Genomic DNA, 54636 nt, shown 5'->3' with positions numbered 1-54636 from the left:
TTCTTTTAATTATTCCATATATTAGAAATATTTTCCATAGAAATATTACTCAAAAATTAATGCAATTTTGTACTAGTAACTTCAATATCACCATTAATACAGCGATAATCTCTTGGATGTTGAAGTAAAGAAGATTTAATTTCAATGGTATAAATGCCACTTGTTTCCAAATATTCTCTTGTCTCAACAGTAATTGTTCCAGAGTCTCCCGCAATACTAATCACATCATTGTTTATCCTATCAATTGCTGACTGCAATATATTGGTGGTAATATCATTGCGATAAATAATTCCATCAAATGGTGCATGCTTATTAAAATTATCTCTTCTCATCTTGTCATATGCCAAAAATCTGGAAGTACTATTATCCCTTAGAATATTTTCTATTACTATTTCCGCCCTTTTTCCCTGAATTGTATTTTCCCTTATTTCTTGAATTGGACGATCGTGTTGCCATGTATTATGCGTATGAGTTACGATTTGTTCTATCTCAGCCTGATCTAGTTCAGATACAGCTGGAATAGGACATATTATAAAATCGCTAAATCTTTTTATTTCCATATGTCCTCCCTATTGTTTCTTAACTTTCTTGCAATAATACCTCATATCGCAGTTGAGACATGACTTCTTGTTCTTTGCCTCTGTAGAAAATTCATGGTTTTGAATCTTAGCTACAACCTTATCAAATTCAGAAATCGTCTTATCAATTGAGTACTGAGATTTCTCAAATGTAACAGTAGGATTTGCCCCTTCCTCACCAGTGTAATAAAGATGCATCCTACTCACATTCTTTCCTGTTTTTTCCTCTACAAGATGTGCATATACTTCCAATTGACGCTTATAGCGTTCAAAATCCTCTGACCGTTCAGTTAAGTCTGGTCTTTTCTCCGACTTAAAGTCAACAATTTCCACTGTATTTCCATCTCCACGAATCAAATCAACGGTACCCTTAAGTATGTATTCTGGCTTTACAAGGCTCACATCAACTTCTGCATCTTGGATATGACTCCAAAGAGATTCTCCTGTCACTGCTCCATCTCCTGTCAAGCCTGTACCATTAGACATCCGTTCTACATATGCAATCACCTGTCTATAAGCAGCATCAACCTGCTTGACACCCAAATAAGAATGTTCACTCTTAGATAAAGTCAAATAATTTGTATCGAGCCATGCACGCACATTGTCCGGCGTAATAGTACTCTCTTCGTGACGCATTGCTGCTCGATGTACATCCTCTATTGTTTCATGAACCAGAGTTCCAAACAAAGTAGCACCTACTCTAATTTGTGTAAAACCCAACTCTTTGAAAAATTTATACTGTAGTGAACAATTCTCATATAATTCGATATGAGATGTAAATGAAAACGACTTCTTAATATTTACAGGCTTAACCATTTCCAATTCCATTTCTGATAAATCTACATCATTATATGATGGTAATGTGCTATAACAAGATTCAAAATACTTACTTGGAGTTCTTCCGATGCCATTCTTTTCATAGCAAGAAAGAACTAGTAAGTTTTGAGCTCTAGAGAACGCAGTATAATACAATCTCCAAAAGTCAAAGAATTTAATATCTTCTTTCGCTTCAAAAGCAGGTCTGTGAAAATATTTCTTTTCTATCTCTTCAATAACTCCATCTGATTGTGTTCTCGGAACAGCAGACAATGAATCAACCATAACAACCGGAAATTCCATTCCTTTAGATTGGTGAATTGTCATAAAAGAGACACATCCACTTGGTGCATACTCAGAATCATCCTCGTATTCCGTGATTCCACCTTCAAATAAAAAGCGCATATACATATTAAAGAAGATTTCCGGAGCACTTATTATATTTTTCTCCGAAAATACTTCTATTCTGTGCAAATATTCGTATTTGCCCAAAACAGCTGAAAGAATAGATATATTTCTTGCGGCTCTCTCATCTGTAACACCACTGCCAATATCAATTCCAACATATCCCCTAAAAGGTTCAAATTCCAGCAATTGATAGATAATACCAGTAAATGCATAATCTGTATTACTTTTCAATTGACTATGATTACGCAATATATTTTCATACCATTTTTTCAGATCTTTATGTGCCTTAATAAGTTTCTGCGCTGCTTCGACACATTCCTCACGATAGTACCTATAAAGAACTGGATAAGAATATGTAAAACTTTCTGTTTTAAGTCTTAAGAAATAATTAGGGAAACACATTATCAAACATCCCAATATTTCTTTAACTTCAGGCCTAGTAAAAAACATCTCTGATCTCGGCGAATATACAGGTATATTCATAGCTTCCAAATACTGAATAAGATTAATTACCTTGTCATTCTTAACCGATTTGCACAGAAAAGCCACCTGATTGTAATCTTTTATTACACCTTGATGCTTCAACGATATAACAAAGTCGTATACACTATCATACCAATCCTCTACACCGTTCTTTCCAGAACATTTTACTACTCTTGTATCTGAAGAATAGTCTTTCTTGCCAGGCACAATCTTCTTGGGAAATCTAAAATTTTTCCACACAAACTTTTCATCAGTAGATGTCATCCAATCATTATAAAAATCTATAATTTCTTTTTCTGATCGATAATTAATGGTCAAATCAACTCGCTTACACTTCCCATCAATAAAATGATCCGGGAATTCAAGAATGTTTCTTATGGTCGCTCCACGGAATCGGTATAACCCTTGATCATCATCTCCAACAACACATATATTCTCTGACTCTCCTGCAATAAGGAAAACGATTAATTCCTGAATATAATTTGTGTCTTGGTATTCATCAACCATTACATATTTAATTTTTTCTCTTATTTCTGCCAAAATCCCCGGATGGTTAAGCATAAGAGAATATGCTTCTGTTTGAATAGATGAAAAATCAATCAAGTTTTCTTCTTCAGTTATCTTCTGATATAATGCCAAAACATTAGCCATACCAACAGTTGCTGGATTAGAATCTCTCAACATTCCATTAACATCCACCAACTCTTCTAATAGATTACTTACATATTTTGCAATTTCTCCAGCTTGCTTCCATGTTCCAATTTTTTTTGTAAATATATCCTCATAGTGAGGTAATGCCCTAAAATCGTTTATATGTTGAAAAACCATGTACTTCTGATCAAACTGATCCAGCATTCGATAATTTTTCTTAACTCTCGTGTATTCCAAATGCTCCTTTATTACTCGAAGGCATATAGAATGAAATGTTCCTACATACATCTCATTAAGGTTCACTTGAACCCCCATCTTATACAATTCATTAGTGATACGAGTAATAAGCTCCTTTGCAGCCTTTTCTGTAAAAGTAGCAACCATTATTTCTTCAGGTTGTATTCCTCTTTCAGTTATTAGATAGACTATACGCTTAACAAGAGTAAATGTTTTTCCGGTTCCTGGGCCAGCTATTATTAGCAATGGGCCTTCTGTTGTCTGAATAGCTTCTTTCTGTTGATCATTTGCGTTTCCAAAATCAAAAGCCATTAGTCCACCTCCTCAAGTATTGTCTATTAGAATTGTCATTCTATTTCAGCTTAATTATTGTCCATCTTCGATTAATTCATCCGGGACATCAATCATCTCCATAATATCCGACACATCGCATTCTAGTCCCGTGCATATCTTTTGCAGGACTCCCGTCGTCAGGTTTTCATTTTTTCCAAGCTTTGCAATTGAAGCTGAACTAATTTTGCACATATCCTTCAAGTCCGTGCGCTTAAGTCCGCGATCAATTAACAATTTCCAAAGTTTGTTATAACTGATTACCTTCGCCATATAAGTTCTCCTCTTAGTTCTTCAACAACTATTAATTTTTTACGCTTTTAAGGAACCCATAGGTGCCTTCTCTTTCGTCTGTTGTATATTCAATTAAATTAACAGATGAGTAATCTACTCCTTCCGGAATTTCATTTTCTGCAATAATCACCTGATTGTTTCCGTAATGATTTACAATATATTTGAACAGGGATTCCCGCATTCCAGGTGTGGCTTTTTCTTTCTCTGTAATTTTGTGTTTTTTCTCCTTTAAGGACAGTATTGGTGAATCTAAAATCAAAAGATGTGGTGCATAAATTGCGTTTTCTTCCAAATACTTCATAAGGTTAAATAACATAATTGTATTCAGATAGGCTCTATATCCCTTTCCTTGATCCTTCTTAAATTTTCCACCAACTACCACATCTAATGTATCTATATTCAATCTGGATTCCGGTGAATTTGGATATCCACACTCTTTTATCATTGAATTTAGGTTATCACTCAAAACCTTCCAGGTATCTTTATCGATAAGTTCTCTTCCTTTAAACTTTGCACTTTCACCATCTTCTTCATTTTCTTTTTCAAATACATCTGTATTAAGCTCTGTTGCCATAGCATCAATTGCATATATCTCTTGCTTAGCTCTTAAAATTTCTTTATAAGCTTCAACAGACTGCCTGAGTTCTGCAGCCCTTGGTTTTAATTCTCCATTAATCGAATTTGTAATTTCAGCAATCTGATCATCTATCTCTTGCAATTTTCTTTCGTACTTATCAATGCCTTCGCAAACATCTGATTCAGCAGAAATCAAATCACTGATCTGTAGCTGAATCCTTTGAATCTCTATTGTTGCAGACTCTATGTATGATTCATGCGCTACAGTTCCTTTTTCTATTTCATGATTACAAAATGGACACGCAACTGCCTCATCAATAGTATCTTCTTTTCTTTCTCCATCGCATATAAATTGTAGGCGCAATATGTCCGCTTCATATTGAGATTTTAATACACGATACCTATCTTTAAGGAACAATGCTTCCTCAATTTTCGTACTAATTTCGTATCTCTCTCTCACTAATTCTCTATTTTCTGATGAAGCTGTTCCTATTTCATTTTCTATCTCTTCAATCGCTGAAAGTAACTCTTCTATTCTTCCTTCTGCATCAGTTTCCCCAACTGCTTCCCTAGCCTCGAGCTCCGCTTTTCTTTGAGATAATTCTTCAATTTTCTGATTCAAATAGGCAATAACTCCTGTACGCTCAGTGATTCTCCGCTCACGTTCTTCCTTAGTTTCTTCCGGCATCAAATGCATAGAATCATCACCGGTCAACAAGAAATTCAATGCACACAGGTATGCATTAATCTTGCTGTAGCTTGGTGAATCTAGAACAGTTCTTTTTCCAAAAATATGTTCTTCATCTATAAAAAAGAAATGTATCAAAGTACGTATTCCTAAGCTTTGAGAATCAAATCCTTCTGTTGAAATAATCTTGTGATGTTCATTAATTCCCATCAATTTCAATAAAAGATCACTGTACTCATTTTTACTAATGCTATATGGCCCGCTCTCTACATTTGGATAATTACTGATCACTTCTACGGAGTTTTCACCCACTTCACCGTTTTTTCCATCGATAATCTTTCTGGTCATAGATATTGCATATCCATCATCCGACTCCATTGTCATCGTAACCGTATCATACCCAGTCGATGACTTAGTGAAAGGTGGGTCTCCGGCAAACATAAAATTTATGCAATTGATTATATATGATTTACCTGCATTTGAAGGTCCGTAAATAATATTCACTCCATCATTGAATGACACTTCAGAAAATAAAACCTTTTCTCCAGTAACGGATATTTGCTTTATAAAAAATCTGCTCATCAGCCAATCTCCTTTCACAGTGATGTCGACAACTTATTTATCTGACTTATAATTTGCCTTTCAGATTTATTCCCAATCATCGCAATTGTTTTGCTTGCATATTCTTTATATTTCATTGCAAACTCGCTATCCAACATAGCACAATACTCTTCTCCCTCAGATGAAATCACGTACGACATTCCCTTACTTGTTTCGACTGGTTGCACTAATCCTTTTAATACTAACTGCCGTAGACTCTCCTTCACCAAATCTCTTCGACCGGTAAACTCACTGAATTTGAATGGATTGCTTCCATTCAACTCTTCATTTGTAATACCAAAGGTTTTTCCGTACTGTGTCATAAAATCAACTGCATATAACATATCCAATGTTTGAGGCATCTCGTATAAATTCAAAAGAAGAAGCATTCTTAGCGAGTTTTCAAACACAGTATTAAATAGCCTGTTCATCATCGTCTCGTACCCATCCGTCCAATTTCCCTTCTTTAACAAGGAAATGGCACACACCTTTCTTCTGTGGATTTCCTACCCAATCAGTATCTCTGCTTAACCAACACTTATCAACTCTCGTAGCAGATGCCTGCGACATCACTTTGCGCAATCGTGCATATCCACTTTTGTATTCTTCTTCCCAAACTTCCTTTACACCTTCATAAGTCTCATTCTTCAATACATCGAACTGACTTTCATCACTGTATATGTCGCGCGTTCCTCGTCTTACAGCTTCTGCCGCAAAATAGTAACCTCGTTGATCTGAAAAATGCTGTTGATGCTTTGGAAACCCTGCAATCATAGACTCATCAAAGTCAGGAATACCCTCTGCCTGACCATATACGGCCATCAGAGCATCTGCATATTTCCGTTCTTCCTCTATTACTTCTGGTGGAGTAGGTATCTCTCTTAGTGGATGTCTTTTATAATCTTCAATTTCTTGTGTTGTTTTTATTCTTATCTCTTTCAAAACATTATCTCTTGTCAATGAATACAGATAAGTAAACCCCAAGAACGCTGCAACTTTATTCCTAGAGGCATTCTTTAATAATTCTTCCTTTTTCGCTTCCGATATCGACGAATCCCCCTCGATTATCTTCTTAAGATTAGAAATCAAATCATCTATACAGTCACTATGTAATCTCTTTACCACATTTTTCTCGAAATATTGTTCAATGTTGGACCGCACTTTATCCTTATTTGCATTAGTTCGTATAACTTTTAGCGCATTCCCGCCTTTTTGACGATTCACAATCTTACTAGCCGCAGATTTTTCGGTCGTGATAGTGCCATTTTCTTTGTTTACCAACTCCATAGGTTCAGAAACAGCATCATATAGTAGATTAATCAAATCTGGATCTGCGATTTCTTCTGCCCATGCATTTTTCAGTTCTTTTAAATAGGTTGCAAAAACCAATTCTGCCAATGCTTTCACCTCCCAAAATTGCAACTCATCCTCAACTTTCAACCAACTCGTCCCAAACGATTTTTCCCTTATTTTTTTCTACAATAAAAGTGTTCCAAATGAGAAAAGAAGAGAATTTCACCATGATATTTCATTATATCACACATTAGGAGAAAAATCGATATTTTCTTTACGTACGTGAACATTTTCTTTTCTCTGTAAGAACATCACAAAACAACTGCTTGGCCAGCATCTTCTTAGGTTGTGGCGTGATGAACCCAATTAACCGCATCAGGGGCTAAGAAGCCTGATTGCTTATTTTACGGAACGGAGACGTACCATGAATAAGACAATCGATGCTTATCTAAATTTCATATCGAAGCCTTCGTTCCGCATTCAGCGGACACTGGAGGCCGCACGATATGGAAATCAATGTAAATGTACAGACAAATACTGAAAATCATCAGTCAATCAACGACAAACACAACTACGACAACCGTTGCAGTTACAACAATCTCCCGCTTAATCCGGGAGAATGCCTCGTACCAATCCGTGTGGACTGGGAAATGGTGAAACATTTCAATATGTGTCAGGACAACCTTGAGACCTGGCGTATCGGACCTAACAAGGTTCTGGTAGCATTTGCTCCTGTAAAAATTGAGGACAAGCCTGCTGCCCTTAAACAGTTCAATGCCGATGTCAGAGAACACTTTGCATCCTTTAAGACAGATGATGTTCTCTCCCTTGACCAGTTTATGGATGAAGCTGCATCAGAAGATAGCAAAGGCTTTGAACCTGCCTCTCCGGAGAATCTGGAAGAGACGGTTATGCTCCGTATGATTATTCAAGATCTCTTAAAAAAGATTCACGAAATCAATCCTAAGTATGGTCGTATTCTCGACCTTATCTGCGAGGATTACACCAAAGGACAGATTCTTGATGAATTAGGTCTTGGTAAATCCCAGGGATATGCTGACATCAAAGCAGCCCAGGCTCTTGCAAAGAAACTTTATTTCGGTGAATAAGCTTCTTGCTTAACCTGAAAACAGCGGTATCCTCACTTCGAAGATACCGCTGCCTTTTATGTTATACGCATTTTCTTACATTCAACTGATAATCATCGTGTCTCACAATACTCTTAATCGCCTGTCTCAGACTCCTGGCGTGTCCGTGCTGATGATATCCATCCTTAAAACGATGCTTATGGAATATGATCAAAGCTTCCTCTGTAGGATATCCGGCACAATGCAGGTACCAGTAATGCCCGGTATTCCTGCTCTGTATCGTCACATCCTGGCTATCAGCAATTATGATATTGAAGTAATCTCCATCAATCTTATCAAGGCTCTTCTGTTCAAACATTCGCAGCCTCCTTACTGAACCAGGCCTCCAATGCCTGTTCCACTATTGCATCCACCTGGTTCGGGTCCATTCCCTCAAAATATTTCTCCACAATTCTGCCTGGAATCTTGTAGCATTTCTTTTTGATGGTTTCTGTACTTAAATATCTTTTTACCATTGCCTCTGTCAGAGCACCAGAATGACTTCTAAGCTTCATAAGCATCTCTATGGTGATTTTAGTTTTCTTCTCCTTCATAATCTCATATACCATCGTCTGCTCATTCTCCGGAAGGAAAGCCAGCTGTAATGCCACCTTCGTATAGAGGGCACCTCTATCCACCATATCCTTGAAGGGTTTAATCAGGTCATTCAGCTTAAGTAATCTCCCCACAGAGCTACCGGACAATTCATATTCTTTGCCAATGGCATCCCGGGTAGTCAACTTCTGGTCACAGTGACCAGAAGTTACATCTGAGGACTTGCCCTCTAACCTTGCAATCTCATTCAAGATATCATTTCTCTTTCCCTGACAGGAGCCCTTTTCATACCTTGCCTTCAGCACCGCTGCCTTCTCCGATATTGCCAAATCCGAAAATGACCTTTGCATCAGATTCGTTTCAATCACATAAACATAAGCCTCTTCCTCAGATAATCCAGTCTTTACTATCGCTGGTATTTCTTTAATTCCTGCCAACTTAGCTGCATTCCAACGGTTATGCCCGGAAAGCATTTCATAACCGGTATCAAGCTTCTGTACAATAACCGGATTGAGCACTCCGTGCTCCTTCACACTTGCAATCATATCTTCTAAGCGTTCTCCCTCATACAGATGAAATGGATGGTCATGGAACGGCTGTATACTCTTCACCGGTACCATCTGGACACCTCTTGGCATTGTTACTTCTTCCATATCTCCCATCAGCAAATCTACTGCATCACCAAATACTTTTCTCTTTGAATTAGTCTTCATACGCAATTATCTCCTTTGCAAATTTTCTATATGCGATTCCTGCAGATGCCTTTTTGCTATACTGAGCAATCGACATATTGTAGTAAATACTCTCTCCCACCTTGACCGTTGCCGGTATCCTTGTATCAAATACTTTGATTTTCCCCTGGAAGCTTCCGGTCACTTCTTCTGTCAGAACTTTACAAAGAGTGGTTCTGCTCTCACACATGGTTAAGAGAATGCCTGCGATCTCCAACTTCGGATTGATTCGCTTCTTAATCTTTCCTACAATTCTTAGAAAATCCTGCAATCCCATCATCGCCAGAAGCTGAGGATTTACCGTAATAATCACCTCATCTGCCGCAGCCAATGCATTGATGGTAAGCATTCCCAAGGACGGGCAGGTATCAATCAGTATGTAATCATATCTGCTCTTCAATGGTTCCAGAACCTCTGCCAGCATCCTCTCCGCACCCATTTCTGTTCTAAGCTTTGCATCCACCACAGACAGATAAATAGATGATGGAAGATAATCCACGCCGTCTCTACTCTGAATATAATCTTCAAAGCTCTCTGTCACCTCTTCTTCCATCTGAGCCATCATCAGATGACCAATCGTATATTCCAGTGCTCCAGTATCTTCTACTCCGTAGCAGGTAGTCAGATTTGCTTGACTATCAAAGTCTACCGTCAATACCTTCTTTCCCAACTCCTTCAAAGAATAGGCCAGGTTAAGTGTGGTCGTGGTCTTACCCACGCCACCTTTTTGTGAACCGATGACAATAATCTTTCCCATAATCACTGCACCTCTCTTCCGTTATATTCTGTATTTCTCTCAGCCACAAACTGCGCATGGAGCTGTTCCTTCTCCGCCTGAAAACGCTTCTGAAGCTTCTTCATTCCCTTCTCCATGAATTCTGCTTCTGCCTTTGCCATTGCAGCCTTTTCTGCATCCGGAGTAATAATCAACTTCCCATCCTCACAGCTGACAGTGATGTAGTCACCAATCTCAAATCCCATTTTCTTGAGCCATTGACCTTTGAGAATGATGGTAGGTGTTGCCTTGTAGTTATATCCGCTCTGTTCGTGAACCTTCATGCTTCTAATCTTCTGATTTTTCATAAGCTTGTCTCCTTTTTCAATCAAATGTCATTTTTTGAAAATCTTACATAGTCTTATGTATCAATCTGTGCTATACTTTTCACAGGCAAATCTGCCAATACACATACTGGAGGCTGTCATGAGTGAAGAGAAAAATGGTTCCTATAAGGGCTTAACCGAAGCTCGCAGAAGAGCGAACAAAAAATATAATGACCGTTTCGTTGAAATTAAGGTTCGTGTCACCCCAGAGAAGCGTGCCATCATTAAGGACCACGCAGAAAAGATGGGTGAAAGTGCCACAGCCTTTATCAATAGAGCAATCGATGAAGCCATGAAACGCGATCAGGAATCTAATCCCGAAACGTAAAAAATCCGGTGACGTATGGATACATTTCCACACATCACCGGATGATTTTTCCTCTCAAAAATTATCTCCGTTGTGTAATTTTCTATATGAATATATTTGCAACAAGGCTCCCCATCTGCATGTTTTTTCATTAATTTTTACACATTTCAAATGGTCTAAACCTGGTCTAAAACAGAACTGTGAAGCTTCCCTTTCCCCGATAAATCAAGACTTTTTAGAGAGTTGCCAGTGTACTGCCGTGGCAGACGAATAATACTTTTATCATAAACGAAAATCCTCCTAAAATGCCGTGTTCTGCCCCAATTTGCCGCAGTTTGCCGATTATAATTTTTGCTCTGAGATTATTAAATTTTTCACAGAATAAGCAAAATGCGGCAAATCAGAGCAAGCCCGGGACATGAAACGTAGTAAAATCGTAGTAAGAATTTTTTTGGGGGTACTACTGCGATTATTCTACCATAAACCGCAGGATTTTGGGAGTAGGGAAATAGAAAGAATGAAGGCAGCGTCCCAAAACGCTACCCCTGTGAATTCAACAAAACTGGAATTTATAAAGTTCTATCTTGCAGATATCTTTTGGTATATGAACAAACCGCAAAACATTTTCCGCATAAATCTGTTTCAATGCCTGTACTTTTTGACATTATCTCTACTTGTTTTTTGTAACACTTTTCTATATCCACAATTCTTTCTCTTGGCATACCAACCGTCCATAAACTGTTCTTTAATGCCTGTGCTGGACAATTTTTTACACATTGGCTACACATTCCACAATAGGATTGATTGACCGGCTCATCACATTTCAAAGGTGCATTGGTCAGCAAAGAAGAAATACGTATGGCAGAACCATATTGAGAAGTTACCAATAAACAATTTTTCCCAATCCAGCCAAGTCCGCTCCTTGTTGCTACCGTTTTATGGGGGAGTTTAGAGCGTTTATTTTGATTTACTTCCACGCGCCCTGTGGTCTGTGCATAAGCTTCAAATCCTCTTTTTTTCAAAAAGTCTTCTCCTGCCATAACGATTTCATTTAATTTCTTGTTTAAAGAATAATATAAATCATAATATTCTTTCGTTGGAGCTTCCTGTAAATCAATGATGATGTCTTTAGGTAGTGCAACAGCGATAGAAATTCCTGTTTTAAAATTACAATTTTCAACCTCACTCATATCCCCAATTCCAATCAAATCAGCACCGCAATAGTACAATAATTTTTTGATTTCGTCTGTCAACTCCATAAAATCACACCTCACAGTCGAGTAGACTTACAACTCACAATGTAAGCCCCTCACAGATCCGTACGTGCAGATTTCCCGCATACGGCTCCTCATAATAACATTCGCAGTTTCAAAATAAGCTGACGTATATATTCGGTGTTACCAGTGGATAGTATTTCAGCATTTCAATAAATCCTTCGCGCGTGTAACTGACACCATAGTATCTATAATGCCCTGCAAGTTTCAGATTGAGCATCCCCATTAGTTTCCGCAGTTTCTGGTCACGATTCGCATACAGCCAGACTTTCATATCCTTTATTTTCTCCATGTTTCTCTTTTGAACGCGCCAGATAAGCTCCACTTTCTAACATTCTGCTTTTACTTTCTTCCAGTTCCAGTCCAAACTTTTCCATCCGGTCCTTTTTAAGCTGATAGTATCTCTCCGCGTCCCATTTGTACTGGAATTCCGCAATGAAATCATCCGCATACACAATCAGAAAGTTCTCACCCTTGCTTCCTTTTGCTATGATTAACTTATACCACAGTGTCAGTACATTGTGCATGTAAATATTTGTCAGAAACTCCCCTTTATCCATTACCCCGGCTTTCAGATATTTCTTCACAAGCCATAGTATGTTTGAGTCTTTAATATACAGATTCAGAAATCTTATTATCCATTCTTCTTCATATGGTCAAAGAACCCTTTTATATCCGCATCAACTACATAACAGATTTTCGTGTGGTTTAGCCTATAGTACAGCTCTTTGACCGCTCCGTGGCATCCCCGATACCCAATGGTATTAGTTTTCCATTGCTTTTCGGAATATACACCCGAAGCGACGGCTGTGGTTTATATGACTTACTTTTCAGCCTGTCAACCAAACTTTCAATGTTTTGTTCCAGATTTCTTCCGTATTCTTTCTTTGTAATCTCGTCAATTCCACCAGCTTTATTTCCGTCCAGTTCCTTATGGCACTGTATCAATAATTCCCTGTTGATTAGATGATACAAAGATATGAATTCCAGTCTCGGCTCATGAGCCGACTTGTCTGCTATTCTCTCTAATTTCGTTTTCATCAATATCTCCGTCCCTGAGTACGGTTGATGTGTCCTCAGAAAGACCGTTATTATGCAGCTCCTTTCCTCCATCGTCATTACCCGATATCTACGGTACTATGGAGTTATCCGATTGCCTGCCATTCATTTGGAATTCTCCATTTCATATCTGTTTACCATACTTAGACTTCAAGAAATGACAGGCTCTCCCCAATTTACTTCATAAGGGCAAAAATAAGGGAAGGAAAATCTGATAACAAGCTATAACAGCGAGTGGCAATCTGGAAACTGTAACATATGTGCGAATATATTATACTGGAGGATTTCAGAATGGACAAGTACATTTATCACGAAAACAACGATCTTTGGTATGAGTTGCAGGGCGATTATTATATCCCCTGTTTGAAATTACCCGCCGAAAAAGAAGAACGGCATATCGGCGTATGGGGGCAGCGGCAGGCAATGTTGAAGAACAGGCACAGGAACTGTTTGACCGCCTGATGAAGCAACGGGCGGATCGTGAGGGCATTACTGAAAAGTTGAAAGCCGAAAGACCTATGTTATGGGTCGGCAGGATGAACGCTCTGCTCGCCTACCGCAACAAGCTGATTGCACAAGGCAGATACACGGATGCGGTTGACGAGGTTATGATAAAACTACGAAAACAAGTATACGGCGGCAAGGAGAATGATTCTTCTTGCCGCCATAGTTATTTAAATACAATTATTTTTCCTGCCTTATGTTTTCCCATTCGCTTCTAATAATACCGTAATCGGATATATCGAGAAATTCTCCGGTCGAGGTTTTGAAGTATTCACGCTTTGTTCCTTCAAATGTAAGACCGCATTTTTGGGCAACTCTACCCGAAGCAGGATTTTTAACAGCGTGAGATATTCCAACACGGTTTACACCAATTTCGGCAAAGAGATAGTCAATGACTGCTTTTGCAGCTTCAGGCATAAAGCCTTTATTCCAATAAGCGTAACCCATACAGTAGCCAAGATCCGCATATTCGCACTTTTCACTCAATCGAACAACGCTGATATTGCCGATCGGTGTCCCTTCGTATTCCATAACCCAATTATATGTGTTCGGTTTCTCGTATGCGGCACACCAAAGTTCCAAGAGTTGTTTTGTTGCTTCAGGTGACTCGTGAGGACACCAAGTTAGGTAGCGTGTAACTCTTTCATCGTTTGCCCAATTCTCAAACATTGCTTGAGCATCGTCAACAGTAAATCTTCGTAGTATAAGTCTTTCAGTATGTATAGTTTGTGTTCCTTTATGCGTAATCATTTGTTAATCCTCCAATCTATATTCCATTCTGCGGATACGGTCGGTCATTCCGCAGTTCTCATAAAATGCAATCGCATCCTTGTTAAATCCCCATACGCCAAGTTCAATCATTTTGCATTTCTTCTCTTGAGCCTTTTCTTTACAACACTCAAACAGCTTTCTTCCAATTCCGTTTCTTTGATGGGATTTTAAGACACAAATATCATCAATGTAGAAACAGTCAAAGTCGATGTATGTAGAGTGGTTTCTGTAAGAAACAATCCAAGCAAAAGCGTATCCTATAACCTCGCCATTATCAGTTTCGGCAATGTAGATAGTGTGTTTCGGATCATTTAACCTTTCTGCAAATGCTTCCTTTGTAAAGTAGCGAGCTTCGGTTTTGAATAAGTCAGGTCTGCCTTTATGGTGTAAGTCTGCAATCTCTTTCTGAAGTGGGCGGATACGCTCACAATCGTCAATGACTGCGGTTCGTATATTTATGTTCATTTTTCTTATTCCTTTCTAAATATATCAAGTGTGTGATGAGAGTAACCGACCATATCTTGTCTTTCGCAAATGGCAAGATGATATTTTAGATACAGTTCGTACATTCGATCATCCATTTGGTCTACGTTTTCTCTCATACGATTTGTGTAGCCGTCAGTAGCAATGAAATGAAGTTGAGTAACATTGAACTCTGAACGGAGCTTATCAATATCTTCCTTTCGATGTAGCTCGAATATGTCCCACGGATTTGAAAAGGTGTCGAATGTTTCTGTGTTGAGCATACATTTTTCGATGATGTTATAGATCTAAAATCAGACAAATCCATAGCATTACCTTGCGTGATTGTTACGGGTTCGCCTACGATCGTGTTTTGCTTGAAGATTTCTATATTATGCTCAACTAATTCGACTGCATCCACTCGATGGCCTTTTTGTGCCAAAGCGTGGCTATATCGACCTGTTGCTGCACCAATCTCCAAGACTCGCATATTTGGCTTGAGATACTTTTCAATATATTTCATAGTAGTGATATACTCTACCATTCCGTGTTTTGAGATAAGACGACCTTCTTCATCGTATCTCTCATAATAATTTGTTAAATAGTCTTTCGTTTCCATATCGAAACTCCTATAAAAAAGTATAAAAAAACAGTGCAAGCTAAAATTCACTCATAGCTTGCACTGCGTTTAGCTTAATCAGATTAGAAATACACTCTAATTACTTGAATAAGGGTATAGCAATGTAAGCCCGTTGTTCTGCCAATAATAAGCAGGGACTGCGGACTGCATAACGAATACATTATTAAAACGGTCGATACAATTCAACATTGCCTTACCTCCTAAATAATTTCAAATATTATACTCCTTTTGATTTCAGTTGTCAAGGAGTTTGAGAGAAAATGTTCCAATTCCAACCATTCCAACGTAACTATTCAGCCTAACGGCTGAGCGGTTCTAAAAAAGACATTGGAAAAAACGGGTCAATAAATGGCCCGTTGACCAGCAAATATACTGTAGATACTTCCAAATACCTGCATTTGTTTTTTCTTACAGGTTTCTATGATACTCATGATATCACAGTACAGTTTGCTGCCGCTTTCCTTTCTGAAACCACCGGACATCTTCTGGTGTGACTTACACTTTCGGAGATCCCGTTCCGAATCATTATTATGGAATTTTACATCCGCATTACGCAGGAACAGAAGGTGGTTATTCTCATATTTTGTTAGTCGGTTGAGCAGGGTCAACTCCTCAGATGACGCATATTTATTCTGCGTTTTCCGATTCTGCTCATATCCTTTAGTCAACAGCTCCTCAAATTGTTTTATGATTCGGTCAGATTCCTCCTCCGTGAAGAAGCTTTTCTGTCGTATCAGTTCTTTGCGGCGGGTATTGGCATCTGACAACAGACGAATCATCTCTGTGCTCCATGAATTTCCGGTCTCTTCTGAGTTTTTCCTCCGGTACCGCAGCAAATAAATGTTGCATTCTGCGTGTTTGCGGCCGAAATGATACATCGCGGTCTCGTGGAAATCCAAACAAACTCAGCGTACACAACGTCATGGCGAAATCTTCTATCGTGGTACCGGCAGCCTGTTCTTCCTTGGAACTCGCCTTTTCCTCGCCGCCGCTCACGGCTGCCAGAATCACAGGCACCGGGATAGGTTTCACTTGTTCGACCATTCAAATCCCTCCTTCATCAGATATTCGCGCAATTCTTTCAGTGTGATAAGCCGCCGCTTCGATACGGTCTGATGGACGATGTTCAGCTTCTCGCTGATCTCACGGTCCGTCATACCCAGGAAGTAGGACAGCAGGATCACATCCCGCTTGCCCTCCGGCAACTGTGCCAGAGCGTCAACCAGAAGATCGCCGGTCACAACAACCGGGAGGCCCAACACTCCAAAGACATGCTCGTCCATGAAATGCTTGTCCCAAAGCTGCAGGCATCCTCCGCAGACAGATTCAAACTTTGCTATTGAAAGAGAACAGGGATGCATCCACACCATTTTCTTTAGCCAGAACCTTCCGAATTTCATCGAAAAATCCCAGGAAAGTGACGGGAGCGGAACGCCCGGTTGCTGTGACCGGAGATTGATCGACCAACACCACCTGGTCTGCATATTGACGGGCAAAGACATCCCGGATCAAGGTACTCTTTCCAGACCCGGCAACGCCCGTTACAACGGTAAGTACATGAAGCGGAATATCCACTGAAATATGATCCAGGTTATGCAGACAGGCATCACGGATAGGAAAAAACTCTTTTGGTTTCCATGGGTTCGGTTTGATGGGCATCCGCCGTCTTTTCCAGCCAGAGGTCCCACATCAATGACTTCATCTGCAATGGAAATAATGGCATCGTAAGCAAGGTAGCCCTTGAGTATTTCTTCATAGCCGTCCTTGATAGAACAGATTCCTGGTGTTTTCAGCCAGCAGAAATTGCATCCAACACAGGGGCGGATGTCCATCTCGTAAACGTGGATAACCTTGCAGTCTGGAACGGTCATGCACAGCTCCTGAATTGCCTCCAGTGCTGCAGGATCATCCTTGGAAAGAGTGTTGACAATCAACAATCGCATTACAAAACCTTCCTTTCCTCAGACCGTTCATAAATCGCTTGAAGTGCATCTTCTGTCACAAATCCTTTTGCCGCTCCGCTGACACGGATTTTGGCGGAAGCGAATAGCTGCGCACGGGTTAGAGCATCCAGGGGAGAAAAGCCCTGGATATAATAATGGAGGAACGCGCTGAACAGAGCGTCTCCCGCTCCCACCGTATTTACCACTTCACCGACACATACAGCGGCCTGCTCATGGATTTGGCGGTCTGAACTTTGGTATATAGCCGCGCCTTTGTTCCCACGGCCCAGAATAATGATCTTACTGCCATAGGTCTGGACCAATTCTAGCAGGAAGCCACGGTAGTCTGCCCCGATACCCTCATCACTCAAGAACAGAATGTCCGCATATTCCATGAATTCCCGGTTATAAGAATCATGAAGATCGGATAGAACATGGACATCGGTGGCAATGGGCTTGCCTGCTGCTTTTGCCAGATGCAGAAGTTCCCTGTTGAAATTGGTGTTGCAGGCAGCAACCAGATCCACATGGTCCAGCAGGTTTTTCTCAAAGCTGTAGGAAGCCTCCTGAATATCCTTGAGATCGCAGTAGACTTGACGTTTTCCTTCTGCATCATATAAAACAACCGAGTTTGGCGTCTGCCGCAGCTGTGGCCTGATATAGCTCGTATCAATTCCGTACACCATGAGATCTTCTTTTATGTAAGCTGCCGGAAAATCATTTCCTGTCATAGACAGCAGCGTGACATGATCGCCCAATGTATTCAAGGCTATAGCAATATTGTAGGCTACGCCGGAAGCGGCGGTATTTACCCCAAAGAAAGGATAACCAATGGGGTAATAGCGGATCGGAAACTGGCGCACCTGCACCGTGGTTTCCGTATTTACAAGGCCAGAGATCAAAATATGCTTCATTGCATTTCACAGTCTCCTTTCTGCCTGCAAAGGTAACGTAGTAGCTCCTTACCGCCATGCCTGTCAGTTTGTTCATGTAAGTATGCAAGGACGCAAACTGTCAGAATTTGACTGCCGCAGCGAGATATGCCGAAAGCCGAAGCAGCAAAACCATTGCAACTGCATACCAAATTTCAACCGGAATCCGTATCCACAGAATGGGAGAAAGTGGATAGGTAGGCATCAGACACACTGTTCCGACTATGCGCAGGATGGTAATATAATTGGGTATATTTGTATTTCTTTTTTTCATAGTTATGAGAGACTCATTTCAATGAGCATACCTTTATATAGTTTTATCGGCTTGGGACATTCCATTCTCCAGTTTACGCACCGCTTTTATAGGATAAATAGCCAACGCCATAATACCAAGCAGCAGCCCGGATACCATGATGACCGCGGCAGCGCCTCGTCCGACGCCAATCTGAAACTGATCGCCAATCCTGTCGGCTAAGACACCCACCAGACCATAGGCCACTACATAACCAATCTGCGATAAAAATCCGATGAAGCCCCATGCCCTGCCTTGCAATTCATCCGCAATATTTGTCCTGACAAGGTAATCCAGACAATTATTCGCAAAAGGAAGCATGGCAAAGAATAAAAATCCCGCAGCACAGATCAGGTAGATATTTTCCTTCAGTCCGAATATCATCATTGCAACGCCTGCTGCGGTAAGGGATGCAGATAAGACTTTCACATAGCCTTTTTTAATTCCCCTGGTTCCCAAAAACAAACCGGAAACCAGCATGCCGCTGGCACAGACTGTTTCCCCAATTCCCAATGTGGCACTGTCTGCAAAATCCAGGATCAGCGGCTCCGCCAGAATCTGAAAGGCCCCCATAAAGCAGGTCATAACAGAGGAAAGCAGGATCAAAAGGAAAACCCCTCTTTTTTCCGTAACAGCCTGCCATCCCACTTGCAGGGCGGTCAAAAACGGTTCCTTCTTTTCTGTCGCTTTTGCTGCCAGACCTTTCCGGACCACGCCGGTACAGATCACCGTCAGGAAGAAAGTACCGACATCGACGATCAAAAGCAGCCGGATATTCGATACAGTCAAAAGCACTCCGGCAAGAATAGGGGAAATGAGGTACCTGGCGCTTCCTGCAAGACTGACCATCCCGCTGGATCTGGAATATTCCTCTGCATCCAAAAGGTCTGTCACTGTCGCACGGTAGGAAGGTTCCAACAGAGAAGAAAAGACTGAGCTGATCGTCACGCCGATGCAAATTTCCGTAAAGCTGGCTCCGCCGCTTAACATGCAAAACAAGATAAACAGAATACCAACCGCAGAACAGCCATCCCCAAGCATCATGAGCAGCCTTCTGTCATAGCGATCCGCCAGAACACCTGCCGGAACGCTGAGAAGCAGTGTCGGCAAAAAGGCCAGAAGGGTAACGAGGGCCATGTCCGCTGCACGTCCGGTCTGCTCAAATACATAGACACCCAGACCGAAGCTGGTCAGTCCGCCGCCTATGGCGGAAACCAATTCTCCTGTCCACAGCAGCAGGAACCGTCTAAAATTTCTTTTCTTTTTCATCCAAAACTCCTTATTAGTCCATCTCAAATACCGGCGTCTTCACATCCTCAACTCCGGCTTCGGTACAGTTCCATTAACAGGCCTGCACCTGCGATCACCGCGAGAATACATCCTGCCGCCAACAGCGATGTCAGGTCCGATATGTACCGGCTGAGTTCCATCCGGAATAATACCGTAAACAGTCCCACAACAAATAAAACAGTCCATAGCCCTAATTTTTTGCTCACTTTTCTGTCTCTCCTTACTGCATACATCCTTTTACAAACTTCATCGGCACACCCATGCGCTCCATTACCTGCTTCGGCATCATGCCGCTGGCCCACTGGTGTTCCTTGACCAGGTGGACATAGTGAATATTCAGCCCCTTCAGCTTTTCCGCGAAGGCGTCAAAATCGTCCTCCTCAAAATAAAGTTCGCCGGTTTTGCCATACCATCCCAGCGCATCGGGGGATATTCCGATAAATTCCGCCCAAGTTTCGCAGGTTTGAAGGCATACGCCGCCGGTCAGCGTTACGTTGGCTCCAAAGTCCATGATTTTGCGCAGGCCCAGCACCTCTTTGTAAAAGGCCACGGATTTTTCCATGTCTGTAACGGCCAACAATGGATTTTTGAATTTCATTTTGTGTCCTCCTCTTTACCGCCGTTGACTTGTATTCTCAAATCACCCGAAGTCGTTTCAACGCTGCACGCACAGGTGCCGTCCCCGAAAACAGAATCCTTTCCATCCGTCTTACCGGGCAGCTCTGATGAAAGTTTTCCGCTGACTGTACCAAAGCGGAGGGTCATGCCGGTATCTTTTGGTAAAATGAGCGTGACCGTGCCGGAGCCGGTGGATATATCAATTCTGTCCGGTGCCTCTTCCACAGATAGGAGTAAGGCCCCGCTGGTAGAATCCATATCAACTGTGTCAACCATCTGCGCTGTAACCGACGCTTTGCCCGAAACCGTGTTTACACACAGCTCTCTCAGTGCCCCAAGCACCTCGGCTGTAACGGCTCCAGATGTGGTATCGAAATTCGCACTCTCTGCAATCTTGCAGCCCGTGACTCCCAGATCACCGGACATCGTATTGAGGTTCAGTTCTTCCACCTGAATAGAGTCGACCTCCATCTCGGCGGACACACCGTTGATTTTCAATCCTTTCAGCATCAATTCCTCCGGCAGCAGCACCGTCAGATCTTTTTTCAGACCATTCAAATCCCACTCACCGCTGTCGCAGAACTGAATCCGCAAGGTCGTGCCGTCCAGCCAGTGATGAACGCTGTTGTCATTTGTCAGCGTCCGATTGGCTTCTTCCGAAAACCGGACGATGTCCTCCTTGTGGGCAGCCACATTGACGCTGCCGCTAAGCCATTGAATTTCCACACGCTCCACCGTATCGGTAATACTGGCTCCGCCAGCGACATATTTCTCCACATTGTCGTAATAAAAGGACGACAGACCAGTGGGTAAATGAACCGATATCCGGCATCCGCTGAGAAGCCCGGCGCAGACCGCCAGTATCATCATAATAGAAAATGTCTTTTTCATTTGCTTTTCTCCCTATCAACTGGAAGTTAACGATTCCTGTAAAAATTTACAACTTCCACATTCCCATCCATTACTTTATTCGCTACACTAAAACCACATTTTTCAGTATAAAATTCCATTCCTTCTTTCGTTTTTCCATAGGCAGGACATTCTCCATACCGAACATAATCGTCATAAAAAGAAGAGTTATAAATATCAATCAGCAAATTTGCATCGTCTTTAACTGCTTTTCTATACGATAATTCCATTTCTTCTTATTCTCCAAATCTTGATTCCCCTGGATGCCAACATCCCCATGCTGCTTATGACAGAGGCAGCTCAAGCTTCATCGCTGGACGGCAACGTCTGTATGAGGGCAAAGAAATGTTGAGGCGCACCAGTACGAAAATATTCATACCAAGATTCCAGTGTGTTGGCTTGGAAAACACCCAAATGCTCAATAATCTGTTTCGCCCACAGCAAAGCTCCGGTGGGAGCTGCGGTAATCAGATTGTTGTCCGCAACGGAGGGTTTGTCAACATAGAAACTTTGCCCTTTATAACCGGGAGCAAACATTTCAAGATATCCTGCTCCATTGCTGGTGTGCGGACGCTGATCCAGCAACCCGTGGTTGGCCAGCGCAACGGTAGCCCCGCAGATGGCGCATACCGTGGCTCCCACGGAAAGAAGCTCACCTGCTTTTTCGATGACCGCGCCATGTTTCGGGTCATTCCATGTATTTGCGCCCGGTAACAGCAGCACACTTGTTTCACGCACAGCAATATCATTGATACCGCAATCGGGCACGATGGTCAATCCGCCCATTGTTTTTACTGGCTCTTTTGAGAAGCTGACCGTCTTAACCGATACACAAGGCGCGCCTTTTTTGAAAAAACGCCCGGAATTCAATTCCGCAGTAACATACCCAAGCTCCCAGTCGGCTAAAGTATCAAGAATATAAACATAAATTGTAATCATAATTTCCTCCGTTTCCTTATGGACCTTTCCCGATCCATGTCAATTCATCTGCCAAACAACTTACAGGATCTCTTTCTTTCACAAGGTCTCGGACGTTTTGAGCCGGCATGATGTTTTCTGCATTCGTCACACTTTCCGTGATGTTCACACTTTTTCTTTTTACACGGACAATTCACATTTGTGCTGAGTTTCCTGATGTACATTTCCATCACCCATATATCTCCAAGAATGATGTGATTTTACCGTGCGTGTACGCACCTTCAATCAAGCCAAACTCAGGGTCATAATATTTGTTGTCATACAACAACACCCAATGTGTATATCCTGCATTCGTACGGACTGTCAAAATAGAATTATGGTCGTCCACGTTCTCCACAAGCAGCATATCCTTTGCGCCCTCATAGGGCGGCTCATAGCGGGCATCCGGCATCATACGGACCGCGCTGGGGACCGGCTTTACCAGCAACCGGTCATCGCACAGATAGGCCGCGATCTTTCCGCGGTAATAGATCATGTACTCGCCAAAGGCACAGCGATAAGATATTTCCGTCAAGTCCGAAAGCTGATCCAGAATAAAATGCAGATATTCCTTACTCGTTGCCATATTGTTACCTCTGTGTTTCCTGCCCGCTTTTCCGGAAGCGGACTGTCTGCTGTTTCATGGAGATCCTCTCCACCTGCCAGCCATAGGCCAACAATTCCTTTTTATATTGCAGAAAAGAGTGATCAATGGGCAGGCCACAGATGGTTTCGATTTCTGCAAAACGCAGCAGCAGCGTTTGACCGCTCTGTCCTTGTATGTACGTCCAAAGAGGATTATATTTGCTCATTGTTTTTCCCATCCTTTGAATAAATAGATTCCAAGCACCGCATTAAAACCCGTGACGGAGAACAAACTGAAGCGCTCCAGAAGGCCCAAATATTCTTTCGGCGCTATGTTCACCCCGATTCCCCCCACAAGCATCAGCAGCAGAGCGACAGCCGCATACAAGCCCAGGGAACGGCACGCTCTTTTATGCCAGCCGCCATAAAATATCATCACCAAAGACACAATAGATAACACCACCACTGCCACTGTCACCACAAGGTGCATGATGTTTTGAAAGCCGTTGGGATTCCCAGCATCGGTCAGGGGGAACATACTGTACCCCACCGCCGTGACCCAGTTCATCACAGCAAACAGATAAACACCCGCCCGAAGCATTCTGTTGCAGTATCCCTGGATCGCAATACAACTCACTGTGCAGCAGACAATCCCACAGGGCGCATAGAGTGCGGAGATTTGATTACACAGTGTTCTGGACGGCGAGCTTTCCGCGCTCAAATCGCTGACCGCCTGGGCCATCCAGTCATAGCCCGGATATGCCCTCGGCGCAAAGATCACCGCTGCCGCAAAGGACAACAGGCTGACGATACCCAAAAGGCCCATGTAGTTGGTCAGTGTTTTTTTCATTCCTCTTTCTCCTTCCTCGAAATCAGGGATGCAATAGCCATTCCCCACAGTGCCCCCCCGTTTCTCATCCTTCTGCTTCTCCGCCATGTGGTTTGCTGCCAATACAGCCAATGCCAACCCTACCAACACCAAGGGCAGGGCAGCCAATATGAATTCTTTCATGGCAGGTCCTCCTGCTTAGCTGTCTCCAGCTCCGCACCATAGTGGAACACTAAGGATGCCAAAATCAGCACAATGCCCAGCTCCACGGAAACAGCGTTGCTCCAATCGGGAGCATTTGTCATGCCAAAGCAGCCGTAAATCACAGCGGAAATGATGGCCGCAACCAGAGGCATAACGATGGTTTTGATGCCAAGACTTCTGATTTGATCTGCGCCGTTGTGGGTAAAAGGTGTGCCGTCTGCCTGCTCGGTCTTAAAATAGCGCCAAGCAAACAGGAACAGAAGGCCGTCGGTCAGCGCGAGTACGGCGTCGGACAGCAGCACGCCAATCATTGGAAACAGGCCGGAGGCCTTCGTCAGCCCTATCATCGTTTCCAGATCCGCACCATACACCTTACCGCCGTGATACCAGACGATGGCGCAGAGCAGACCGATCAGTGTGAGGCCGCAGCCAACAAAGGCTAAGATCATCGCGACCTTGGACAGAGTTTTGAACACCTTGAAGGTTTTTTGAATTGTAATCAGATTTTTCATGTTTTTCACTCCTTTTCTTTTGTTCTTGCAATATACAAAACGGTATGTTTTCCTGTCTTGCGAATGCTCTGTATTGCAAAGCCGTGGGCTTCCAACAGGCTGGATAGCTCCCGCTTGCCATAGAAATGATGATCGCCGTCCGGCGAAAAGTTCTCCCATGCTCCGGCAAATCGATCCCAACGACCTGACAGCCTGCCGGGCAGGCAAAACGCGCAAAATCTGCAGCTTCGTCCTTGGAGCCCATTTTCCCGTGAACAAACAGATACGCAGCATCAGACCTTGCGCCAATTATGATCGCTGGGATGTTGGCAATACTTTTCTGTTCTATTTTCATACCAATTCTCCGCCGTTTAGATTGCTGGACTACTTTTCTTCCTTATTGAAAGAAGTCCTTATAGCATTAAACAAGTTGGAAAGGACAACACAAACGAGGGCGGAATAAAGTACCCAATTACTTTTTGCCTCGCCAATTATGGCTACACACAAGAAGATAATCGCTGCGATAGCCAGTCCTGCACTTGCAATGAGAATTAAGGTGTTTATTTTCTTTTTATTCATTGTAATTTTCCTTTCTTTGATTTGAGTCTGTGCAAAATAAGACGCAGCGCCATCTACCCACATTTAGGGGATATTGGCTCTGCGTCTAAGCGTCTGGCTCTTTAGAATTGTATAATCTGCGAATTCTTCTTTGTGTGAAATGACTGCCTGTGCTTCAATGTTGATATGGTCTTTAAATGGTATCAGTCTCACGAAAGATCCTGTCTGCACTGCTCAATTCGCTTGCCGTTATCACCTTGCTCCTTGTCATAGGAAAATTGTGTTAACATATCGCAGGGGAAGTCCCCGCATTGTCCGCAGTGTTCATGTCCCTTGGCTTCACAGCACGACTTTAAGGGGCAATCCTCGCCCCAAAAGGGTTTCTGTATGAATACGCACCCTTTGCAATTCATCGGTTCGCGATATTCGCATTCACTGCACAATATCCCACATCTCGACTCAACCATAATGGTTCCTCCTTATAATAAATTTAGTCTCCAGCCTTCTTATCCGGTCTGTACTTATGGACTAAACCGCAGCGCCTCCACTGCTCTTTCCATCTGCGCTCTCGCCGTTTCAGTCAGTGCGGCACAAAGCTCCTGCAAGGCGGAATAGATGGTGATTTCCCGATCATCCGTCAGAAAATCATCGTTGGGATATTGCCGCAGCAGGACAGCGATGATCTCTGGTGGGAAGCCACGGAGCATCTCCACCAATTCCTTCTGTGTTGGCTCGGAGTCCCGAAGAATTTCCAGCAGATCACCCAAGGAGTGGATGTCTCTCAGGATGATCTCCGCTTTTTTCTCTGCACTTTCGCACCACAAAAGTTCATCCAGAACCTTCGCATAGTCCCTATCGTTCATCCGGTCCCCATAGGATAGAATAATCTGTGGCTTGTCCTCCGGATAGGAAGGGGTGAGGACAATGGCCTCCAAATGCCCCAGTTCCATGGCCTTCTGAATGGATAGAGCCAGTTTGGGCATACTGCTTTTCAGATACTCAGTCAAATCGTGGGGGCAGTTAAGCTCCACGATCACTTGATTTAACGCAGCGGACAGCAGCGTTTTGATTTCCTCCGTGCTCTTTCCGTGGAACAGCGCCTCCAATGCATCCAGGTCACAGGACAAGCCGCGAACCGGATGATTCGTCAGAGCGCAGCCAAGGGCAGCGGACAGCACCGACTCGTAAAGGTTCATGAGGATCTGCTGGTAGTTCTCGTCCAGGCCGCATAGGAGATGGTGGACCTTATTGGCAGAAAAATACAAGAGGAACTGATTTTCATGGGCAATATTGCGCAAATACCGCTCGATAAACTCAATGCCCGCCAGGTCGGCCACACCCGGAAAAGTGGGGTAGTCAGCGGTAATGTGGATTTCATGGGCGGAAAATTCCGGGTTGTATAACTTGAAAAAGCCGCAGATACCATCTACTACCGTAGAGCGATAGAATACATTTCTTGTTTGAAACAGCTTCTTTGTGATTTGCCTGTGAATCAGCCGGGCGGTTTGAACCTTGCGTCTGATCCCCTTCAAGCCGGCATGGAAGAATTGATCCAACGGTTCCTGTTTCAGGGCGTCCACAGCGTCCTCGGGGGATGGATAGGCTTTCAGAGCGATCCCGAATGTGTACAGGATGGAGGACAGCAGTTCCTGCGCCTTTTCTACCCGGATAGAACTGCTTTTTCCGCGGCTCCATTTCTCTATCTGCTTTGCCAGCAGCGCCAGACTTTCCGACTGAATGCGCTCCACATCGCTGTCGGAGAGCAGAGCGCATTGCCGCCCCTGGGTGAGCAGAGATGTAAAATAATTTGTCCCGCTTAACGCGGCTTTGTTTATGATATGGACTCGCTCAAGTTCAGTCATCCGTCGCCTCCAACTTCTCGAAGGGATCAACTCCCCGGCGCTCGTTTATTTTGCGGGCCAATGCGGGCAAGGCGTTCCCCGCAAGCAGTTCCAAAGAGCCGCGGCATTCTCCGTTGAATGCTTTCTTCATGTACGAGATCAGCGTGTCGTCGCTGACCCGGTCCGAGGTTTCATTCTTAAAGCTGTAAAACAGGTCAATCAGCTCATGGAGCGTTTCCTCGTAGTTGCCTTGAGAAATGTAGGGGGAGTCACAGAAGGCCAAAATCAGCTTGTGGGTCACGCCGCCGAATTCAATGCGGCCTGTCTTTTTCAGCGTGTCCTCCCGCGTGTTTGCCAGCGCCATTGCCTGCTGCGCTGTCAAAGCCAGCCCATAGGCTGCCGTTTTTTCATTACAGGCCAAAATCGTATCTGTCTGCTTTCTTTCCGCCAATGCACTATCAAAAAGCGTTAGAGCAAAATCGGGAAGCTTTTTATCTGTCATCATATCCCTCCTTTGGATAAAAACGCAGAGCCATACATCCATATTTCTGGATTACTGGCTCTGCATCTTAGCGTCCGGCTCTGGTAAAAGCGTCATATGAAATTGTTTTAGGTTAATCAATCGTTCCTGCTTACACTTCGGACAGAAAAGCAGGAAGTTTTGAAGTATCGTATCCTCCCGTATCCATACACGGGTTTTGCTATGACAAATCGGGCATAGCAGCCATTTCCCTTGTTTCTCCATTTTATTGCTGCTCCTTTTTCAGTTGTTCCAACCGGCGATTCATCGCTTCGGCGTCCATACATCCCTGCACCCAATCAACCACACAAATCACCCCATATACAATGACAACGGAAGCCGCAACTACAAGTACCTTTTTGTCTTCAAAGTCCCTGGTCATTTCTACACATTCCAAAACGGCCTGTTCATCCTCCGGATGTAAAACTTTTCGAATGGATACACGCAAGATTCTCACCCCTTTCCATTCCTACAAGTATATAATAGTGTGGTTTTCCTGCCGATTCAATCCATGACAGGCAAGATGCGATTTGCGCCGATGAAATGCAAAATTTTTCGGTCATATTGGTTATTGGGTCGGCGATGAAATCAAAGTGACTTGTCTCGGACGGCATCCTTCTGTCGGCTCTTTGGAGATATACTTCATTGCAAGCTCATTGATCTCCTTCAGGAAAGTCCCAAACTCATCATCCGTCAGCATCAAAGTGCAGCTGGTCAGCATAAACATGTCCTTTCTTGGATCTGCATGACCGCTGGCAAAATATTTTGCAAATGCAGTACAGATACTCATCAGCGATACTTGAACGCCCATTCCATCCTCGTCCTCCACAACCAAGGCATTTGGATTGAGCTGATAAACGCTCTCGACGGTTCCTCTGATTCTGTTTTCTTCCGCAACGATAATCACAGAGTTTTCAGCCAGGATTTTTACATGGCGGTATAGGCTTGGTGTTGGAATATCACTAAGCTTGCTTTTGATTTCTTTCACAGTCCCCTTATCATGTACCAGCAAAAACTGGATAATCCTTTGCCGCACAGGGTTCATGATAACTTCTGCCATATTCATTACGGTTTCTGCCCCCTTTTTGATTTCACTTTTTATTATATTATCATTTTTGAGAATGTCAATAGATATTTGTTTAATGTTCAAAAAAGAGTAGCCAAAGTGAAGGTTTTGGTATTACTTAGATACGAAAAAAGAAACGATAGCAAGCACAGCAAGCGAGTACCCACTTGCGGATTTTTCCTATTTTCAGGTCCCTTGCCCGAAAATGTAAAAATGCTTGTTGGGTGGGCAGCGCCCATGCCTGTCCCACCTATGCAAACAGCTCTTCGTCCAAATCAGCATAAACGTGACGATTAGAGAATGTAATCTGCGTTTTCTGTACCTTTTTTTGGTATCTCGAAACTGTGTTAGCATTTTGCCAGCAAACATTTCTTACAGCGGTAATAATGTCTGGTGTTGATTAAAAAAAGAATATCCTGATTAATGAAGTCCATTTGTTTTCTTCTTGGAACTGAAACTATTGATATCTAAGCATGGTTTCCGGTTTCAAAGCACCACTTTGCAATCTTCTCAATTAACGCAGCATCCACCTTGCCATAGGGGATTCGGATAGTTCCCTTATCAGTTTCGTATCCTTGTAATTCGTTAGAAAACTGTACCACCGCAGCAGGCCCCGGATACAATCCGATGTGTTTCTTTGAAGCGGCAAAATGAAGGATATTATGCTTTTTCCAATAAGTCGGCATACTCCAGGAGATACGTTCTTCCGCTTCCGGTAATGCACTGTGAAGAATCTGACGGATATAGCGCAGATCTTCCTGCTTATCCTCATCCTGGCTCAGGATATATTCATCTATCGTCTTTGGTTTTTCACCGCAGAAATGACTCTGCTCTTTTTTCTTAAACTCTCTGCCACATTTGGGGCATTTCCACATAGACATTTTCTCACTGTCTCTTTCCTGAAGAACCACTTCAACAATGTCACCAAAGCTCTTACCAATCTGCTTACGTATCTGTTTTGAAACGCCGATAATGTAACAAGGAGTTCCCATTTTTACCACTTGCCCACGATACGGAATACCATCAAAAGTAGCATTCACCATCAGACGTCCTTTGCCAAAAAGTTCTTTGATATCATAAGGAACTTCTACATAGGCAGCATCCATATTCTCATTTTGAAGAATTATTGCACAAAATTTTAATTCCACGTTATTTCCCCCTCATTAAGTGGATTTCGTCCTCAACTCATCGTCCAATCCTTTATAACCGGTATCCTTCTCCAGCTTGCGCTTAAACTTATCAATATACATCTTCATATCAACCGTCTCCGTATCAAAGTAATCTACACATCCATCGGAGCATGGGCTGTCCGGCATGAATGATCTGTAAATCCGGCACCTTCTAGATTCTCGATCATCTGTGCGGCCTTCCACCAGTCCACTGATAGTGGATCACATTGCCCTCGGTTGCCATCAGGTATCCCTGCTTCTCCCACACATCATACGGCACTGAATTCGCTTTCACCCTCTGCAGAATGGTCTCCTCAGGTACCCCAAAATATGGAACCAAAATGTATTTCTCATCCGTATTCTTCGGCAGAAATATCTTATTCATCTATATCCTTCCCCAAATCTCATACCCCTGCCTCCTGGCAGAGTCATATACCGGCTGTTATCATGCCATACAGCAGATACTGGTTCTCAGCAAACTTTGCAAAGAACGGATCCCATTTTGGCAAATGATTGCTTTTCGATGAATTCAGGGAAGAGTCCATTGGCATCAGGTTCCACAATTCATCATTCATCACAAATGACCATGGAATGAAATGATCCACATCATAACTTTCTTTTTGAATTCGGTCGCCTGTAAATACATCCCGCACCGGTTGCAAATCCAAAATACCTTCCCAAAGCTTCCTTACATTAGAAAGTTTTCGCATCTTCTCATCCAACGGCGCCAGCTTATATACCAGTCCCGGAACCTCTGGATTATTTGTTTGTAACCATTTTATTTTTTCATATTGGATCCATCCAAGTATAGCAACTGTATTATCCTGTATCATCTCTATCCATGACTGATTGAAACAAATCTCCCTTTGCAGCTTACTGCTGCCGCCAAGTGTGTACGGTAACAATACACTGTTTGCATTAATCTTCTCTATGTATGCAACCATTCGCCGGACACTGCCCCAGTCAGGTGTTTCATCGGTCTTACCAAAAAATCCAGCCAATGCTCTATATGGAACCATATTAGTCAGCTGTTCTTTTTCCTTTTTTATCTCTGTATTGTACTTCCGAATCGCATTCTTTATTTCCAGCTTTGACGCATTCGCAGACAACCTGCTTAAATCATGTAATTTGCAAACTGCACGCTCCAGTCCATCCCGGACGGATCCATCACTCATAATTCCGCTAAGATGTACATGAAATTCCACCACTGAATACCACGCATTTGCTATCATTTCATCAATCACCGCATCAAAAGTTGTATCCTTAACGTTTTCTGAAATCAGATTTACGATAGCTTCCAGCCAGTAAAATTTGTAACAATATGATGGATCTTTCATCATCTGGGTAAACCCATGAATATCCAGCGTATTATAATACTTTCCATCAATACTCAGACTATATTCGATTTTCGGAGTATTAAGTTCAGCCATTTTTCTTCTCCCCTGCCTCGACGTACATCACCGGTAATCCAGAATTCTTCCAGCTTTACCCCCTGTACCTCTTCCATAAACTGTTTGAAAGTATCTTCTGTAAAATCTATAAAATACCTTCCATTCCGAATACCTTCAAACTGTCCATATTTAAAAGATGTGTATATGATTCCATCTTTTTTCAACGCATTGCGCATTTTCCTCAACACGTCTTTTAATTCTGTTTTAGATAAATGCAAGATAGAAGAACATGCCCAGATTCCGTCATACACTTCAATTGCATCCAGTTCCTGAAACAGCATTCTTCTTACCTTGATTCCAGTATACTCACTGGCAAGTTCACATAGTTTTTCAGAGCCATCAACTGCATCAACATTAAAGCCACGTTCCATAAAGCATTTCGTATCGCGCCCTGCACCACAACCAAAATCTAATATCTTCCCGCTTGCTGGAAGCTTTTCTAAAAAATGTTCCTGTGTTTCATGGAAATCTACAAATCTTGTGCTATCAAAAAATTCCTCTGCGTGACTTTCATAATAATTCAAGGTAGTATCATGCTCCATCTTCTGATTACATTTTTTATAACTCATCATACTTGGCCGCACTTCCCCTAGCCTTTTCCACCGGATATTTCATTTCATTTTGATCCATCTTCGCATTTACAATCTCATCTGCATCGAGTCCAAGCTTGTCCAGCATGTTTTGACAATAGACAAGCACATCCGCCAGTTCTTCTCTCACATGTGTAATATTGTAATTATCATCGCTCCACTGAAAACATTCCAGCAGTTCACTTGCTTCAATAGAAATTGATTTTGCAAGATTTGCTGGAGAATGGAACTGATCCCAGTCTCTGTCCTCTGTAAATTTTCTGATTCTGTTAATTGTACTCTGATTCATCTTCTCCTCCTGATTTACAGCTCACACACTTTATTTTTCAATCTTTCCTAGAAATAATCTGCCAATGCATGGTCAACGCAGTAAATATAGCAGCCCTTCATTCCTCTTGTCATTAAGGTACGATATGTATTTTTGATAATCTCATCTGCACGCAGTAATGCCTCTTCTGGATTTTCTTTATACAGCTTTTTGATTCCTTTCAATGACTGATCTGTCCTGGCTCTTTTGGTGAAATCTGTCACGATTTTTCCATTTTCATAACGAATATCATCGCCTATAATAACACCCACATAATCAAATTCCAGTCCTTGTGAGGTATGAATACAACCAACTTCATTAATAGAGGTTTCACTTACTGCAAAAGGTTCCCCGCTTCCCAGGTTCCAGCTCATTTCGAAATCACCAATTTTAATGTCATGATAACTTGTATTATTCTGTTCTTTTTTATTCCAGTTCCAACAATATCCGGCCAGCATACGTGCACGGTTCGAAATCCGATTTTTCTCTATCACAATATTTCTGACAGAACCTGGGGTATCACAGATCTGAATATCATAGTCAATCCCATCCAGATCATAATTGGCAGTTTCTCTGATATCCAAAACATCATCCAGCCACGCAAGATATCCATCGGATCCATTGCATCGAAACTGCGACTGCAGTTCCATATGATAGATTTGAGCTCCTTCCCTTTTTGCCCATTTTTCAATTTCTTCCACAGAACCAATATCGTCCATTGTGACACGCTGACTTTCATCGATAAAGAATACACTGCAATAAGCTGCATGTATAATCTCTTTGATCTGATTTTCTCCCAGATTATGGAACATACCAGACTTCTCATTAAGTCTGTGTGCCTTATCTACAAGAAGAGTATGCGCCACATTTTCACCAGTTTCCGTGTACGTTCCTGAGCCTTTGAACATATTGTCTACACTACTTTTCTTTATCTGGCCTTTTAGTTTCCGCAAATACACCTGCCGCGGCGCACTGTTTTTAGAAACATATTGCACCATCTGATCACGCTGCGTAAGTTCTGCCAACAAATTCACGGCAACCACTGTTTTTCCGGTACCCGGTCCGCCAGTACAGATAATGCAGCGTTTTTTATAATCCTGCTGACACATAGTGGAGAGCTTCAATATTTCCTCATAAACAACCTTTTGCTCATCAATCATAATAAATTCCTGATTGCCCTTCAGCATAGACGCAATGGAATTCTGAAGACTTTTGGACGGTCTGATCTTCCCATGTTCAACCATATATAGAATTTCTTTCCGGTCTCCTGTTTTTACCGATTTCTTTATAAAATCCCGAAGTAATATCAATTGACCTTTCGTATATGCAGGTGCTTCTTCCATATAGGTCTGGTACTGTCTGGCATCCAGCGGATCGTCTTCGTGACGAATATAATTGTGCAGACATGCACACGGATGAAGTAATATCTTTTCATCCTGTACGGTGGCATTATAATCTTGAATCAGCCGGGCATAAGACCATGCCTGATAAGATGGATGAACAACTATGCGGAGCGCATTTCCCGTATATGTTTCTACCAGGTTTCCTACCTGCGCATCAATAATCCCATCACTTCCTGGCACTTCCGAAAGTTTCTCCCACTGTTTTAGTTCTACAATCACCATATTAGGGACATGTGCATCATCATATCCGGAAATCATAAAATCTACACGTTTCGCTGTCTGCGGTATATTAAATTCAATAGCGATACCAGCATCTGCAGGAATTGCGCTATCATTTAAAACCTTATACATATAGGTAAGCGAATTTTCCCATGACCGAAATTCGTTCTTCGAAGTATGCCTACCCATTTTATTCAATATGTTTTCTTCAATTTCTATCGCTATAGAATCATTCTCCACACTTTGAAGAAAATCTGTTTTCACCCCATCATACACTATCATAGCTATTTCTGCTCCATCTTTCGTTTTTTTCTAGGGTCACCTGGTTTTTTAGTTTTTTCTGGTATGAGCCACGTTTTACCTTTAAGGACACCACGGGCTGCTACTCTGATAGATGCTTATAAACATAGATTTTATTCCATAAATTTTAATTACCGCTCAATCAAATCTTCCATTGTGCAGCCTAAAACCTTGGCAAGGCTATATATTGTATCTGCACTTGCCTTGTTGATATTTTTGTTTCGCTGCTCATACATCTGAATCGAACGAAGGCTGACGCCGGATCGTTCCGCTAACTCTGCTTGAGTAAAGCTATATGCTGTACGAATGCGCTTTAAATTAGTTTCAGGAAAATACTCCTTTATTTTTGAATCCACAATGTCAACAAACTTTGTTATATCCGCTTCGTGGAGAATGTAGTACATTTTTTGCAAATCCTCAAAAGAGAGAACCTTGAAAATGTCGCTATACTTCCTACCCGAATACCATTGATAATAGGCAACAGTCCACCCAATCCAGTATTCCTTGGAGCGTCCAAAATGATCCTGCGGTTCTATTTGAAGTTCTTGTCCTTTTGTTTCTTCAACGATTTCCCGGACGATTTCGATACCGCTTCTACCTACAAGATAGGCAGGTTCACCGTTTTCCATTCGCTTGCTTACAGAACTTACAATAAACAGTTTCACAAAGTCATTTCCGAGAATACCGCAAGTATTGACTGCGTAATCAAAGGCATCACCCAGTACCGACTGTGCCTTACTCAGATATATTTCTTGGTATGCGTGGGTCATCGTTTTTAATGCCTCCTCTCATAATATCCTGAATATACAGTCCATCATTCTCTTCTTCAAGCATTTCCAGATAAAGCTGATTGGCTTCATCATCTCTGGCTTTGCGAAGAACATAGTATTGGTCTTTCTCGGCAACATCAAAGCCTTCGTATTTCAGTTTGGAAAAGGCAAACTTTGATTTAATAACTATTTGTTCCCCCAGCTTTCCAAGTCGCATAGCACGTGCAAGCTGTTCTACCGAAATACCGTTGTTAAGAAATGACTCTGCGTAATCAAAATAGGAATCGTCCGCACGGTAACCTGTAATCAAGTCAAAGGCATTTACATTGACGCTGAAGTTATCGATCAAATATTGTTTTGCTCGTCTTGCCACAGGAGTTTTTATAGAAAACAGGCGATGTTCCACGTTTTTTTCCGAACCATGGTATATCGTAATCCGTTTATCCATTTTTCCGACCTCTCTTCTCCTTATTGTATCGCCAAAGTGATAGTGGGTCAATAAGTCTCAAGAAGGTTTATATCACGTTCTTCCACAGTGAACGAGCCTGGGATAATCATTCTTCATGTGCATTTTCATAAAACCTTTTTATTTCTTCAGGGAGCCCATCCGGTACGATCTGGGTGAGCCTTTCTTCATTTCCGTCAGCGATTGCCTGATCATAGTACCAGCATTTGAATTTAATCATATCCAGATTCTTCTGAAGAATCCTCATCTCTTCCTCCAGAACAGCACGTCTTCTTTCAAATAATGCCTTACGCTTGGGATAAGTAGAAGGCCCCTCAGTACACCATTTCATGAATTGTTTGATATCTTTTAGTTCCAGACCTGACCTTTTCAGACATTCGATCACGCGAAGTGCTTCGATATCTTTCTCGCCAAATTTGCGGATGCCGGATACCCGCTTTAAATCCGGAAAAAGCCCTTCTTTATCATAATAGCGGAGTGTCGAGATCGGAAGCCCGCACATTTCTGAGATTTCCCCAATCGTATACATGGTCATATTCCCCCTTATAAATAATTGAAAAAGTAAAAACTAACCCTTGACCTAAAGTTAAGTTTAGGTAGTATGCTCTTATCATAACAGATGAAATACTACTATGCAATGATGAATATAAGGAGGTTCTATCATGGAAGAATTAAAACTTACAGAGACATGGGACAAAACTTTTGCCCAAAGTGAAAAGGTGGATCATAAAAAGGTAACGTTTACGAACCGCTATGGTATTACGCTGGCGGCAGATATGTACACACCAAAGAATCAGGCAGGAAGGCTGGCAGCGATTGCAGTATGCGGACCGTTTGGAGCTGTAAAGGAACAGTGCTCCGGACTGTATGCACAGACAATGGCAGAGAGAGGATTTCTGACTATCGCATTTGATCCGTCTTTTACAGGCGAGAGCGGAGGTCAGCCACGGTATATGGCATCTCCGGATATTAATACAGAGGATTTTCAGGCTGCGGTGGATTTCCTGTCGGTACAGGATAACGTGGATCCGGAAAGAATCGGTATCATTGGTATCTGCGGTTGGGGAGGCATAGCATTAAATACTGCAGCTCTGGATACGCGTATCAAAGCAACCGCAGCGTCTACTATGTATGATATGACGCGAGTGAACGCGAACGGATATTTTGATTCCGAGGACAGCGAGGAAGCAAGATACGAGAAGAAAAAAGCGATGAATGAAGCAAGAACAAAAGCCTTTCGGACAGGATCTTATGACATGATTGGCGGATGTCTTCCGCTTCCGGTACCGGAGGATTCTCCGTTTTTTGTAAAAGATTACAGCGAGTATTATAAAGGACGTGCATATCATGAGCGCTCATTAAATTCAAATGATGGATGGACAGCGGTCGGATGCATGTCCTTCATGAATCAACCGATCCTTCAGTACACGAATGAAATCCGCAGTGCCGTACTGTTAATCCATGGAGAGAAAGCACATTCCTGCTATTTCAGTAAGGATGCTTTTGCAGCGATGACGAAGGACAGCACATATGCAGATAATAAAGAACTGATGATCATTCCCGATGCAGTACATACGGACCTGTATGATAATCTGAAAGTGATTCCATTTGATAAGATACAAAGCTTTTTTGAAGAAAATTTGTAACTATTAGGAGCTATGCGAAATTGGCTTCTGCGAATGGGTTAATCAGGAGAAGTCATTACAGAAAGAGGAGGTTCAATAAGATGGAAAAGATTGTACAAACAGCAGGCAGAAATGCACTTGGCGAATTCGCGCCGGAATTCGCACATTATAATGATGATGTTTTATTTGGGGAAAATTGGAATAATCAGGACATTGACCTGAAAACCAGATGTATGCTTACGATAACGGCACTCATGGCACAGGGAATCACAGATTCTTCTATGAAGCACCATTTGGAGAACGCAAAAGCTCACGGTGTGACACAGAAGGAGATTTCAGCATTGATCACTCACGTTGCATTTTATGCAGGATGGCCGAAAGCCTGGGCAGTTTTTAATCTCGCAAAGGAAGTATGGGAAACAAAGGAGACCGTATAATGAGTGATAAAACATATAAGATTATGTGACATTCGTGCCGGCTGCAGAAACACCTGGCACATCCACCATGCAAAGACAGGTGGAGGCCAGGTGCTGATCTGTATCTATGGGGAAATCCGTAACCCTGTTCCCAAAACCAATGATCAGCAAAAGCTCTGCCAGCATCACAATGCAAAACAAAACTATAAAATGCTTCCTTATTTAACGCACTCAAAATAAACCATAGACCCATCCGTATGGAAATCAATCTTTTGATACATCTGTTCCAGCACTGCTTTCAGCTCGCTTTTGGTCTGGAATGGCGGAGTAAACCAACCTTTCTTCGACAGAATGTTTTTCACCAGCCAATCTGTAATAGCAGCCTCACCTCTAATGTAAAAGCAGGCGATAAATCTTCCTCCCGGCTTCAGAACACGCCAGGTTTCCAGGAAAGCCTTTTTCTTATCCGGGAAAGCGTGAAAACCATTCATGCTCAAAACAATATCACAGGATCCATCTTCCAACGGAAGCTGCCCCACATCCCCCTGTATACACGAAACATGTGAACAATCAGCCACGCGGGCTTTTGCCTGCGCGATCATGTCCTCACTATAGTCAAGACATATAATCGTTGCGTTCGATAAACTTCTCCATTTTTCTTTTGTAAAAACCGCAGTTCCCACCGGAACATCTAACAGGACACCGCTAAAGTCATCCGGAATATACGCAAGAACCTTCCTTGCAATTTCATTATCATCTGTTCCGCTCCAAAACAACTTGATATAGAGTCTGCTAAAAAAGCTGCCTTGTGTTAATACATCATCATAGATATCTTTTGAATCGTGATACGCAGTCTGAATTTTATCTGCCATTTTTCATCCTCCACAACTTTCTGCCGCTTGGCATTATCGCAAAAACGGCGGCAATATGTACTCGCATGGCCTTGCTTACCACATTCTGATTATCTTAGACAGTCTACGGTCAATGTCCATGCGTGCAGCCTTACATTCCCTCGGATACTTTCTTCCTGCCCGGAACGCCAGCCGTACAAGCAGGCCGGAGCCGACAGGGATCATGATATGCAGCATAGATTCAGGAAATACAAAGTGTGTACCGTGCTCATAAATCATTGCTTTATACTTGCAGCCATGAGGCATCGACTGCAGCTGTTCTGTGATTCTGCGGATATACTTACAGTTATCCCAGAGTACATCGTCCTCAGCCCCTACAAGTACAAGCTTTCCTTTTATATTCTCAACCTTGATCTTTTGTCAATCTGTCGTCAATAGCATCCCCCAGCATAAGTATCAATGCCTTATCTGTTTTCTTCTTGTTTGCAAAATATGCTCCGTAGAATCCATCCTTTTCCGGCGTAAAATATGTTCTTTTCCTTGCTATCTAAACATTTCCTTCTCATACGTTATCGCTGCCTGCAAATACTTATACACAGAAAATACTCTGACGCGCGTCAGATTTCCGTTTCTATCCCATGCCTCTTTGTGTCACCCGGAATGTTAGTTCATTCTAACCATAATATACAACAATCTCTCCCTTAATTCCAGTTTAAATTGTAAAATCACTGAAAAATGGCGAAAAAAACTCCCATAACTAAAACGCCCTGCCGAAGCAGGGCGTCAGTGGGCTGCATCCTCCAAACACAGCCCGGCTGTCTGATCCTATTATAAATTCGCTTTTATAAAGGCTTCCAATTCCTGTGCAGCCTTCTCTTCATCTGCACCTTCCACCTTTACAACAATTTTGTCGCCGCATTTTACTCCCATTCCCATCAGAGCCATCAATTTGGCTGCGTCTACTTCTTTTTCGCCTTTCTGAATGGTAACTTTACTCTCATACTTTTTTGCTTCTTTTACCAGTGTCCCTGCAGGTCTTGCATGAATTCCTAATTCGTCTGCTATTACATACTCAAATGTCTTCATAGTGTTTTATTCCTTTCTTCCTGCTATAAATTTTCTCCATTGCTTTCAATTACTTCTTTGTACCAGAAAAAAGACTTTTTCTTTCTTCTCTCCAACGAACCTTTACCTGCGTTATCTTTGTCCACATAAATGAATCCGTAGCGCTTTTTCATCTCCCCGGTGGTGAAGGATACACAGTCAATACATCCCCATGGGGTATATCCCATCAATTCCACACCATCCAGCAGGACTGCTTTCTTAAATTCTTCAATATGGGCCTTCAGATATGCAATACGGTAATCATCCTGGATCGTTCCGTCCTCTTCAACCTTATCAATGGCGCCAAAACCGTTTTCCACGATAAATAATGGCTTCTGATATCTTTCATACAGCAGATTCAGTGCATAGCGCAGACCAACCGGATCGATCTGCCAGCCCCAGTCACTCTTTTTTACAAAAGGATTGCTGACACTTCCCGGAAATCCGTCCAGGCCATTTCCCTCTGCTACTGCATTCGCTTTTACAGCGTTTGTCATATAGTAGCTGAAGCCCACAAAGTCCACTGTTCCTTCACGGAGTATTTTTTCGTCTTCTGTTTCCATTTTGATCTGAAAACCTTTTCTTTCCCATTCCCTGAGAATATAAGACGGATATTTTCCCCGTACATGGACATCCCCAAAAAGATATCTGTCATGCATAGCTGATACAGAAAACATCATGTCATCCGGATGACAGGAGTACGGATATAACGGTACGCAGGCGATCATACATCCGATCTGAAAATCCGGATTGATTTCATGTCCTTTTTTCACTGTCAGAGCGCTTGCTACCAGCTCATGATGTACGACCTGATACATACACTCTTCCGGATTCTCTTCGTCTGCAAAGATCACACCAGAACAAGTATATCCAAACAAAGGATATTTATAATTCTTCTGGTTATTGATCTCATTAAAGGTCATCCAATACTTCACTTTATCTTTATACCGCTCCATAACCGTCACGGCATATTTTACAAAGAAATCGATCAGTTTTCTGTTTTTCCAGCCCCCATATTCTTTTACAAGATGGTATGGCATCTCAAAATGGGAAAGTGTCACAACAGGCTGAATCCCATATTTCAAGAGCTCGTCAAACAGGTCATCATAAAACTGAAGTCCGGCTTCATTTGGCTGGTCATCGTCACCGTTTGGGAATATCCTTGTCCATGCAATGGATGTACGAAAGCACTTAAATCCCATCTCTGCAAATAATTTTACATCTTCCTTATAATGGTGATAAAAATCCACTGCTTCGTGATTGGGATAATAATATCCTTCCTGTACCCCGTCTGTGATCCTGCGGTCAACCCCATGCTCGCCTGCTGTCAGAACATCCACAATACTGACACCTTTTCCGTCTTCATTCCAGGCACCTTCTACCTGATGGGCAGCTACTGCTCCGCCCCAAAGGAAATCATCCGGCATTTTATTCATCTGCCAACCTCCTAACGCTTGATATCCATTACTTTTTCCATTACATTTTTTTCTTTTCCGGTTTCGGTCTCCAACTGTCCCTCATCTCCCATGTCTGTGAGAATGAAGATAACTGTGGAATCGTATCCCTTTTCTTCAATGAAGGCTTTGTCAAATGTCACTAACAGGTCGCCCTTTTTCACACAGTCTCCCTGCTGTACTTTTACCTGAAAACCTTCTCCATCTAATTCTACTGTATTGATTCCGATATGGATCAATGCTTCTACGCCATTTGCGGAAAGCCCTACTGCATGTCCTGTAGGAAATACCGCTTCCACGGTTCCATCGAACGGTGCGTATACATTTCCGTCCGAAGGAATGATTCCGACGCCGTCTCCCATCCCCTTGGATGCAAAGACTTCATCCTTAACCTCGGATACCGGAATTACCATTCCTTTTACCGGGCAGGCAATCTCAAAGGTACCTTCTGCCTCAGAAGCTGTGTTTTCTGTTTCTGCCGTAAGTTCCTTAACCGGCTCTTTTGCCTCAGCTTCCGTCTCCTTTGCAGTATCCTCAAATCCTACAATCCATGTCAGGATGATTCCAAGTACAAATGCGATCAGGATGGAAAGAAGGAAACCAAGGAACTGTCCCATGTGACCTGCTTTAAAATATGCCGGGATGGTTGCAACGCCGGGCATGTTATAGCCCCATGATACTGCGTTAAATCCGCCTGCTACTGCACCTGCTACAGCACCTGCAATACATCCGCAGATCATCGGCTTTTTCAGCCTCAAGTTTACACCGTATATAGCAGGCTCTGTGATTCCGAACAGACCTGTAATTGCTGCTGAAAGAGATACTCCCTTCAGGTCTTTATCTTTTGTCTTTAAAAATACGCCTAATGCTGCTCCGGCCTGGGCAAATACTGCGGATGCCTGAAGTCCGGTAAAGGTATCATATCCCAACGCCGCATAGTTTCCCACAGTGACAGGAGTGATCCCCCAATGTACACCGAAGATAACAAGAACCTCCCACAGACCGCCGACGATCATTCCGGCAACGATCGGGCTCAAACCATACAGATAATTATAAGCTCCTCCGATCGCTCCGCCAACCGTATTTCCAATCGGACCGAATGCCAGCAAGGTAAGCGGAACCATAATTGTGATGGTAAACATCGGTGAAAATAAGTTTCTTACCACGATGGGCAAATGCTTGTCAAAAAATTTCTGCACATAAGATGCGATCCAGATTGCAAGGATGATCGGGATAACGGAAGATGTATAGCTCAGAAGCTGTACTCTCATTCCCAGAAAGTATACCGGTTCTCCCGCATTTACCATGTTAATGTAATCCGGGCAGACAAGTGCGCAGGCAATGACAACTGCTGCATATGTATTTACCCCGAATTTTTTTGATGCAGTAATGGAGATCAGAACTGGTAAAAATGTAAATGCTGTCCAGGAAACAAAGTTCAGGATCTGATAAGTTCCTCCCGCTGTGTCAATTGCATTCAGTGCCACAAAAATGCCTAAGATACCCTGTAAAATACCACAGGCTGCCAATGTATACAAAAACGGTGCAAAAATACTGGAAATAATGTCAATGAGCCTGCTGAACAAACCAGCCTTGTTTTCTGATGCTCCCGCCTGGCTCTCATCTACTGTGATCAGCTCCATTACGAAGTCAAACGCATCCTTTACGTGATTTCCGATTACCACCTGATACTGTCCGCCTGCCTGTACGGTTGTGATAACTCCGGGAATCTTTGTAACTTTTCCGGAATCAACAATGGACTCATCCTTTAAAATAAACCTCAATCTTGTTGCACAGTGGGTGACATTTGTAATATTACTGTCCCCACCCAGCTCTTTTACCAGCTCTCTAGCTGTGATTCGATAATCAATAGCCATTTCAGCTACCCCTTTCCGTTTTTTCTGCACCGGTGCTTTGTGATTTTTATTATACCCATTTTTCATAAAATTCCTAGTATTTAGGCGTCTTTAGGAAATTGTGCGGTAAAAAAAAACATGTTTCATCCGCGAAACATGTTGTATCTCAAAGCATATTCAAAAGGCGTAAAAAAGGCGGCTATGCCAGCCGCCTTCCGATCGTTTCCAACAAGTAAAGAACCGGTACCTGTGTTGTGATATTATACTCTTCATGAACCAGGCGCCGGCTGATAAAATAGGACAAATTATAATCCGACATTTTCGCCAGTGTACAGGAGGGCCTGTTTGTGATACTGAAAAGCTTACAGTTATGCTTTTTAAAGCGCTCCGCCATCATCAGCGTCTGCTGCGTTTCCCCGGATTCTGATAAAGCGATCACAACCGTTGATTCCATATCCTCCCTGATCGGATAATATGGATCTTCTATATATTGGCTGTATTTCCCAAGGTTTGAAAAGTATCTCGCGCCGTATTTACCCAAAATTCCGGATGTACCGATGCCAATGAAGATCAATTGTCTTGCAGTCAGAATCGCCTGTGTAACCCCGTTGATCGTTTCTTCGTATTCTGTCGAAGTGACTGCATGAAAAAAGCGCATAATTTCATCAATGCCATTGTCCTTTGCCTGCTCGATCCGCTTTCTGTTCTCTTCCTTTAAGTACATTTTAAACTGCACTTTAAATTCCGAATATCCGTCACACCCTGTTTTTTTGCAGAAACGCACTACTGTTGAGGTAGATACATGGACTGCTTCTGCCAATTCCCGGATGGTCATGTATTTGACCTCTTCTTTGTGTTCCGTCACATACTTATATACCAGCATCTCCAAATCATTGTAGGACTGCAGAATCTCATAATCAAACAACTTATCGCCTCCCTGCTCATATAAAAGCATTGCAAATTCTACTACGATCAGTATAAAGAATGCCGGCCTTATATGTCAATAACAGAAACGCCCAATTGCTGCCAGTTCCTTTTTTTTATACATATTTTACAGATCAGGTCGAAAAGCCTGCGTATTGTGTCATATACAGATCATAATACTTGCCCTTTTGAGCCAGCAGTTCCTCGTGATCTCCCATTTCCACGATCCTTCCCTGGTCCATTACCACGATCACATCGGAGTCACGGATCGTAGAAAGACGATGGGCGATCACAATACTCGTGCGGCCTTGCATAGCTATCTGCATGGCGCTCTGGATAGCCTTTTCCGTCCGGGTGTCCACATTGGAGGTCGCTTCATCCAGGATCAGGATTTTGGGATCCGCTACAAAGGCACGCGCGATCGCCAAAAGCTGCCTCTGCCCCTGGCTGATATTGGCGCCGGATGCTGTCAGCTGCGTATCATAGCCTTTAGGCAGCATCTGCAGCAGTTCCTCGCAGCGGCTCATACGTACCGCTCGTTCAAGCTGCTCCTGCGTGGCTGTCTCATTGGCATACAGCAGGTTGCTGCGGACTGTATTGGAAAACAGCACCGTATCCTGCAAAACAATGGCCACATTTTTCCGCAGGCTCTCCCGGCTGACCTCTGCTATATTTTGATCTCCGATTCTGATCTCTCCGCTGTCTATGTCATAAAACCGCATGAGCAGATTTACAACCGTTGTTTTACCGCTGCCAGTGGAGCCTACCAGCGCCACTTTTTTTCCGGAGGGAACGGTCAGTGTAAAATCACGAATGACGGGATGGCCCGCCACATATGCAAAATTCACATTTCTGAAGGACACCTCCGCTTCCTCGCCCTCTTTCAAAACATTTCCATCCATGGATTCGTCCACTTCATCCAAAACGTTGAAAACCCGTTCCGCTCCGGCAATTGCCGTCTGAAGCTGACCGTAAATCTGCGCAAGCTCATTGATTGGACGGCTGAACTGCTTTGCATAAACAATAAAAGCCGAAATAATACCCACGGAAATCATGCCGCGAATTGCAAAGTATCCTCCGAATGCTGCGATGATGACAAAGCCGATGTTTCCAATACAGTTCATGACCGGTCCCATAACACCGCTGAAAGCATCTGTGCGGATCCCTGCTTTTGTCAGGGAATCGGAAGTCGCACAAAACTCCTTGATCGTTGCCTCCTGATGATTATAAGCCACCACGGTGCGGTAGCCGGAGATCATCTCCTCGACCGTACCGTTCAGCTGTCCCAAAAGCTGCTGCCGCTTCCTGGAAAACTTCCGCACCTTCTTTGACAGGATCTTTGTTGCAAGCAAGGTCAGCAAAACCGTCACACAGCTTAAAAGAGCCAGTTCCCAGCAATAATACAGCATGACCGCAACCGTTCCGACAATGGTCAGCACACCGGAAAACAGGGACGGCAGCGATTGGGAAATGGTAGTGGAAATATTCTCAATATCATTTGTCATACGGCTCATCACATCTCCATGGGAATGGGTGTCCAGATACCGGATCGGCAGATCCACGATCTTTCCGAACAGCTCTTCCCGCATTCTTCTGACAATACGCTGGCTGAGCCGCGCGCTGATCAGTCCCTGCAAAAGCTGGCTTCCGCTGTACAGCATATAGATGACCAGCATCAGGATCAGCGTTCCGGAAATGATTCCTTCTTTTGTCCCGGCAATAATGTCAATCGCCTTACTTTGCAGGCTGGGGGCGTAGACACCGCATACAGTCCCAACCAAGACCACCGCAAGCATGGAAAATACCATGAACTTCTCGTTGGCAAAATAAGTAAGGATCCGTTTCAGCGCAGTCCCCGCATTTTCCGCGTGCTCTGCTTCCACAAAACGGTTAGACCGGCTCATCATCCCCGGAATGTTCCGCTCTTCCAATTTCTTATCAACCATTCTTTTCACCGTCCTCTCCCATCTGGGAATCATAAATATCCCGGTAGGTCCCGCAGCCTTCCATCAGCTCCGCATGGGAACCGCAGGCCGCAATGCAGCCGTTTTCCAGGACAACGATCCGGTCTGCACGGCGGACAGAAGCGATCCGCTGCGCAATGATGAGTTTTGTGCTGGCCGGGTTTGTCTCCTGCAGCGCCGCATACAGATCCGCCTCGGTTTTCAAATCCAGTGCGCTTGTGGAATCATCAAAAATCAGAATCTCCGCATTCTTTACAATGGCTCTGGCAATGGAAATACGCTGCTTCTGCCCGCCGGAAAGGCTCATGCCCCGTTCCGCAACCATTGTATCGTATCCATCGGGCGTGGCCTGGATAAAGCTGTCCGCCTGGGCAATCTGCGCCGCTTTCTCTATCTCTTCCTGTCTCACATCCCCAGAACCCCATGCAATATTCTCTGCAATGGGAATGCTGAACAGCTCGCTTTTCTGCAAGGCAATAGCAATCTTATCCCGCAGGAGCTTCTGGTCATAGTCTTTTACATCCACATCATCCACCAGAACCGTACCCTCTGTCACATCGTAGAACCGTGGGATCAGATTTACCAGGGATGATTTGCCGCACCCGGTTGCTCCCATGATCGCCACGGTCTCTCCCGGTTGGATGGTGAGATTGATATGTTTCAGGATCATCTGTGTGCTGCCGGGATATGCAAAGGACACATCCCGGAATTCAATCTTGCCGTGAAGCTCCGTATTTCCATTAAAGCCGCCGTCCCGGATCTGAGGCTGGCTGTACAGGACCTCTTTCATCCGTTTCCAGGATGCCAGACCGCGGGAAAGATTCTGGAACAGCATGACAAGGCCCAGAATGCCGTTGAGAAGCTGTGTGGTATAAGTAATGGCAGCCATAATATCGCCCGGTGTGGCACTGCCTCCCGCTCCGGCCTCATAAGAGCCGGCAAGCAAGATCACAGCTACCACCAGATACATCAATGCGTTGATGATGGGATTCATAAGCGCGAAAATCGTCAATATCCGGAGCTGTGTTTTGATCAGCGCGTCATTTGCCTTACCGAAGCGGACCTTTTCATAGATTTCCCGAACGCAGGCTTTGATCATACGGATCCCGGATACATCCTCCTGCATGATCACATTGATCCTGTCCAGCTCTGCCTGAAGTTTTCCAAACAGGGGATTTGCTTTATACAGACACAAGGCCATGCAGCCCACGATAAATGGAAAGGCGCACACTACGATCAGACCAAACTGCCGGTTCAGTCGGAACATAAAATACATACTTCCGAACATCAGCATCGAAGTGCGGATCATTCCCCTGACAAACAGAGATATGTAATTCTGCACCTGCGTGATATCATTTGTCACACGGGTGATAAGAGAACCCGTACTGAATTGATCCACCTGTGGAAAGGAAAAGGCCATAATATTTTTGAAGGCGTCTTTTCGTATTTCATTGCCGATATTCTGGCCTGTCATATGAGCGAATACATTGTTCAGGGAACCGCACGTTCCGCCAATGATCACAAGGATGATCATTTTCAGCCCAAGGGACCAGATCAGACTCATATCACCCACACCGCCATTGCTGACGCCCAATACTCCGTCATCCACGATCCGGCTCATAATCTCCGGCTGAAGCAGGTCCATCAAAACCTCGCCTACCATAAATGCCGCTGCAACGACAGCAAAATGAAGATATTTTTTTACATACTTCCACATAATCTCCTGATCCCTGTGTCATTTACGGCAGTGATGCCCATGACCCTTTCTGTCATTTATGAAGGTATGCTTTGCATCCTCTCTCCGGTATTGCTGTTCCCAGGACGCATTGACTTTTTCTAAAAGGCCCAGAAGTGTCTGCTTCTCCTCCTCCGACAGGCAGGCAAACATTTTCTGGTGGCGCTGCTGCCGCTTTTCATATGCGTCGTCGGCTGCGGCTTCTCCTGTCTCGGTCAGACATACCTCCGTTGTCCTGCGGTCTGTCTGGCTTGGAATTCTCCGGATCAGTCCAGCCGCCTCCAACTTGCCCAGCACCTCGCTGGCAGAACCGGGCTGGATCCCCAGGTATTCGGTCAACTCGCGCTGGGTAATATTCCGGTTCTCCTTCAGGATGATCAGTATCCGCTTCTGGCTGCCCTTGCCTTCCGATATATGGTGCATGGTATGACTGATGTCCCAGAAATTGCGGATCAATTTGTCGTTCATATCAAATGCTTCATAGTTCTTTCCCATAATAACGCCCCTTTCGTTTAGGTACCTTGATATTTTACGCCCTTCCTGTGCAATTGTCAAGGTACCTTTAGAAAAAGCCACAAAACCGGCAAGTCAAGAGCACTCGCCGGTTTTGTATTCGCACCATGATCTATTTTTCCTTTGCTGTGGGTCACATGTTTCCCCTTCCGGTTTATGGATGAGGAAAAAAGTCTTTCAGATATGTCTCAACAGAGCGTGTCATTTCCCTGGAAAAATCCGAATTGTATTTTCGCTTACAGAAAGCCTGCATCCATTCCTGGTAAGACTTGTGCCCTGTTTTGGGACCGAACATCATCTCATACTCATCCGGTGACATCCGGCAGTAACTGTTTTCATGTACAATATGATGAAGTCCGGCTCTCTCCGGCTTCGGCCTTTCTGTCTGCTGCCTGGTGGGATATCCAAAGACAAGCATTGCTGCCGGAAAAACGTAGGTTGGCAGCTTCAAAAGCTGGCGGTGAATCTCGCAGTTTTCCATAATATCTCCGATATAGCAGGAACCAATACCAAGGCTCCATGCTGCAGTCACTGCATTCTGGGCAGCGATCACAGCATCCGACACAGCCAGCATAAGGTCCCCTGCCCCCGGAAAACGCGGCGCACAGTCCGCCTCCTTAAACGCTTCATACCATTTGCTGCAGTCCGCGCAAAAAATCAGGACCATTTTTCCTTTCGCAATAAAAGGCTGGTGGTCGCATGTCTCCGCCAGATGGTCTTTTATCTCCTGGTCCGTAATGTCGAGGATTGTATATAGCTGCTGGTTGCCCGCCGTAGGTGCCATCATAGCTGCCTCCAGGATCAGCTTTTTATCCTCTCCGGATATTTCTCTATCTTCAAAGACCCGAACCGATTTTCTTTCATAAAGCTGTTTTATTGTTTCATTCATATGTGTTCCTCCTTTATTGGTCTGTATTCTTTTATTCGAAACCGCCTTTTATCCGCTGTGATCACTCCCTGCCTGCATAATTTGGAGATTTCCGCGGAAAGACCTGTCCTTTCCACTTCCAGATAATCTGCCAGCTCCTGGCGGCTGAAAGGAATTTCGAAACTGCTGCTTTCATTTTTCTTTGCCTGCAGCAGCAGATATGCCATCAGCTTTTCCCTGGTGGAGCGCTTGGAAGTAACCTCGATCTTCTGGTGAAACAAAAGATTTTTTGCCGCCACGATGCGCATCAGATTATAGATCATCTGTCTGTGAAACTCGCAGGAATTGCTGCATGATCGGATGATCCGCTGACAGTCGATCAGCATAATCTCCGTATCCTCCTTGGCGATCACATCTACGGGTATCGCCCTGACATCTGCACATGCAAAGGATTCCCCAAAGATTTCCGATGGCTGGATATCTGCCACAATGCTCCTGTTTCCAAAATAATCTACCCGTATGACCTGCGCCTCACCGGAAAGTACGATTCCTATATATCGGGCTGGCTCCCCTTCAGCCAGGATCGTCTCTTTTTTATGGAAAGCCGCAGTTTTTGCATCAAGGCACTTCAGCATTGCCATGAGATTTTCATCTGTGATTTCGTAAAATAGCGGGCACTTTCGCAGCGCTTCAAAATATTTTTTCATAATAATCTCCGTTTGTCGAAATTTCAACATACTTTTCCTGATCATTATACTAAGATGAGTCCGTAACGTCAAGGATGCAAGGTGAAGGTCAGAAAAATCTGGCGGAACCTGAAAGGAAATAGATTGTCAGGAGGTTTTGATTATGATCCGAAGAATTATTCAGATTGATGAAGAAAAATGCAGCGGCTGCGGAGCCTGTGCGGATGCCTGCCATGAAGGTGCGATCGGCATGGTAGACGGAAAAGCCAAACTGCTCCGGGATGATTACTGCGATGGTCTGGGGGATTGTCTTCCGTCATGCCCCACAGGTGCCATCTCATTTGTTGAACGGGAGGCTGCACACCGTCAGCAGGAAGCCTGTTCCTCACCTGATACTGCGCCCGTAAGCAGCCAGCTGTCACAATGGCCGGTGCAGATTAAACTGGTGCCGATAAATGCCCCGTACTTTGATGGCGCAGATCTTCTGATTGCGGCAGACTGCACCGCATACGCATACGGTGATTTTCACAATCGCTTTATCCGCAATAGGATTACGCTTATCGGATGCCCCAAGCTGGATGATGTAAACTATACAGAAAAGCTGACTGCCATCATCCGTGAGAATGATATCAAAAGCGTTACCATTGTGCGTATGGAGGTTCCCTGCTGCAGCGGTCTGGAAAGGGCAGCAAAGGAAGCTTTGCAGGCCAGCGGAAAATTCATACCATGGCAGGTAGCTGTTATATCAACAAATGGAACGATCTTAAACCAATAGGAGGACTACAAAATGTCAAAAGAAATGTTTTGCTTTCAGTGTGAACAGACTGCCGGATGTACCGGCTGCGCAGGAAAAACCGGAGTCTGTGGAAAAAAATCAGACGTGGCAAATTTGCAGGATCAGCTCACCGGAGCACTGATCGGCCTTGCCCGCGCGGCAGACGGAAAAAATCCTTCTGCCAGAACCCACCGGATCATGCTGGAAGGACTTTTTACTACGGTTACCAATGTAAATTTTAACGAAGAAACCATAAAAAAGCAGATTGAAGCTGTAACAAAGGAAAAGGCTTCCTTTATCCCCGGCTGCGGGAATTGCGCAGAGCAATGCGGCAGAAACAGCGACTATGACCTGAAAGAGCTGTGGAATGCCAATGAAGATATCCGTTCCCTGAAATCCCTGATCTTATTCGGGCTGCGGGGAATGGCTGCCTATGCCTGGCATGCCATGATGCTTGGATATACGGATGAAGAAGTGAATGCCTTTTTCTATGAAGGACTGTTTGCAGTGGGCGAAGACCTGGATATGGAACAGCTTCTGCCCATCGTCCTGAAGGTCGGCAAAGTCAATCTGAAATGTATGGCTTTGTTAGATAAGGCAAATACGGAAAGCTACGGCAGCCCGCTTCCCACAACCGTTCCCCTTAAGGTGGAAAAAGGACCGTTTATCGTCATCAGCGGTCACGACCTGAAGGATCTGCAGCTTCTTCTGGAGCAGACAGATGGGAAAGGGATCAACATCTATACCAATGGAGAAATGCTCCCTGCACATGCTTATCCGAAGCTGAAAGCCTATCCGCACCTGAAAGGAAATTTCGGGACTGCATGGCATAACCAGCAGAAGGAATTTGACGGGATTCCTGCTCCTGTCCTGTTTACCACCAACTGCCTGATGCCGCCGAAGGCCAGCTATCAGAATCGTGTATTTACCACTGCGGCAGTTTCTTATCCTGGAGTGGCCCATATCGGGGAGGACAAGGATTTCACTCCTGTCATTGAAAAAGCATTGGAGCTTGGCGGATATAAGGAGGACAGGGAATTTACCGGAATCAACGGCGGTAAGACGGTTACCACAGGCTTTGCCCATCAAGCAGTCTTATCTGCTGCGGATACGGTGATAAAAGCTGTAAGAAATGGCGCTTTAAAACATATATTCCTTGTAGGCGGATGCGACGGTGCACGCTCAGGCCGCAGCTATTATACAGACTTTGTTAAGCAGACGCCTTCTGATACGGCTATCCTTACCCTTGCCTGCGGAAAATACCGTTTTAATGACCTGGATTTAGGTACCATTGGCGGCCTGCCCCGTATCATGGATATGGGCCAGTGCAACGATGCGTACAGCGCCATCAAAGTGGCGGTTGCTCTTGCCGAGGTGTTTGGATGCGGCGTCAATGACCTGCCCCTCACTCTGGTGCTTTCCTGGTATGAACAGAAGGCGGTCTGCATTTTGCTCACCCTTCTTCATCTGGGTATCAAAAACATTTATTTAGGACCTACCCTGCCCGCATTTGTCTCACCCGGAGTATTGGATTTCCTGGTTCAGAATTACCAGATCCATCCCACCACTACGCCGGAAGCAGATCTGGCGCAGATTCTGAAGTCAAATATCTGATTGGTCAAAAACTATTTGGAAAATCAAAAGGCTGGCTGCGAAGCGTTTCTCCTTCGCGGTCAGCCTTTTCCTTTGAGATAAAAAACAACTGCTCTTACTCCTCTTTTACCCAGTAAGGCATATAATTGATCTGCAGCTTTCCTGTAATCGGATTGATTCCTATCTGGGAATTGATTCCAAAATATTTTTTTATATTGTCCCGTGTCAAAACCTCTTCCGGCGTGCCATAATCTACAATTTTTCCGCTGCACATAAATATGATCTTGTCACAGTAAAGCGCCGCCAGATTCAGATCGTGGATGGAGGAAAACACCGTCACATTCTGTCCTTTCAAAATATCCATAATCTGGTACTGATAGCTGACATCCAGATGGTTCGTCGGCTCATCCAGCACAATAAGTTTGCTTTCCTGCATCAGCACTCTCGCCAGCAGCACCCTCTGCTTCTCTCCTCCCGAAAGGCTTAAATAAGACCTATGCTCATATCCTCCCAGTCCCACAACCTCAAGATATTTTTTACAAGCCTTTCTATCCGAAGCGGAATCCCCTTCCAGGAATTTTTTGTGCGCATATCTTCCGAACATTACCATGTCCAGAACCTCAAAATCAAATTCCACATTATTTTCCTGCGCCATAACTGCCATCTCGCCTGCCAACTTTTTGTGAGGCAGATCCAGCACGTCACTGCCGTTGACAAAAACAGCGTTTTTCTCTGGTCGGAAGGTTCTGTAGATGTTTTTCAGAAGTGTTGACTTACCGCAGCCGTTGGGGCCTACCAGCCCCACAAACTCTCCATCTTTCACTTCCAGAGAAACTCTGTCCAAAATTTCTTTGCCGCCTATGCTATAGCTAAGCTCTTTTACTTTTAAGCTCATATTACGCCTCCTACTTCCTGCTGACACTGTTTCTTCGAATCAGATACAGGAAAAATGGCGCTCCGAAAAAAGCAGAAATAACTCCAATGGGAAGCTCCGCCGGAGCGATGATCACTCTTGATATCAAATCTGTGATCACTGTAAAAAGACCGCCTACCAGAATTGCCATCGGCGTCAGCCTTTTATGCTTTGAGCCTGTCACGTTCCGTACAATATGGGGGACGACCAAGCCTACAAATCCAATTACGCCGCTTACAGATACCACCACTCCTGTCAGAACAGTAGATGCCGCAATAATTACCAGCTTGATCTTTTTCGAATCAACTCCCAGCGTTTCCGCCACGTCATCGCCCAACAGCAGTACATCTAAAGGCTTCGAAAAAATAAACACTATGACCACCGTGATCGCGAAAACAATTGCCACATATTTTACCTTTCCCCAGGTGGCTCCGCTTAAAGAGCCTACCATCCAGAACAATGCTGTTTTTGTTTTATCCGAACCTGTATGGCATCCGTAAATAATTAAATTCGTAGTTGCCGAAAACAACGCTGAGGTCGCAATTCCTGCAAGTACAAGCTGTGTAGAAGTAATACGGCCCCGAATTGAAGCGATTTTCATGGACAGCGTGATTGACAATGCAGCTCCCAGTGTTGCTCCAAATATAACGGAATAGCCGCCCATAAAGCTGAACCATCCAAGGACGATCACACAAACCGCACCTGCCGATGCACCGGAAGAAATTCCAAGAACATATGGATCTGCCAGAGAATTCTTTGTCAGCGCCTGCATCAGTACGCCGCACAAAGCCAGACCGGCCCCCACAATAAATGCCATAATAACTCTCGGGAAACGGATATTCCATATGATATTTTCTGTTTTATCCTCCCATCCCGGCACAAATATATTTTTCTTTGCTGTTTTATTTACAATGATCTTTGCAACGTCCGACGGAGAAATATCCACCGCACCGATCGTCACAGATACACAAACTACAACAGCGATCAACATGATGACGAATAAAAGAATCATAAAAAAACTTCTTTTACTTTTCATTGTATCCCCCTGAATTTCTTTTCGAAAAAGGGGCTTATTCAGCCCCTTCCGTTTTTACTGAAACATCTCCGGATATAACTGTTCCGCAAGAATCCGAATTGCATTGGCAGATCCTGCTGAACCCTGCATATCGCTGCAGCAGGCTGAATAAATCCTGCCCTCCTGCACTGCTTTCAGATCTTTTGTAAATTCACATGTTTTCAGAAACTCCGTTTTCTCTTCCACATCTCCGTCATAATCCATGATCAGAATAACATCCGGGTCACGCTCTACGACTTCTTCCCAGGATGGTGTCGCCCATCCAGCTTCAATATCATCAAAAATAGAGATACCGCCTGCGTATTTTATAATCTCTCCCGGCATACCCTGGCAAGCTGTAAACGGTGCATCTTCACCGGAATCATATACAAATACGGAAATCGGGGATTCATACACCTCATCTCCAAGTGTATTTTTTACTTCTTCAATAGTATCCTTCATTGCCTGAACCTTTTCTGCTGCTATGTCCTCTACCTTAAAGATAGCTCCAAGGGTTTCATAATCCTTATATAAGTCCTCGAATGTGGCATGGTCGGAGCAAACGTATGGGAAGTACATGGAAATACCATTCTCATTGCAGAATTCAGAGCCGAAGTTCTTGTCAGAAAATAAACTGTCCCATCCCATCAGGAAGTCGCAGCCTGTTTCAACCAGTTCTTCTTTTGACATATTTGTCAGTCCCATACCTGGCTCGAGAAGCTGCGGAACCTCGTCTCTTGCGGGATACTCAGATACGCGGCTCCAGCAGGAGCCTTTTGTATAGCCGACCATCTGTTTTTCCAGTCCTAAATCAAAGAAAAAGTCTGCCATCTGGTCACCGGATGCCACAACCCCATCCGGCATTTCTGTAAATGTATATTCCACGTTTTCCCCAAGACCTGAACGCTCGAGATTTAATGTGATCGTAACAGGCTCATAATCAGAGCTGCCTTCTTCTGCAAAGACTGTAGTACAAAATTGCATTAATTTTTGAGTAATATTTCTATGGAAAATATTTCTAATATATGGAATGATTAAAAGAAAACGCAAGGAGATCATTCATATGCCATTTGTTGCTGCCCCTGTTAAAATACCAGAAGACATCCGCCA

General features: G+C 43.6%; 67 protein-coding genes and 3 pseudogenes. 7 read left to right on the top strand and 63 right to left on the bottom strand.

The annotated features are described in order from the left end of the window. Nucleotides 1–56 precede the first annotated feature (56 nt). The 6 genes from ACESZH_RS19180 to ACESZH_RS19155 are packed head-to-tail and all read right to left on the bottom strand — an operon-like array spanning nucleotide 57 to nucleotide 7059. Nucleotides 57–560 (bottom strand): hypothetical protein, encoded by a 504-nt coding sequence (locus ACESZH_RS19180; protein WP_373218446.1) that lies wholly within the window; start codon nucleotides 558–560, stop codon nucleotides 57–59. Between the two features lie 9 nt (nucleotides 561–569). Then, the gene (locus ACESZH_RS19175) at nucleotides 570–3485 is read right to left on the bottom strand and encodes an ATP-dependent helicase (RefSeq protein ID WP_373218445.1); all 2916 of its coding nucleotides are present in this window, start codon (nucleotides 3483–3485) and stop codon (nucleotides 570–572) included. 54 nt (nucleotides 3486–3539) lie between these two features. Beyond that, the gene (locus tag ACESZH_RS19170) at nucleotides 3540–3776 is read right to left on the bottom strand and encodes a helix-turn-helix transcriptional regulator (protein ID WP_306529333.1); all 237 of its coding nucleotides are present in this window, start codon (nucleotides 3774–3776) and stop codon (nucleotides 3540–3542) included. Nucleotides 3777–3807: 31 nt separating this feature from the next. After that, nucleotides 3808–5643: an AAA family ATPase gene (locus ACESZH_RS19165; RefSeq protein ID WP_373218443.1), complete on the bottom strand. Its 1836-nt coding sequence runs from the start codon at nucleotides 5641–5643 to the stop codon at nucleotides 3808–3810. Between the two features lie 14 nt (nucleotides 5644–5657). Next, nucleotides 5658–6095 carry an ABC-three component system middle component 2 gene (locus ACESZH_RS19160; RefSeq protein ID WP_368211182.1) on the bottom strand — a complete coding sequence of 146 codons (438 nt, stop codon included), beginning with the start codon at nucleotides 6093–6095 and terminating at the stop codon, nucleotides 5658–5660. After that, nucleotides 6076–7059: an ABC-three component system protein gene (locus ACESZH_RS19155; protein WP_373218442.1), complete on the bottom strand. Its 984-nt coding sequence runs from the start codon at nucleotides 7057–7059 to the stop codon at nucleotides 6076–6078. Before ACESZH_RS19155 ends, ACESZH_RS19160 begins: the two co-directional genes overlap by 20 nt. 401 nt (nucleotides 7060–7460) lie before the next feature. On the opposite strand from ACESZH_RS19155, the gene ACESZH_RS19150 reads away from it, so the two are divergent. Next, nucleotides 7461–8063, top strand: coding sequence for a hypothetical protein (locus tag ACESZH_RS19150; RefSeq protein WP_373218440.1), 603 nt, complete (start codon nucleotides 7461–7463; stop codon nucleotides 8061–8063). 61 nt (nucleotides 8064–8124) lie between these two features. On the opposite strand, the gene ACESZH_RS19145 is transcribed toward ACESZH_RS19150, so the two are convergent. From ACESZH_RS19145 to ACESZH_RS19130, 4 genes are read right to left on the bottom strand one after another with little or no spacing between them, the layout of a single operon-like run. Next, on the bottom strand, nucleotides 8125–8400 hold the full coding sequence (locus ACESZH_RS19145; RefSeq protein WP_288837284.1) for a hypothetical protein: 276 nt from the start codon (nucleotides 8398–8400) through the stop codon (nucleotides 8125–8127). After that, on the bottom strand, nucleotides 8393–9349 hold the full coding sequence (locus ACESZH_RS19140) for a ParB N-terminal domain-containing protein (protein ID WP_373218439.1): 957 nt from the start codon (nucleotides 9347–9349) through the stop codon (nucleotides 8393–8395). Before ACESZH_RS19140 ends, ACESZH_RS19145 begins: the two co-directional genes overlap by 8 nt. Next, a complete protein-coding gene (locus tag ACESZH_RS19135) occupies nucleotides 9339–10124 on the bottom strand; it encodes a ParA family protein (RefSeq protein ID WP_373218438.1) in 786 nt (261 codons plus the stop codon). The genes ACESZH_RS19140 and ACESZH_RS19135 overlap by 11 nt, the downstream gene beginning before the upstream one ends. Before the next feature lie 2 nt (nucleotides 10125–10126). After that, nucleotides 10127–10450 (bottom strand): SymE family type I addiction module toxin, encoded by a 324-nt coding sequence (locus ACESZH_RS19130; protein ID WP_373218436.1) that lies wholly within the window; start codon nucleotides 10448–10450, stop codon nucleotides 10127–10129. Between the two features lie 118 nt (nucleotides 10451–10568). Here ACESZH_RS19130 and ACESZH_RS19125 point away from each other — a divergent pair, with 118 nt between their 5' ends. Then, complete coding sequence (locus ACESZH_RS19125; protein ID WP_009266066.1) at nucleotides 10569–10796, top strand: hypothetical protein; 228 nt, start codon at nucleotides 10569–10571, stop codon at nucleotides 10794–10796. Nucleotides 10797–11344: 548 nt separating this feature from the next. Here the strand turns inward: ACESZH_RS19125 and ACESZH_RS19120 are convergent. The 3 genes from ACESZH_RS19120 to ACESZH_RS19110 all read right to left on the bottom strand — a co-directional run bounded on the left by ACESZH_RS19120 (nucleotide 11345) and on the right by ACESZH_RS19110 (nucleotide 13090). Continuing rightward, nucleotides 11345–12034 (bottom strand): 4Fe-4S double cluster binding domain-containing protein, encoded by a 690-nt coding sequence (locus tag ACESZH_RS19120; protein ID WP_373218435.1) that lies wholly within the window; start codon nucleotides 12032–12034, stop codon nucleotides 11345–11347. 260 nt (nucleotides 12035–12294) lie between these two features. Continuing rightward, the gene (locus tag ACESZH_RS19115) at nucleotides 12295–12636 is read right to left on the bottom strand and encodes a reverse transcriptase domain-containing protein (protein WP_373218434.1); all 342 of its coding nucleotides are present in this window, start codon (nucleotides 12634–12636) and stop codon (nucleotides 12295–12297) included. A gap of 121 nt (nucleotides 12637–12757) precedes the next feature. After that, nucleotides 12758–13090 (bottom strand): RNA-directed DNA polymerase, encoded by a 333-nt coding sequence (locus ACESZH_RS19110; protein WP_373218432.1) that lies wholly within the window; start codon nucleotides 13088–13090, stop codon nucleotides 12758–12760. A gap of 276 nt (nucleotides 13091–13366) precedes the next feature. Between ACESZH_RS19110 and ACESZH_RS19105 the strand changes: the two are divergent. After that, nucleotides 13367–13830: pseudogene (locus ACESZH_RS19105) on the top strand (TnpV protein). Here ACESZH_RS19105 and ACESZH_RS19100 read toward each other — a convergent pair. The 35 genes and pseudogenes from ACESZH_RS19100 to ACESZH_RS18930 all read right to left on the bottom strand — a co-directional run bounded on the left by ACESZH_RS19100 (nucleotide 13793) and on the right by ACESZH_RS18930 (nucleotide 35724). Further along, a complete protein-coding gene (locus tag ACESZH_RS19100; RefSeq protein WP_373218430.1) occupies nucleotides 13793–14362 on the bottom strand; it encodes a GNAT family N-acetyltransferase in 570 nt (189 codons plus the stop codon). The pseudogene ACESZH_RS19105 and the gene ACESZH_RS19100 sit on opposite strands and share 38 nt — an antisense overlap. A 3-nt stretch (nucleotides 14363–14365) precedes the next feature. After that, a complete protein-coding gene (locus tag ACESZH_RS19095) occupies nucleotides 14366–14848 on the bottom strand; it encodes an N-acetyltransferase family protein (protein ID WP_373218428.1) in 483 nt (160 codons plus the stop codon). A gap of 133 nt (nucleotides 14849–14981) precedes the next feature. Continuing rightward, on the bottom strand, nucleotides 14982–15464 hold the full coding sequence (locus tag ACESZH_RS19090) for a class I SAM-dependent methyltransferase (protein ID WP_373218426.1): 483 nt from the start codon (nucleotides 15462–15464) through the stop codon (nucleotides 14982–14984). Between the two features lie 362 nt (nucleotides 15465–15826). Further along, nucleotides 15827–16363: a transposase gene (locus ACESZH_RS19085; protein WP_373218424.1), complete on the bottom strand. Its 537-nt coding sequence runs from the start codon at nucleotides 16361–16363 to the stop codon at nucleotides 15827–15829. A 150-nt stretch (nucleotides 16364–16513) separates the two neighbouring features. Continuing rightward, nucleotides 16514–16885: an RNA polymerase sigma factor gene (locus ACESZH_RS19080; RefSeq protein WP_373218422.1), complete on the bottom strand. Its 372-nt coding sequence runs from the start codon at nucleotides 16883–16885 to the stop codon at nucleotides 16514–16516. Continuing rightward, a complete protein-coding gene (locus ACESZH_RS19075; RefSeq protein ID WP_373218421.1) occupies nucleotides 16812–17144 on the bottom strand; it encodes a hypothetical protein in 333 nt (110 codons plus the stop codon). Before ACESZH_RS19075 ends, ACESZH_RS19080 begins: the two co-directional genes overlap by 74 nt. After that, on the bottom strand, nucleotides 17027–17428 hold the full coding sequence (locus tag ACESZH_RS19070; RefSeq protein WP_373218450.1) for a hypothetical protein: 402 nt from the start codon (nucleotides 17426–17428) through the stop codon (nucleotides 17027–17029). Before ACESZH_RS19070 ends, ACESZH_RS19075 begins: the two co-directional genes overlap by 118 nt. Beyond that, entirely contained in the window at nucleotides 17428–18342 is a 915-nt protein-coding gene (locus ACESZH_RS19065) for a carbohydrate kinase family protein (RefSeq protein WP_373218420.1), read from the bottom strand. The genes ACESZH_RS19070 and ACESZH_RS19065 overlap by 1 nt, the downstream gene beginning before the upstream one ends. Before the next feature lie 100 nt (nucleotides 18343–18442). Then, nucleotides 18443–18634 (bottom strand): hypothetical protein, encoded by a 192-nt coding sequence (locus tag ACESZH_RS19060; protein WP_373218419.1) that lies wholly within the window; start codon nucleotides 18632–18634, stop codon nucleotides 18443–18445. Nucleotides 18635–18667: 33 nt separating this feature from the next. Then, nucleotides 18668–19921 (bottom strand): MFS transporter, encoded by a 1254-nt coding sequence (locus ACESZH_RS19055; protein WP_373218417.1) that lies wholly within the window; start codon nucleotides 19919–19921, stop codon nucleotides 18668–18670. Nucleotides 19922–19968: 47 nt separating this feature from the next. Then, a complete protein-coding gene (locus tag ACESZH_RS19050) occupies nucleotides 19969–20148 on the bottom strand; it encodes a hypothetical protein (RefSeq protein WP_373218416.1) in 180 nt (59 codons plus the stop codon). Between the two features lie 14 nt (nucleotides 20149–20162). Continuing rightward, nucleotides 20163–20540, bottom strand: coding sequence for a VOC family protein (locus ACESZH_RS19045; RefSeq protein ID WP_373218415.1), 378 nt, complete (start codon nucleotides 20538–20540; stop codon nucleotides 20163–20165). Continuing rightward, nucleotides 20537–21451, bottom strand: a complete 915-nt coding sequence (locus ACESZH_RS19040; protein WP_373218413.1) for a DUF4097 domain-containing protein — start codon at nucleotides 21449–21451, stop codon at nucleotides 20537–20539. The genes ACESZH_RS19045 and ACESZH_RS19040 overlap by 4 nt, the downstream gene beginning before the upstream one ends. Nucleotides 21452–21477: 26 nt before the next feature. Continuing rightward, complete coding sequence (locus tag ACESZH_RS19035; protein WP_373218412.1) at nucleotides 21478–21699, bottom strand: hypothetical protein; 222 nt, start codon at nucleotides 21697–21699, stop codon at nucleotides 21478–21480. A gap of 70 nt (nucleotides 21700–21769) precedes the next feature. Then, nucleotides 21770–22408, bottom strand: a complete 639-nt coding sequence (locus ACESZH_RS19030; protein WP_373218410.1) for a type 1 glutamine amidotransferase family protein — start codon at nucleotides 22406–22408, stop codon at nucleotides 21770–21772. A gap of 358 nt (nucleotides 22409–22766) precedes the next feature. After that, nucleotides 22767–23012: pseudogene (locus ACESZH_RS19025) on the bottom strand (TfoX/Sxy family protein); the annotation flags it as partial. A 4-nt stretch (nucleotides 23013–23016) separates the two neighbouring features. Then, entirely contained in the window at nucleotides 23017–23238 is a 222-nt protein-coding gene (locus ACESZH_RS19020) for a hypothetical protein (protein WP_373218408.1), read from the bottom strand. Beyond that, complete coding sequence (locus ACESZH_RS19015; RefSeq protein ID WP_373218407.1) at nucleotides 23235–24023, bottom strand: DUF998 domain-containing protein; 789 nt, start codon at nucleotides 24021–24023, stop codon at nucleotides 23235–23237. The genes ACESZH_RS19020 and ACESZH_RS19015 overlap by 4 nt, the downstream gene beginning before the upstream one ends. Beyond that, nucleotides 24020–24556, bottom strand: a complete 537-nt coding sequence (locus ACESZH_RS19010) for a hypothetical protein (protein WP_373218405.1) — start codon at nucleotides 24554–24556, stop codon at nucleotides 24020–24022. Before ACESZH_RS19010 ends, ACESZH_RS19015 begins: the two co-directional genes overlap by 4 nt. A 363-nt stretch (nucleotides 24557–24919) precedes the next feature. Further along, nucleotides 24920–25114 carry a hypothetical protein gene (locus ACESZH_RS19005; RefSeq protein WP_373218403.1) on the bottom strand — a complete coding sequence of 65 codons (195 nt, stop codon included), beginning with the start codon at nucleotides 25112–25114 and terminating at the stop codon, nucleotides 24920–24922. Between the two features lie 188 nt (nucleotides 25115–25302). Continuing rightward, nucleotides 25303–25560 (bottom strand): DUF3795 domain-containing protein, encoded by a 258-nt coding sequence (locus ACESZH_RS19000; protein ID WP_373218402.1) that lies wholly within the window; start codon nucleotides 25558–25560, stop codon nucleotides 25303–25305. Nucleotides 25561–25614: 54 nt separating this feature from the next. Then, entirely contained in the window at nucleotides 25615–26955 is a 1341-nt protein-coding gene (locus ACESZH_RS18995) for a DUF6179 domain-containing protein (RefSeq protein WP_373218401.1), read from the bottom strand. After that, a complete protein-coding gene (locus ACESZH_RS18990) occupies nucleotides 26948–27436 on the bottom strand; it encodes a DUF6323 family protein (protein ID WP_373219955.1) in 489 nt (162 codons plus the stop codon). The genes ACESZH_RS18995 and ACESZH_RS18990 overlap by 8 nt, the downstream gene beginning before the upstream one ends. 51 nt (nucleotides 27437–27487) lie before the next feature. Continuing rightward, nucleotides 27488–27679, bottom strand: coding sequence for a cysteine-rich KTR domain-containing protein (locus tag ACESZH_RS18985; RefSeq protein WP_373218396.1), 192 nt, complete (start codon nucleotides 27677–27679; stop codon nucleotides 27488–27490). Between the two features lies 1 nt (nucleotide 27680). After that, nucleotides 27681–27902, bottom strand: coding sequence for a hypothetical protein (locus tag ACESZH_RS18980; RefSeq protein WP_373218394.1), 222 nt, complete (start codon nucleotides 27900–27902; stop codon nucleotides 27681–27683). A 120-nt stretch (nucleotides 27903–28022) separates the two neighbouring features. Further along, nucleotides 28023–28520, bottom strand: a complete 498-nt coding sequence (locus ACESZH_RS18975) for a helix-turn-helix domain-containing protein (protein WP_373218393.1) — start codon at nucleotides 28518–28520, stop codon at nucleotides 28023–28025. 467 nt (nucleotides 28521–28987) lie between these two features. Next, the gene (locus ACESZH_RS18970) at nucleotides 28988–29668 is read right to left on the bottom strand and encodes a DUF1905 domain-containing protein (protein WP_373218392.1); all 681 of its coding nucleotides are present in this window, start codon (nucleotides 29666–29668) and stop codon (nucleotides 28988–28990) included. Nucleotides 29669–29873: 205 nt separating this feature from the next. After that, on the bottom strand, nucleotides 29874–30074 hold the full coding sequence (locus tag ACESZH_RS18965) for a hypothetical protein (protein ID WP_373218390.1): 201 nt from the start codon (nucleotides 30072–30074) through the stop codon (nucleotides 29874–29876). 43 nt (nucleotides 30075–30117) lie between these two features. After that, complete coding sequence (locus ACESZH_RS18960; RefSeq protein WP_373218388.1) at nucleotides 30118–31119, bottom strand: HNH endonuclease domain-containing protein; 1002 nt, start codon at nucleotides 31117–31119, stop codon at nucleotides 30118–30120. Beyond that, nucleotides 31080–31712, bottom strand: a complete 633-nt coding sequence (locus ACESZH_RS18955) for a class I SAM-dependent methyltransferase (RefSeq protein WP_373218386.1) — start codon at nucleotides 31710–31712, stop codon at nucleotides 31080–31082. The genes ACESZH_RS18960 and ACESZH_RS18955 overlap by 40 nt, the downstream gene beginning before the upstream one ends. Then, on the bottom strand, nucleotides 31699–32019 hold the full coding sequence (locus tag ACESZH_RS18950; RefSeq protein WP_373218385.1) for a nucleotide pyrophosphohydrolase: 321 nt from the start codon (nucleotides 32017–32019) through the stop codon (nucleotides 31699–31701). Before ACESZH_RS18950 ends, ACESZH_RS18955 begins: the two co-directional genes overlap by 14 nt. A 47-nt stretch (nucleotides 32020–32066) precedes the next feature. Then, a complete protein-coding gene (locus ACESZH_RS18945) occupies nucleotides 32067–33941 on the bottom strand; it encodes a DNA/RNA helicase domain-containing protein (protein ID WP_373218384.1) in 1875 nt (624 codons plus the stop codon). A gap of 149 nt (nucleotides 33942–34090) precedes the next feature. Beyond that, the gene (locus ACESZH_RS18940) at nucleotides 34091–34729 is read right to left on the bottom strand and encodes a helix-turn-helix domain-containing protein (RefSeq protein ID WP_373218382.1); all 639 of its coding nucleotides are present in this window, start codon (nucleotides 34727–34729) and stop codon (nucleotides 34091–34093) included. Further along, nucleotides 34695–35177, bottom strand: a complete 483-nt coding sequence (locus ACESZH_RS18935) for a DUF3990 domain-containing protein (protein ID WP_373218380.1) — start codon at nucleotides 35175–35177, stop codon at nucleotides 34695–34697. Before ACESZH_RS18935 ends, ACESZH_RS18940 begins: the two co-directional genes overlap by 35 nt. A 106-nt stretch (nucleotides 35178–35283) precedes the next feature. Further along, on the bottom strand, nucleotides 35284–35724 hold the full coding sequence (locus ACESZH_RS18930; RefSeq protein WP_373218378.1) for a MerR family transcriptional regulator: 441 nt from the start codon (nucleotides 35722–35724) through the stop codon (nucleotides 35284–35286). Between the two features lie 133 nt (nucleotides 35725–35857). Between ACESZH_RS18930 and ACESZH_RS18925 the strand changes: the two genes are divergently transcribed. Then, nucleotides 35858–36841, top strand: coding sequence for an alpha/beta hydrolase (locus tag ACESZH_RS18925; protein WP_373218377.1), 984 nt, complete (start codon nucleotides 35858–35860; stop codon nucleotides 36839–36841). A gap of 80 nt (nucleotides 36842–36921) precedes the next feature. Then, nucleotides 36922–37236: pseudogene (locus tag ACESZH_RS18920) on the top strand (carboxymuconolactone decarboxylase family protein); the annotation flags it as partial. Nucleotides 37237–37278: 42 nt separating this feature from the next. Here the strand turns inward: ACESZH_RS18920 and ACESZH_RS18915 are convergent. The 12 genes from ACESZH_RS18915 to ACESZH_RS18860 form a co-directional block, all read right to left on the bottom strand. After that, on the bottom strand, nucleotides 37279–37437 hold the full coding sequence (locus ACESZH_RS18915) for a hypothetical protein (protein ID WP_373218376.1): 159 nt from the start codon (nucleotides 37435–37437) through the stop codon (nucleotides 37279–37281). 17 nt (nucleotides 37438–37454) lie between these two features. Then, nucleotides 37455–38108 carry a class I SAM-dependent methyltransferase gene (locus ACESZH_RS18910; RefSeq protein ID WP_373218374.1) on the bottom strand — a complete coding sequence of 218 codons (654 nt, stop codon included), beginning with the start codon at nucleotides 38106–38108 and terminating at the stop codon, nucleotides 37455–37457. Nucleotides 38109–38183: 75 nt separating this feature from the next. Next, nucleotides 38184–38501 (bottom strand): acyl-CoA thioester hydrolase/BAAT C-terminal domain-containing protein, encoded by a 318-nt coding sequence (locus ACESZH_RS18905; RefSeq protein WP_373218448.1) that lies wholly within the window; start codon nucleotides 38499–38501, stop codon nucleotides 38184–38186. Between the two features lie 414 nt (nucleotides 38502–38915). Further along, nucleotides 38916–39173 carry an HPr family phosphocarrier protein gene (locus ACESZH_RS18900; protein WP_373218372.1) on the bottom strand — a complete coding sequence of 86 codons (258 nt, stop codon included), beginning with the start codon at nucleotides 39171–39173 and terminating at the stop codon, nucleotides 38916–38918. A 23-nt stretch (nucleotides 39174–39196) separates the two neighbouring features. Next, nucleotides 39197–40627, bottom strand: coding sequence for a 6-phospho-beta-glucosidase (locus tag ACESZH_RS18895; protein ID WP_373218370.1), 1431 nt, complete (start codon nucleotides 40625–40627; stop codon nucleotides 39197–39199). Nucleotides 40628–40638: 11 nt separating this feature from the next. Further along, nucleotides 40639–42522 carry a beta-glucoside-specific PTS transporter subunit IIABC gene (locus ACESZH_RS18890; RefSeq protein ID WP_373218368.1) on the bottom strand — a complete coding sequence of 628 codons (1884 nt, stop codon included), beginning with the start codon at nucleotides 42520–42522 and terminating at the stop codon, nucleotides 40639–40641. Between the two features lie 178 nt (nucleotides 42523–42700). After that, nucleotides 42701–43426 (bottom strand): MurR/RpiR family transcriptional regulator, encoded by a 726-nt coding sequence (locus tag ACESZH_RS18885; protein ID WP_373218366.1) that lies wholly within the window; start codon nucleotides 43424–43426, stop codon nucleotides 42701–42703. A gap of 133 nt (nucleotides 43427–43559) precedes the next feature. After that, nucleotides 43560–45371 carry an ABC transporter ATP-binding protein gene (locus tag ACESZH_RS18880; RefSeq protein ID WP_373218447.1) on the bottom strand — a complete coding sequence of 604 codons (1812 nt, stop codon included), beginning with the start codon at nucleotides 45369–45371 and terminating at the stop codon, nucleotides 43560–43562. Then, nucleotides 45364–47106 (bottom strand): ABC transporter ATP-binding protein, encoded by a 1743-nt coding sequence (locus ACESZH_RS18875; protein WP_373218365.1) that lies wholly within the window; start codon nucleotides 47104–47106, stop codon nucleotides 45364–45366. Before ACESZH_RS18875 ends, ACESZH_RS18880 begins: the two co-directional genes overlap by 8 nt. A gap of 18 nt (nucleotides 47107–47124) precedes the next feature. Then, a complete protein-coding gene (locus tag ACESZH_RS18870) occupies nucleotides 47125–47619 on the bottom strand; it encodes a MarR family winged helix-turn-helix transcriptional regulator (protein WP_373218364.1) in 495 nt (164 codons plus the stop codon). A 172-nt stretch (nucleotides 47620–47791) separates the two neighbouring features. Further along, a complete protein-coding gene (locus ACESZH_RS18865) occupies nucleotides 47792–48526 on the bottom strand; it encodes a nitroreductase family protein (protein WP_373218363.1) in 735 nt (244 codons plus the stop codon). After that, nucleotides 48523–49212, bottom strand: coding sequence for a Crp/Fnr family transcriptional regulator (locus ACESZH_RS18860; protein ID WP_373218361.1), 690 nt, complete (start codon nucleotides 49210–49212; stop codon nucleotides 48523–48525). The genes ACESZH_RS18865 and ACESZH_RS18860 overlap by 4 nt, the downstream gene beginning before the upstream one ends. A gap of 142 nt (nucleotides 49213–49354) precedes the next feature. Here ACESZH_RS18860 and ACESZH_RS18855 point away from each other — a divergent pair, with 142 nt between their 5' ends. Both ACESZH_RS18855 and hcp read left to right on the top strand, forming a co-directional pair. Continuing rightward, a complete protein-coding gene (locus tag ACESZH_RS18855; RefSeq protein WP_373218360.1) occupies nucleotides 49355–49966 on the top strand; it encodes an ATP-binding protein in 612 nt (203 codons plus the stop codon). 12 nt (nucleotides 49967–49978) lie between these two features. After that, the gene (gene hcp / locus ACESZH_RS18850; protein ID WP_373218359.1) at nucleotides 49979–51580 is read left to right on the top strand and encodes a hydroxylamine reductase; all 1602 of its coding nucleotides are present in this window, start codon (nucleotides 49979–49981) and stop codon (nucleotides 51578–51580) included. Nucleotides 51581–51674: 94 nt separating this feature from the next. On the opposite strand, the gene ACESZH_RS18845 is transcribed toward hcp, so the two are convergent. From ACESZH_RS18845 to ACESZH_RS18835, 3 genes are read right to left on the bottom strand one after another with little or no spacing between them, the layout of a single operon-like run. Then, the gene (locus tag ACESZH_RS18845; RefSeq protein ID WP_373218358.1) at nucleotides 51675–52454 is read right to left on the bottom strand and encodes an ABC transporter ATP-binding protein; all 780 of its coding nucleotides are present in this window, start codon (nucleotides 52452–52454) and stop codon (nucleotides 51675–51677) included. 10 nt (nucleotides 52455–52464) lie between these two features. Continuing rightward, the gene (locus ACESZH_RS18840) at nucleotides 52465–53508 is read right to left on the bottom strand and encodes a FecCD family ABC transporter permease (protein ID WP_373218356.1); all 1044 of its coding nucleotides are present in this window, start codon (nucleotides 53506–53508) and stop codon (nucleotides 52465–52467) included. A gap of 54 nt (nucleotides 53509–53562) precedes the next feature. Continuing rightward, nucleotides 53563–54510, bottom strand: a complete 948-nt coding sequence (locus ACESZH_RS18835; RefSeq protein ID WP_373218354.1) for an ABC transporter substrate-binding protein — start codon at nucleotides 54508–54510, stop codon at nucleotides 53563–53565. Nucleotides 54511–54636 lie beyond the last annotated feature (126 nt).

Origin of the sequence: Ruminococcus sp. 5_1_39BFAA (assembly GCF_964240875.1) — a bacterium.
Taxonomy (GTDB): Bacteria; Bacillota; Clostridia; order Lachnospirales; family Lachnospiraceae; genus Blautia_A.
Note: the sequence above shows the minus strand (reverse complement) of the source record. Positions and strands in the feature narration are given on the sequence as shown.

Bases quoted from the DNA above. Each gene is read 5' to 3' on its own strand.
- ACESZH_RS18865 (WP_373218363.1), bottom strand. From the start codon at position 48,526: ATGAATGAAACAATAAAACAGCTTTATGAAAGAAAATCGGTTCGGGTC.
- ACESZH_RS19010 (WP_373218405.1), bottom strand. From the start codon at position 24,556: ATGAAAAATCTGATTACAATTCAAAAAACCTTCAAGGTGTTCAAAACT.
- ACESZH_RS19135 (WP_373218438.1), bottom strand. From the start codon at position 10,124: ATGGGAAAGATTATTGTCATCGGTTCACAAAAAGGTGGCGTGGGTAAG.
- ACESZH_RS19020 (WP_373218408.1), bottom strand. From the start codon at position 23,238: ATGAGCAAATATAATCCTCTTTGGACGTACATACAAGGACAGAGCGGT.
- ACESZH_RS19175 (WP_373218445.1), bottom strand. From the start codon at position 3,485: ATGGCTTTTGATTTTGGAAACGCAAATGATCAACAGAAAGAAGCTATT.
- ACESZH_RS18910 (WP_373218374.1), bottom strand. From the start codon at position 38,108: ATGGCAGATAAAATTCAGACTGCGTATCACGATTCAAAAGATATCTAT.
- ACESZH_RS19085 (WP_373218424.1), bottom strand. From the start codon at position 16,363: ATGTATCATTTCGGCCGCAAACACGCAGAATGCAACATTTATTTGCTG.
- ACESZH_RS19160 (WP_368211182.1), bottom strand. From the start codon at position 6,095: ATGATGAACAGGCTATTTAATACTGTGTTTGAAAACTCGCTAAGAATG.
- ACESZH_RS18975 (WP_373218393.1), bottom strand. From the start codon at position 28,520: ATGAATATGGCAGAAGTTATCATGAACCCTGTGCGGCAAAGGATTATC.
- ACESZH_RS19075 (WP_373218421.1), bottom strand. From the start codon at position 17,144: ATGCCCATCAAACCGAACCCATGGAAACCAAAAGAGTTTTTTCCTATC.
- ACESZH_RS19070 (WP_373218450.1), bottom strand. From the start codon at position 17,428: ATGCGATTGTTGATTGTCAACACTCTTTCCAAGGATGATCCTGCAGCA.
- ACESZH_RS18935 (WP_373218380.1), bottom strand. From the start codon at position 35,177: ATGGATAAACGGATTACGATATACCATGGTTCGGAAAAAAACGTGGAA.
- ACESZH_RS19110 (WP_373218432.1), bottom strand. From the start codon at position 13,090: ATGAAAACGAAATTAGAGAGAATAGCAGACAAGTCGGCTCATGAGCCG.
- ACESZH_RS19130 (WP_373218436.1), bottom strand. From the start codon at position 10,450: ATGAAAAATCAGAAGATTAGAAGCATGAAGGTTCACGAACAGAGCGGA.
- ACESZH_RS19145 (WP_288837284.1), bottom strand. From the start codon at position 8,400: ATGTTTGAACAGAAGAGCCTTGATAAGATTGATGGAGATTACTTCAAT.
- ACESZH_RS18985 (WP_373218396.1), bottom strand. From the start codon at position 27,679: ATGGAGAAACAAGGGAAATGGCTGCTATGCCCGATTTGTCATAGCAAA.
- ACESZH_RS18950 (WP_373218385.1), bottom strand. From the start codon at position 32,019: ATGAATCAGAGTACAATTAACAGAATCAGAAAATTTACAGAGGACAGA.
- ACESZH_RS19095 (WP_373218428.1), bottom strand. From the start codon at position 14,848: ATGAACATAAATATACGAACCGCAGTCATTGACGATTGTGAGCGTATC.
- ACESZH_RS19045 (WP_373218415.1), bottom strand. From the start codon at position 20,540: ATGAAATTCAAAAATCCATTGTTGGCCGTTACAGACATGGAAAAATCC.
- ACESZH_RS19140 (WP_373218439.1), bottom strand. From the start codon at position 9,349: ATGAAGACTAATTCAAAGAGAAAAGTATTTGGTGATGCAGTAGATTTG.
- ACESZH_RS19165 (WP_373218443.1), bottom strand. From the start codon at position 5,643: ATGAGCAGATTTTTTATAAAGCAAATATCCGTTACTGGAGAAAAGGTT.
- ACESZH_RS19000 (WP_373218402.1), bottom strand. From the start codon at position 25,560: ATGGTTGAGTCGAGATGTGGGATATTGTGCAGTGAATGCGAATATCGC.
- ACESZH_RS19005 (WP_373218403.1), bottom strand. From the start codon at position 25,114: ATGAATAAAAAGAAAATAAACACCTTAATTCTCATTGCAAGTGCAGGA.
- ACESZH_RS18965 (WP_373218390.1), bottom strand. From the start codon at position 30,074: ATGAATAAGATATTTCTGCCGAAGAATACGGATGAGAAATACATTTTG.
- ACESZH_RS19065 (WP_373218420.1), bottom strand. From the start codon at position 18,342: ATGAAGCATATTTTGATCTCTGGCCTTGTAAATACGGAAACCACGGTG.
- ACESZH_RS18840 (WP_373218356.1), bottom strand. From the start codon at position 53,508: ATGAAAAGTAAAAGAAGTTTTTTTATGATTCTTTTATTCGTCATCATG.
- ACESZH_RS19055 (WP_373218417.1), bottom strand. From the start codon at position 19,921: ATGAAAAAGAAAAGAAATTTTAGACGGTTCCTGCTGCTGTGGACAGGA.
- ACESZH_RS19080 (WP_373218422.1), bottom strand. From the start codon at position 16,885: ATGAAATTCGGAAGGTTCTGGCTAAAGAAAATGGTGTGGATGCATCCC.
- ACESZH_RS18880 (WP_373218447.1), bottom strand. From the start codon at position 45,371: ATGGTTGATAAGAAATTGGAAGAGCGGAACATTCCGGGGATGATGAGC.
- hcp (WP_373218359.1), top strand. From the start codon at position 49,979: ATGTCAAAAGAAATGTTTTGCTTTCAGTGTGAACAGACTGCCGGATGT.
- ACESZH_RS19015 (WP_373218407.1), bottom strand. From the start codon at position 24,023: ATGAAAGAATTCATATTGGCTGCCCTGCCCTTGGTGTTGGTAGGGTTG.
- ACESZH_RS19120 (WP_373218435.1), bottom strand. From the start codon at position 12,034: ATGGAGTTGACAGACGAAATCAAAAAATTATTGTACTATTGCGGTGCT.
- ACESZH_RS18995 (WP_373218401.1), bottom strand. From the start codon at position 26,955: ATGACTGAACTTGAGCGAGTCCATATCATAAACAAAGCCGCGTTAAGC.
- ACESZH_RS19125 (WP_009266066.1), top strand. From the start codon at position 10,569: ATGAGTGAAGAGAAAAATGGTTCCTATAAGGGCTTAACCGAAGCTCGC.
- ACESZH_RS18875 (WP_373218365.1), bottom strand. From the start codon at position 47,106: ATGTGGAAGTATGTAAAAAAATATCTTCATTTTGCTGTCGTTGCAGCG.
- ACESZH_RS18925 (WP_373218377.1), top strand. From the start codon at position 35,858: ATGGAAGAATTAAAACTTACAGAGACATGGGACAAAACTTTTGCCCAA.
- ACESZH_RS18860 (WP_373218361.1), bottom strand. From the start codon at position 49,212: ATGAAAAAATATTTTGAAGCGCTGCGAAAGTGCCCGCTATTTTACGAA.
- ACESZH_RS19180 (WP_373218446.1), bottom strand. From the start codon at position 560: ATGGAAATAAAAAGATTTAGCGATTTTATAATATGTCCTATTCCAGCT.
- ACESZH_RS19040 (WP_373218413.1), bottom strand. From the start codon at position 21,451: ATGAAAAAGACATTTTCTATTATGATGATACTGGCGGTCTGCGCCGGG.
- ACESZH_RS18960 (WP_373218388.1), bottom strand. From the start codon at position 31,119: ATGGCTGAACTTAATACTCCGAAAATCGAATATAGTCTGAGTATTGAT.
- ACESZH_RS18870 (WP_373218364.1), bottom strand. From the start codon at position 47,619: ATGGGAAAGAACTATGAAGCATTTGATATGAACGACAAATTGATCCGC.
- ACESZH_RS19090 (WP_373218426.1), bottom strand. From the start codon at position 15,464: ATGGAAACGAAAGACTATTTAACAAATTATTATGAGAGATACGATGAA.
- ACESZH_RS18845 (WP_373218358.1), bottom strand. From the start codon at position 52,454: ATGAGCTTAAAAGTAAAAGAGCTTAGCTATAGCATAGGCGGCAAAGAA.
- ACESZH_RS18990 (WP_373219955.1), bottom strand. From the start codon at position 27,436: ATGACAGATAAAAAGCTTCCCGATTTTGCTCTAACGCTTTTTGATAGT.
- ACESZH_RS19030 (WP_373218410.1), bottom strand. From the start codon at position 22,408: ATGATTACAATTTATGTTTATATTCTTGATACTTTAGCCGACTGGGAG.
- ACESZH_RS18855 (WP_373218360.1), top strand. From the start codon at position 49,355: ATGATCCGAAGAATTATTCAGATTGATGAAGAAAAATGCAGCGGCTGC.
- ACESZH_RS19060 (WP_373218419.1), bottom strand. From the start codon at position 18,634: ATGAAAAAAAGAAATACAAATATACCCAATTATATTACCATCCTGCGC.
- ACESZH_RS18930 (WP_373218378.1), bottom strand. From the start codon at position 35,724: ATGTATACGATTGGGGAAATCTCAGAAATGTGCGGGCTTCCGATCTCG.
- ACESZH_RS18890 (WP_373218368.1), bottom strand. From the start codon at position 42,522: ATGGCTATTGATTATCGAATCACAGCTAGAGAGCTGGTAAAAGAGCTG.
- ACESZH_RS19170 (WP_306529333.1), bottom strand. From the start codon at position 3,776: ATGGCGAAGGTAATCAGTTATAACAAACTTTGGAAATTGTTAATTGAT.
- ACESZH_RS18900 (WP_373218372.1), bottom strand. From the start codon at position 39,173: ATGAAGACATTTGAGTATGTAATAGCAGACGAATTAGGAATTCATGCA.
- ACESZH_RS18835 (WP_373218354.1), bottom strand. From the start codon at position 54,510: ATGCAATTTTGTACTACAGTCTTTGCAGAAGAAGGCAGCTCTGATTAT.
- ACESZH_RS19150 (WP_373218440.1), top strand. From the start codon at position 7,461: ATGGAAATCAATGTAAATGTACAGACAAATACTGAAAATCATCAGTCA.
- ACESZH_RS18945 (WP_373218384.1), bottom strand. From the start codon at position 33,941: ATGATAGTGTATGATGGGGTGAAAACAGATTTTCTTCAAAGTGTGGAG.
- ACESZH_RS18955 (WP_373218386.1), bottom strand. From the start codon at position 31,712: ATGATGAGTTATAAAAAATGTAATCAGAAGATGGAGCATGATACTACC.
- ACESZH_RS18940 (WP_373218382.1), bottom strand. From the start codon at position 34,729: ATGACCCACGCATACCAAGAAATATATCTGAGTAAGGCACAGTCGGTA.
- ACESZH_RS19035 (WP_373218412.1), bottom strand. From the start codon at position 21,699: ATGGAATTATCGTATAGAAAAGCAGTTAAAGACGATGCAAATTTGCTG.
- ACESZH_RS18895 (WP_373218370.1), bottom strand. From the start codon at position 40,627: ATGAATAAAATGCCGGATGATTTCCTTTGGGGCGGAGCAGTAGCTGCC.
- ACESZH_RS19100 (WP_373218430.1), bottom strand. From the start codon at position 14,362: ATGATTACGCATAAAGGAACACAAACTATACATACTGAAAGACTTATA.